58 protein-coding genes, 1 rRNA gene and 1 riboswitch (1 of these 60 running past the window's edge) are annotated in these 57671 nt (G+C 59.2%); of the genes, 46 read left to right on the forward strand and 13 right to left on the reverse strand.

Going from position 1 to position 57671, the window contains the following annotated elements:
• The first annotated feature begins 102 nt into the window (after positions 1-102).
• A 5S ribosomal RNA gene (gene rrf / locus PTZ19_RS21515) occupies positions 103-219 on the forward strand.
• Positions 220-340: 121 nt separating this feature from the next.
• Here rrf and PTZ19_RS21520 read toward each other — a convergent pair.
• Positions 341-868: a transposase gene (locus PTZ19_RS21520; RefSeq protein ID WP_276357696.1), complete on the reverse strand. Its 528-nt coding sequence runs from the start codon at positions 866-868 to the stop codon at positions 341-343.
• 165 nt (positions 869-1033) lie between these two features.
• On the opposite strand from PTZ19_RS21520, the gene PTZ19_RS21525 reads away from it, so the two are divergent.
• From PTZ19_RS21525 to rsmI, 12 genes are all read left to right on the forward strand, one after another.
• Entirely contained in the window at positions 1034-1219 is a 186-nt protein-coding gene (locus PTZ19_RS21525) for a sigma factor G inhibitor Gin (protein WP_276357697.1), read from the forward strand.
• A 169-nt stretch (positions 1220-1388) separates the two neighbouring features.
• Positions 1389-2525, forward strand: coding sequence for a glycosyltransferase family 61 protein (locus PTZ19_RS21530; protein ID WP_276357698.1), 1137 nt, complete (start codon positions 1389-1391; stop codon positions 2523-2525).
• Positions 2526-2660: 135 nt separating this feature from the next.
• Positions 2661-4148 carry an aminotransferase class I/II-fold pyridoxal phosphate-dependent enzyme gene (locus PTZ19_RS21535; RefSeq protein ID WP_276357699.1) on the forward strand — a complete coding sequence of 496 codons (1488 nt, stop codon included), beginning with the start codon at positions 2661-2663 and terminating at the stop codon, positions 4146-4148.
• A 24-nt stretch (positions 4149-4172) separates the two neighbouring features.
• On the forward strand, positions 4173-5675 hold the full coding sequence (wsfD, locus tag PTZ19_RS21540; protein ID WP_276357700.1) for a glycan biosynthesis hexose transferase WsfD: 1503 nt from the start codon (positions 4173-4175) through the stop codon (positions 5673-5675).
• Positions 5648-6289: a dTMP kinase gene (gene tmk, locus PTZ19_RS21545; RefSeq protein ID WP_276357701.1), complete on the forward strand. Its 642-nt coding sequence runs from the start codon at positions 5648-5650 to the stop codon at positions 6287-6289. The genes wsfD and tmk overlap by 28 nt, the downstream gene beginning before the upstream one ends.
• A gap of 133 nt (positions 6290-6422) precedes the next feature.
• Positions 6423-6752 carry a cyclic-di-AMP receptor gene (locus PTZ19_RS21550; RefSeq protein WP_276357702.1) on the forward strand — a complete coding sequence of 110 codons (330 nt, stop codon included), beginning with the start codon at positions 6423-6425 and terminating at the stop codon, positions 6750-6752.
• A gap of 26 nt (positions 6753-6778) precedes the next feature.
• Positions 6779-7222 (forward strand): YaaR family protein, encoded by a 444-nt coding sequence (locus PTZ19_RS21555; RefSeq protein WP_276357703.1) that lies wholly within the window; start codon positions 6779-6781, stop codon positions 7220-7222.
• 67 nt (positions 7223-7289) lie between these two features.
• Positions 7290-8267, forward strand: a complete 978-nt coding sequence (gene holB, locus PTZ19_RS21560) for a DNA polymerase III subunit delta' (RefSeq protein WP_276357704.1) — start codon at positions 7290-7292, stop codon at positions 8265-8267.
• A gap of 4 nt (positions 8268-8271) precedes the next feature.
• On the forward strand, positions 8272-9072 hold the full coding sequence (locus PTZ19_RS21565; protein WP_276357705.1) for a PSP1 domain-containing protein: 801 nt from the start codon (positions 8272-8274) through the stop codon (positions 9070-9072).
• 36 nt (positions 9073-9108) lie between these two features.
• The gene (yabA, locus tag PTZ19_RS21570; RefSeq protein WP_422615030.1) at positions 9109-9453 is read left to right on the forward strand and encodes a DNA replication initiation control protein YabA; all 345 of its coding nucleotides are present in this window, start codon (positions 9109-9111) and stop codon (positions 9451-9453) included.
• 165 nt (positions 9454-9618) lie between these two features.
• Positions 9619-10404 (forward strand): tRNA1(Val) (adenine(37)-N6)-methyltransferase, encoded by a 786-nt coding sequence (locus PTZ19_RS21575; RefSeq protein WP_276357706.1) that lies wholly within the window; start codon positions 9619-9621, stop codon positions 10402-10404.
• Positions 10397-11377, forward strand: coding sequence for a 16S rRNA (cytidine(1402)-2'-O)-methyltransferase (rsmI, locus tag PTZ19_RS21580; RefSeq protein WP_422615031.1), 981 nt, complete (start codon positions 10397-10399; stop codon positions 11375-11377). The genes PTZ19_RS21575 and rsmI overlap by 8 nt, the downstream gene beginning before the upstream one ends.
• A gap of 140 nt (positions 11378-11517) precedes the next feature.
• Here the strand turns inward: rsmI and PTZ19_RS21585 are convergent, their stop codons facing one another.
• Positions 11518-11775 (reverse strand): AbrB/MazE/SpoVT family DNA-binding domain-containing protein, encoded by a 258-nt coding sequence (locus PTZ19_RS21585; RefSeq protein ID WP_276357708.1) that lies wholly within the window; start codon positions 11773-11775, stop codon positions 11518-11520.
• Positions 11776-12086: 311 nt separating this feature from the next.
• On the opposite strand from PTZ19_RS21585, the gene PTZ19_RS21590 reads away from it, so the two are divergent.
• The 15 genes from PTZ19_RS21590 to PTZ19_RS21660 all read left to right on the forward strand — a co-directional run bounded on the left by PTZ19_RS21590 (position 12087) and on the right by PTZ19_RS21660 (position 25395).
• Complete coding sequence (locus PTZ19_RS21590) at positions 12087-13382, forward strand: HD domain-containing protein (protein ID WP_276357709.1); 1296 nt, start codon at positions 12087-12089, stop codon at positions 13380-13382.
• Between the two features lie 19 nt (positions 13383-13401).
• Entirely contained in the window at positions 13402-14169 is a 768-nt protein-coding gene (locus PTZ19_RS21595; protein WP_276357710.1) for a TatD family hydrolase, read from the forward strand.
• Positions 14170-14356: 187 nt separating this feature from the next.
• Positions 14357-14553: riboswitch (cyclic di-AMP (ydaO/yuaA leader) on the forward strand.
• Between the two features lie 245 nt (positions 14554-14798).
• On the forward strand, positions 14799-15950 hold the full coding sequence (locus tag PTZ19_RS21600; protein ID WP_276357711.1) for a 3D domain-containing protein: 1152 nt from the start codon (positions 14799-14801) through the stop codon (positions 15948-15950).
• Positions 15951-16150: 200 nt separating this feature from the next.
• Positions 16151-16729 carry a ribonuclease M5 gene (gene rnmV, locus PTZ19_RS21605; RefSeq protein ID WP_276357712.1) on the forward strand — a complete coding sequence of 193 codons (579 nt, stop codon included), beginning with the start codon at positions 16151-16153 and terminating at the stop codon, positions 16727-16729.
• Between the two features lie 6 nt (positions 16730-16735).
• On the forward strand, positions 16736-17662 hold the full coding sequence (rsmA, locus tag PTZ19_RS21610) for a 16S rRNA (adenine(1518)-N(6)/adenine(1519)-N(6))-dimethyltransferase RsmA (protein WP_276357713.1): 927 nt from the start codon (positions 16736-16738) through the stop codon (positions 17660-17662).
• Positions 17663-17719: 57 nt separating this feature from the next.
• On the forward strand, positions 17720-18595 hold the full coding sequence (gene yabG, locus PTZ19_RS21615) for a sporulation peptidase YabG (RefSeq protein ID WP_276357714.1): 876 nt from the start codon (positions 17720-17722) through the stop codon (positions 18593-18595).
• A 149-nt stretch (positions 18596-18744) separates the two neighbouring features.
• A complete protein-coding gene (veg, locus tag PTZ19_RS21620; protein ID WP_123042679.1) occupies positions 18745-19017 on the forward strand; it encodes a biofilm formation stimulator Veg in 273 nt (90 codons plus the stop codon).
• Positions 19018-19149: 132 nt separating this feature from the next.
• Positions 19150-19332, forward strand: a complete 183-nt coding sequence (locus PTZ19_RS21625) for a small, acid-soluble spore protein, alpha/beta type (protein ID WP_276357715.1) — start codon at positions 19150-19152, stop codon at positions 19330-19332.
• A gap of 186 nt (positions 19333-19518) precedes the next feature.
• Positions 19519-20376, forward strand: a complete 858-nt coding sequence (gene ispE, locus PTZ19_RS21630) for a 4-(cytidine 5'-diphospho)-2-C-methyl-D-erythritol kinase (protein ID WP_276357716.1) — start codon at positions 19519-19521, stop codon at positions 20374-20376.
• A gap of 93 nt (positions 20377-20469) precedes the next feature.
• Positions 20470-21300 carry a pur operon repressor gene (gene purR / locus PTZ19_RS21635; protein WP_276357717.1) on the forward strand — a complete coding sequence of 277 codons (831 nt, stop codon included), beginning with the start codon at positions 20470-20472 and terminating at the stop codon, positions 21298-21300.
• A gap of 21 nt (positions 21301-21321) precedes the next feature.
• On the forward strand, positions 21322-21717 hold the full coding sequence (locus PTZ19_RS21640; RefSeq protein ID WP_276357718.1) for a RidA family protein: 396 nt from the start codon (positions 21322-21324) through the stop codon (positions 21715-21717).
• Between the two features lie 110 nt (positions 21718-21827).
• Entirely contained in the window at positions 21828-22112 is a 285-nt protein-coding gene (gene spoVG, locus PTZ19_RS21645) for a septation regulator SpoVG (protein WP_276357719.1), read from the forward strand.
• Positions 22113-22232: 120 nt separating this feature from the next.
• Complete coding sequence (gene glmU / locus PTZ19_RS21650) at positions 22233-23639, forward strand: bifunctional UDP-N-acetylglucosamine diphosphorylase/glucosamine-1-phosphate N-acetyltransferase GlmU (RefSeq protein ID WP_276357720.1); 1407 nt, start codon at positions 22233-22235, stop codon at positions 23637-23639.
• A gap of 91 nt (positions 23640-23730) precedes the next feature.
• On the forward strand, positions 23731-24687 hold the full coding sequence (locus PTZ19_RS21655) for a ribose-phosphate diphosphokinase (RefSeq protein ID WP_276357721.1): 957 nt from the start codon (positions 23731-23733) through the stop codon (positions 24685-24687).
• A gap of 69 nt (positions 24688-24756) precedes the next feature.
• On the forward strand, positions 24757-25395 hold the full coding sequence (locus PTZ19_RS21660) for a 50S ribosomal protein L25 (protein WP_276357722.1): 639 nt from the start codon (positions 24757-24759) through the stop codon (positions 25393-25395).
• 116 nt (positions 25396-25511) lie between these two features.
• Here the strand turns inward: PTZ19_RS21660 and PTZ19_RS21665 are convergent, their stop codons facing one another.
• Positions 25512-25712 (reverse strand): hypothetical protein, encoded by a 201-nt coding sequence (locus tag PTZ19_RS21665; RefSeq protein ID WP_276357723.1) that lies wholly within the window; start codon positions 25710-25712, stop codon positions 25512-25514.
• Between the two features lie 110 nt (positions 25713-25822).
• Here PTZ19_RS21665 and pth point away from each other — a divergent pair, with 110 nt between their 5' ends.
• The 17 genes from pth (at position 25823) to PTZ19_RS21750 (ending at position 41918) form a co-directional block, all read left to right on the forward strand.
• Entirely contained in the window at positions 25823-26413 is a 591-nt protein-coding gene (gene pth / locus PTZ19_RS21670; RefSeq protein ID WP_276357724.1) for an aminoacyl-tRNA hydrolase, read from the forward strand.
• Between the two features lie 79 nt (positions 26414-26492).
• A complete protein-coding gene (locus PTZ19_RS21675) occupies positions 26493-26723 on the forward strand; it encodes an anti-sigma-F factor Fin (protein WP_276357725.1) in 231 nt (76 codons plus the stop codon).
• Positions 26724-26802: 79 nt separating this feature from the next.
• Entirely contained in the window at positions 26803-30330 is a 3528-nt protein-coding gene (mfd, locus tag PTZ19_RS21680; protein ID WP_276357726.1) for a transcription-repair coupling factor, read from the forward strand.
• The gene (locus tag PTZ19_RS21685; RefSeq protein WP_276357727.1) at positions 30317-31429 is read left to right on the forward strand and encodes a peptidylprolyl isomerase; all 1113 of its coding nucleotides are present in this window, start codon (positions 30317-30319) and stop codon (positions 31427-31429) included. The genes mfd and PTZ19_RS21685 overlap by 14 nt, the downstream gene beginning before the upstream one ends.
• A 253-nt stretch (positions 31430-31682) precedes the next feature.
• A complete protein-coding gene (gene spoVT, locus PTZ19_RS21690; protein ID WP_276357728.1) occupies positions 31683-32225 on the forward strand; it encodes a stage V sporulation protein T in 543 nt (180 codons plus the stop codon).
• Positions 32226-32404: 179 nt separating this feature from the next.
• Positions 32405-34099 carry an oligosaccharide flippase family protein gene (locus PTZ19_RS21695; protein ID WP_276357729.1) on the forward strand — a complete coding sequence of 565 codons (1695 nt, stop codon included), beginning with the start codon at positions 32405-32407 and terminating at the stop codon, positions 34097-34099.
• 7 nt (positions 34100-34106) lie between these two features.
• Positions 34107-35591: a bifunctional methyltransferase/pyrophosphohydrolase YabN gene (yabN, locus tag PTZ19_RS21700; protein ID WP_276357730.1), complete on the forward strand. Its 1485-nt coding sequence runs from the start codon at positions 34107-34109 to the stop codon at positions 35589-35591.
• Positions 35592-35799: 208 nt separating this feature from the next.
• Complete coding sequence (locus tag PTZ19_RS21705; protein WP_219643896.1) at positions 35800-36075, forward strand: HU family DNA-binding protein; 276 nt, start codon at positions 35800-35802, stop codon at positions 36073-36075.
• A gap of 3 nt (positions 36076-36078) precedes the next feature.
• Positions 36079-36357, forward strand: a complete 279-nt coding sequence (locus tag PTZ19_RS21710) for an RNA-binding S4 domain-containing protein (RefSeq protein WP_276357731.1) — start codon at positions 36079-36081, stop codon at positions 36355-36357.
• 91 nt (positions 36358-36448) lie between these two features.
• Positions 36449-37531 (forward strand): lactonase family protein, encoded by a 1083-nt coding sequence (locus PTZ19_RS21715; protein ID WP_276357732.1) that lies wholly within the window; start codon positions 36449-36451, stop codon positions 37529-37531.
• Between the two features lie 136 nt (positions 37532-37667).
• Positions 37668-38522, forward strand: a complete 855-nt coding sequence (locus PTZ19_RS21720; RefSeq protein WP_276357733.1) for an amino acid ABC transporter substrate-binding protein — start codon at positions 37668-37670, stop codon at positions 38520-38522.
• Positions 38523-38534: 12 nt separating this feature from the next.
• Positions 38535-39203 (forward strand): amino acid ABC transporter permease, encoded by a 669-nt coding sequence (locus tag PTZ19_RS21725; protein ID WP_276357734.1) that lies wholly within the window; start codon positions 38535-38537, stop codon positions 39201-39203.
• A 12-nt stretch (positions 39204-39215) separates the two neighbouring features.
• On the forward strand, positions 39216-39959 hold the full coding sequence (locus tag PTZ19_RS21730) for an amino acid ABC transporter ATP-binding protein (protein ID WP_276357735.1): 744 nt from the start codon (positions 39216-39218) through the stop codon (positions 39957-39959).
• A gap of 65 nt (positions 39960-40024) precedes the next feature.
• The gene (gene yabP / locus PTZ19_RS21735) at positions 40025-40306 is read left to right on the forward strand and encodes a sporulation protein YabP (RefSeq protein ID WP_276357736.1); all 282 of its coding nucleotides are present in this window, start codon (positions 40025-40027) and stop codon (positions 40304-40306) included.
• Positions 40303-40893, forward strand: a complete 591-nt coding sequence (gene yabQ / locus PTZ19_RS21740) for a spore cortex biosynthesis protein YabQ (RefSeq protein WP_276357737.1) — start codon at positions 40303-40305, stop codon at positions 40891-40893. The genes yabP and yabQ overlap by 4 nt, the downstream gene beginning before the upstream one ends.
• A 137-nt stretch (positions 40894-41030) precedes the next feature.
• Positions 41031-41354, forward strand: a complete 324-nt coding sequence (locus PTZ19_RS21745; RefSeq protein WP_276357738.1) for an FtsB family cell division protein — start codon at positions 41031-41033, stop codon at positions 41352-41354.
• A 126-nt stretch (positions 41355-41480) separates the two neighbouring features.
• Positions 41481-41918 (forward strand): S1 domain-containing RNA-binding protein, encoded by a 438-nt coding sequence (locus PTZ19_RS21750; RefSeq protein ID WP_276357739.1) that lies wholly within the window; start codon positions 41481-41483, stop codon positions 41916-41918.
• Between the two features lie 733 nt (positions 41919-42651).
• On the opposite strand, the gene PTZ19_RS21755 is transcribed toward PTZ19_RS21750, so the two are convergent.
• A complete protein-coding gene (locus PTZ19_RS21755; protein ID WP_276357740.1) occupies positions 42652-43359 on the reverse strand; it encodes a hypothetical protein in 708 nt (235 codons plus the stop codon).
• A 373-nt stretch (positions 43360-43732) separates the two neighbouring features.
• On the opposite strand from PTZ19_RS21755, the gene spoIIE reads away from it, so the two are divergent.
• Positions 43733-46267: a stage II sporulation protein E gene (spoIIE, locus tag PTZ19_RS21760; protein WP_276357741.1), complete on the forward strand. Its 2535-nt coding sequence runs from the start codon at positions 43733-43735 to the stop codon at positions 46265-46267.
• A 284-nt stretch (positions 46268-46551) separates the two neighbouring features.
• On the opposite strand, the gene PTZ19_RS21765 is transcribed toward spoIIE, so the two are convergent.
• The 9 genes from PTZ19_RS21765 to PTZ19_RS21805 all read right to left on the reverse strand — a co-directional run.
• Positions 46552-49278 (reverse strand): glycosyl hydrolase, encoded by a 2727-nt coding sequence (locus PTZ19_RS21765; protein WP_276357742.1) that lies wholly within the window; start codon positions 49276-49278, stop codon positions 46552-46554.
• Positions 49279-49406: 128 nt separating this feature from the next.
• Positions 49407-50636 carry an MFS transporter gene (locus tag PTZ19_RS21770; protein ID WP_276357743.1) on the reverse strand — a complete coding sequence of 410 codons (1230 nt, stop codon included), beginning with the start codon at positions 50634-50636 and terminating at the stop codon, positions 49407-49409.
• Positions 50637-50642: 6 nt separating this feature from the next.
• Positions 50643-51629 (reverse strand): N-acetylglucosamine kinase, encoded by a 987-nt coding sequence (locus PTZ19_RS21775; protein WP_276357744.1) that lies wholly within the window; start codon positions 51627-51629, stop codon positions 50643-50645.
• Between the two features lie 17 nt (positions 51630-51646).
• Positions 51647-53428: a DUF4838 domain-containing protein gene (locus tag PTZ19_RS21780; RefSeq protein WP_276357745.1), complete on the reverse strand. Its 1782-nt coding sequence runs from the start codon at positions 53426-53428 to the stop codon at positions 51647-51649.
• 13 nt (positions 53429-53441) lie between these two features.
• Positions 53442-54188, reverse strand: a complete 747-nt coding sequence (locus PTZ19_RS21785) for an SIS domain-containing protein (RefSeq protein WP_276357746.1) — start codon at positions 54186-54188, stop codon at positions 53442-53444.
• Positions 54189-54207: 19 nt separating this feature from the next.
• A complete protein-coding gene (locus PTZ19_RS21790; protein ID WP_276357747.1) occupies positions 54208-54945 on the reverse strand; it encodes a sugar isomerase domain-containing protein in 738 nt (245 codons plus the stop codon).
• A 6-nt stretch (positions 54946-54951) separates the two neighbouring features.
• Complete coding sequence (locus tag PTZ19_RS21795) at positions 54952-55740, reverse strand: response regulator (protein WP_276357748.1); 789 nt, start codon at positions 55738-55740, stop codon at positions 54952-54954.
• Positions 55733-57610, reverse strand: coding sequence for a cache domain-containing sensor histidine kinase (locus PTZ19_RS21800; protein WP_276357749.1), 1878 nt, complete (start codon positions 57608-57610; stop codon positions 55733-55735). The genes PTZ19_RS21795 and PTZ19_RS21800 overlap by 8 nt, the downstream gene beginning before the upstream one ends.
• Positions 57611-57649: 39 nt before the next feature.
• A protein-coding gene (locus PTZ19_RS21805; protein ID WP_276357750.1) for a carbohydrate ABC transporter permease crosses the window boundary here: on the reverse strand, positions 57650-57671 show its final stretch. 812 nt of this gene lie beyond the right edge of the window; 22 of the gene's 834 nt are visible here — the last part of the coding sequence; its start codon lies off the right edge, out of view; the stop codon is at positions 57650-57652.

A 57671-nucleotide genomic window follows, 5' to 3' on the forward strand; every position in this document is an offset into this window, starting at 1 on the left:
GGCTTATCCTAACATGCAGCAACATAGGCGCACCGATGATGCGCATCAGCAAGATGTTGAACGTTTCGCTATCCGGTTTTCAGGGTGCAAACCTTGATCCGATCTGGTGGTAATGGCGGAGGGGTTCCACGCGTACCCATCCCGAACACGACCGTTAAGCCCTCCAGCGCCGATGGTACTTGGACCGAAGGGTCCTGGGAGAGTAGGACGCCGCCAGGCAGGATGCATGCCCGAGCAGTCGACGAAGTCGACGACCAGGGCCGGATGCATGCCCGAGTTGTCGGGCGCGAGAAAAGGACACTGCAGAAATCTGCAGTGCCCTTTTTTTTTTGCAATCTCATCAACGGTGGTAATAGGAAACTTCCTGAGCGTTCAATCGGATGACGCCGTCCCGTTTTTCCTTGCGCATTTGCCAAAGCAGGCGAAGTCTGGGGGCGAGCAGCCAGAGATGCCAGAAGAAAAGCGCGACCACCCAGGAAGATCCGGTCCAGGGGAGAGAAAGCGCCGAAACGCAGCACCCCACCAGGAACAAATGATAGTGGAGCCGGCGGAACAGTCCCAAGTTCGTGTCCATGACGGGAAGGGGACCGATCCATGGCCAATCCTTGCGGAAGGCGAACCGCTTCTCCCATGGCTCGTCGATCCGCCGGACCGTGAGCCTCAGGACAATCGCGTGAACCGCCAGCATAATCCCCAAGGAGACAGGAACCGCAAGAAGACCGGGAAGCCGGTAAACGACGATCAGCGCGGCAGCGCCGACGAATGCCGCCGTCATGTAACTATATTTGCTCTCGGGCCGGAGCAAGATCTTGCGTATGAGCTTATAATGGTAATAAGTCGGATCGCTGGCCGATACGCCGGTATTCAATGTCCCAACACTCCTCTTTCCGATGCGGAACCTCTGAACAATACTATCGGCTTAAGAGGTTCGGATTGTTACGCATCGACCTATGAAACCGACGGACATGGAGTATATTTTCATAGAATTCGGGCAAACTGTATGGAAAGAGAATGGAAAAGGCGGGAGACAGGCATGGACACGGCGGAACCTAGAACCTGCATCGTATGCGGCCAACCGAAAGCTGAAGGCATTACCATCGTCACCGAATTCATATGTACGTCTTGTGAAGCCGAGATGGTTCAAACGGATACCGACGACGAGAAATACCCTTTTTTCGTTCGTAAACTTCGACAGCTGTGGATTCGTTCGGAAGCGTAAAAGAAACCGAAAACTACGGTCAAATGCCGTCAGAGACGAAGCGCTCTGGCGGCTTTTTGTTGTTGCCGGGCAGTCGATGGCGCCGTTTCGCGTCCCGGCGAATCAACATACCTTGATGCAAGGAGCAAAGGACGATCCCGATTCTACTGACAATGGAAGGATGGGGGATATGGACGAAGGAGAAGCCGGAGGAGCGCCTCTAGGAATTTGCGATACGAAGGAATACGTCATGTCCCGATATCACGAGGACCGTGCTTCTCATTTCTATCGGGAATGCCATTTGCAAGACGTAACCGTTCTAAAGGACAGCACCGGGATCGAAGATGAAGTCCATCATGTGTTCCGAAGCGGCGTAATGCACGGGCAGCCCGCCTTCGTCGCATCCGTCGGCCAAGCGCGTCTCTGGGGAAAGCATGGGGCTGTGATTACGCCGGATCATAGGCTGCTCGCGGACGTTTCATGGGATTACCGCGGCAATGACGGTTTGGTGAGAGGGTGGGGCCATAACGCGTTTCGTGAGTGGGTGCCGCATCCGCTGCGTTTTTTGCCCGGTACGACGGCGCTGCTGACCTTCGTCTGGAGCTGGAACTATTTCCACTGGATGTTCGACGTGCTGCCCCGGGTCGATCTGATTCGGCGTGCGGATCAAGATGTCGACCGATACGCGATCTCCCGTTACGGAATGCCCTATCAGCGGGAAACGCTGAATCTTATGGGAATTCCGTCCGACCGTATATACGAAGCCGGTGACGACTTCCATGCCGAAGCCGAGCGGCTGATCGTTCCTTCCTTCGTGCGTCCGGTCGAGGATTGGCCATCCCGGTATCCCCGCTGGACCGCAGAGTTCCTGCGGCGAGAATTTCTCTACGACCGGCATGTGGCCGTATCTCCGGAATATGAACGGATTTTCGTCAGCCGATCCAAAGCACAGCGCAGGAGAATGCTCAACGAAGACGAGATTCGCCTGGTCCTGGAAGAGCGGGGCTTCCGAACCGTCATCCTGGAGGAATTGCCCTTCGATGAACAGATCCGGATATTCGCGTCGGCCAAAGCCGTAGTCGCCCCTCATGGAGCCGGCCTGGCCAATCTGGTGTTTTGCCCCCCGGGAACGCAAGTCGTGGAGCTGTTTTCCCCCGGTTATTTGTGGAACTATTTTGCGCATATTTGCCATCAGGTCGGACTGGGTCATTATTATTTGATCGGGGAATACAGCGTAAGTCAGGGGCCGGGCGCTTGGGAAGGCTTATCTGACTTCGCCGCGGACCCGGCAAAGCTACGGCGCCTGCTCGACAAAGCGGGAATCTGATCTCCGGAAGCCTTCTATGGAGGGCTTTTTTTTCGCGCGAAAAAAGGAAAAGCGGAACGATTCCGACGAGGTTTGGCGTTAAAGCCCAGGAATTGCTAAAATGGAGAAATATCAAACGCGAGAGGAGCGTCGGAAATGGGGACATCCGGCGAACGAGCCCCGATCCGCGACATGCTGGCCGCTTATGCCGCCAAAAGCGTCAACGCCTTTCACGTGCCCGGCCACAAGCGGCGGGCCGTCTGGCAGGACGCCGAGGCCGACGCGCGCTACCGGCCGTTGCTGGAATGGGACGTGACGGAACTCGCCGATACCGACGATTTGCATCATCCGGCGGGACCGATCGCGGAAGCCCAGCGGCTGGCGGCGGAGTGCTTCGGCGCCGAAGAGACCCGGTTTCTGGTCGGCGGAAGCACCGCGGGCAATCTGGCGATGATCCTCGGCACGGCGGCGCCGGGCGATCTGCTTATCGTGCAGCGGAACGCCCATCGATCCGTTTTCCACGGGCTCATGCTGGCGGGCGTGCGGGCCGTGCTGCTTCCGCCGTCCATCGATCCGGAATCGGGGCTGGGCGTCATCCCGGAGAAAGCCGCCATCGCGGAAGCGATCGCCCGATACCCCGAAGCCAAAGGCGTCGTGCTCAGCTCGCCCAACTACTACGGGATGGCCGGCCAACTTGGGCCGATCGCGGACATTTGCCATTCGGCGGGCATGCCGCTGCTCGTCGACGAGGCGCACGGGCCGCATTTCGGCTTCCATCCGAGCTTTCCGCCTTCCGCCATGCAGCGGGGAGCGGATCTCGCGGTGCAATCCGCGCATAAAATGCTCAGTGCCATGACGATGGGCGCGATGCTGCATATACAGGGAAAGATCGTAAATCGGGAAGCCGTCCGGCAAGCATTGCGCATGGTGCAGAGCTCCAGCCCTTCCTTTCCGCTGCTCGCCTCTCTCGATTTGGCGCGCCGGCAGTTGCATACGGAGGGAGCGAGGGCCTTTGAGCCCGCTTTGGAAGCCGTGAGAAAGGTGCGAAGCCGGCTCGCGGAGACGCGTTACCGTACCCTGGGCCCGCTAAAGGAACATAGTGCTGGAAGCGGCGGTATCGGGTACGATCCGCTCAAACTGGTCCTTTACGAGGCGGAAGGTCGGATGGATGGTTTTCAAATCCGCGACGAGCTTTCCGCGCGCGGATGCGAGGCGGAGATGGCCGACTCCCGCTACGTCGTACTGGCTTTCGGCGTCGGATCCCGCCCGGAGGACGGGGACGCGTTGATCGGAGCGCTGCGGGAACTGTCGGCCGTATCCGAACGCCGCGGCGAACAGCCCGTTCCGCGCTTGCCCCGCGGGAACGATCCCGGCGGCTCGATCGGCATCCCCGAACCCGTACAGTTCGGCCGCAGCCTGGGAGACGACTCGGAACGAATCCCTCTGGAGCGCAGCGTCGGACGAGTAGCGGCGGAATGGGTGATTCCGTATCCCCCGGGTATCCCGGAATTGTATCCGGGCGAGAAGATCACCGAAGCGATCCTGAATCGTCTGGCGCAATGGCAGACGTTAGGCGCCAACATCCAAGGGGCAGAGGACCTTTCGCTGCGCAGCGTGCGGGTTTTCCGCTCGAACAGACCCTAGACGAAGTAAACGGAGGAATCTGCATTGTTTGGCAAACTCGACATCCGACGAATCATCGCATGGATCGCAACCTTGGCCGCAGCTGCGCTCGCCGTATGGCTGCTGATGGTCCCGCCGTTCATCGGCGTCGCGGACAACGGCGATTTCAGCCGTCTGATGAGAATCACCGGTTTCCGGTACCTCGATCCGAACGAAACTTACGCGGACCGCTATTTTGCCTTTGCCCATCAATATTTCGGCTATAAGAGCAACTGGGGCTCCGCTTACGTGACGACGCAAATCGTGCTGCTGTCGGTCATCGGGTGGATCGCTCGGCTGTTTAACGGCCAAGTGTTCGATATCCGTTGGTTCGGCGCCGCATATACGATTCTCTTCGCGTCCGCCGTCTATTTGATCGTCCGGCATACCCCGGTTTTCGCGGGCCGCAAGGCCCTAACCGCGGCCGTCTCGGCGATCGCCGGCGGTTTGCTCCTCTTCGTGTTCGGCGACGTCGGGTATTTGGCGTACTTCCAATCCTTCTTCGGAGAACCGTACGCGCTGCTGGGCATGCTCCTGCTCATCGCTTCGGCGATCGCCATGGCCGCATCGGAACGGCTGTCCGGACGGCTGCTCGCGTTGTTCGTGACGGCCGGCGTCGCGGTCGCGACGTCCAAAATCCAGAACGCTCCGCTCGGGTTCGCGTTCGCGCTGCTCGCTTGGCGATTGTTCTCCTTAAGCGAGGAGCGTAGGTGGCATAAACGGGTGTTGACCGGCATCGCCGTCCTGCTCGCCAGCGCGGTGATCATGATCGTAGCGGCGCCCAGCGGGCTCAAACATATCAATTTGTACCAATCGATCTTCTACGGGGTGCTGAAGGATTCTCCCCACGTCGAGCAAGACCTGAAGGAATTGGGCATTCCGGAGAAATACGCGGCGAACGCGGGCACGAACTATTTCGAGAGCGGAACGGCCATTCCGCAAGACGACCCGGCGCTGCGCCGGGAAGTTTTGGAGAAGCTGGGGCATAAGGACATCGTCTTCTATTATCTCCGCCACCCGGACCGGTTCATGCAGAAGCTGGAGAAGGCCGCGGAGAACGGGGTGTTCGTCCGCCCTTATTACCTGGGCAATTATACGATATCGGAAGGCAAAACGCGCGGCGCCGTCTCCGATTCCTTCGGCGTATGGAGCGATTGGAAAGCGCATCGGATGCCCCATACGCTCGGCTGGTTCGCGGGGTTCTATCTGCTCTATGCCGCCGGCCTTGTATTCTGGTGGCTGCGGACCTCCTCCAAACGGGTGCGGCTCGTGCTCGAGGCGATGGCCGCCGTGGCGCTTGCGGGGATCTTCTCCATGATCGTGCCCATTCTGGGCGACGGGGAAGCCGATCTCGGGAAGCACCTGTTTATGTTTAGCGCTTGCTTTGATATGATGGGAGTAAGCGCGGCGATCGCTCTCGTATACGGAGGCTTCGCGCTCGCGAGCCGGGCAGGGTTGCCCAGCCGAAAGGAGCAGCAAGGTTGGCAGTCGGAACGTTCATTACGATAGAAGGCGGAGAAGGCGCAGGCAAAACGACGCTGATCACGCGTTTGACGGATCGGATTTACCGGGAAACGAAGCAGAAAACGATGACGACCCGCGAACCGGGCGGAATCCCGATCGCGGAAGCGATCCGGGCCGTCGTCCTGGACCGCGGGAACACGAAGATGGACGCCCGCACGGAAGCTTTGCTATATGCGGCGGCCAGGCGTCAGCATTTGGCGGAAAAAGTCATTCCCGCGCTTGAACGGGGAGAGATCGTCATTTGCGATCGTTTCGTGGACAGCAGTCTGGCTTATCAAGGCTACGCCCGGGGACTCGGCATCGAGCGGGTCTGGGAAATCAACCGTTTCGCGACGGAAGACCGCATGCCCGATTTGACGTTGTACCTGGACGTGGATCCGGAGATCGGACTTTCCCGGATCGAAGCGAACGGGGCCAGGGAAGTGAACCGCCTGGATCTGGAGAACCTTGCGTTCCATCGGAGGGTGAGGGAAGGCTACCGGATCGTGGCCGGCATGTTTCCCGAGCGTTTCGTGACGCTGGACGCATCCGCTGATCCCGATGAACTGGAAGAGCAAGCTTGGCGTTACGTGGCATCCCAATTATTTCCCGATTCTTAGATCTTTTTCACCTTCCGGCTTGCAAAGAGGATTTTGCGCCCTGGATGTCCAATTAATGGAGTGATCGTTCTTTGCTTAGCATAGCTCTATTTCATTTCCGAATCCTAACTCTGTCTGAAGGAGGGCCTGACCGATGAAATTGCTGATTGCGGTGATTCAAGACAAGGACAGCAACCGGCTGTCCAACGCCCTGATCAAGGAAGGCTTCCGCGCGACCAAACTGGCGAGTACCGGCGGATTTCTGCGCGCGGGCAATACGACGTTCCTCATCGGGATCGAAGACGACCGGGTGCAGCAGGCGCTGGACGTGATCCGTTCCAACTGCAAAGTGCGCGATCAACTGGTAACGCCGGTCTCGCCCGTCAGCGGAGCGGCGGATTCGTATATTCCTTTCCCGGTCGAGGTGCAGGTGGGCGGTGCCGCCGTGTTCGTGCTGCCGGTGGAACGGTTTGAGCATTTCTAATCGGTGAACCGGGCGGTGTGCGAACGGTGAAAATCCAGCCGGGCTTATTTCCGATGAACCAGACGCTGCAGCGGACCGAAACGGCGAGCCGGCCCGCGGCCAGCCAAAATTTCGGCGATCTGCTGCAGCAGCAAGATGAACAGAGAACCCAGGAAGAACTCCAGCGCAAGCTGGAGGATATTCGCCTGCAGGGCGACCGGCTGACTCGCTCCATGACGGTGCGCGAGCTTGTCTTGTACCGGCAGATGGTCAAAGGCTTCCTGGAGGATACCGTCCGCCGCGGGGTCGGCCTGAAGGTGACGAAGGGCTGGGACCGCCGGGGCAGGGGCAAACGGTACAAACTGCTGGAGGAGGTCGACGCCATGCTGGTCGGCATGGGCGAAGAGCTTCTCCAATCGGAAGAGGGACGCATCGAACTGCTCCGCAAAGTCGGGGAAATTCGGGGGATGCTGATCAATTTCTTGTTTTAACCGCTGCCGGGCGAGCCGTGCCGTTTGGCGCGGCCGTGCCGGCAGTCAGGGAAGAGGTGCTGGAAGCATGGGGTTTCGCGAAATTCCCGGACAGGAGAGGGCCAAAGCGCTGCTGCAGCAGGCGCTCCGTTCGGGACGGATCGCCCACGCCTACTTGTTCGCGGGGCCCGAAGGATCCGGCCGGCAGGATACGGCGATCGCGTTTGCCCAGGCGGTGCTTTGCGAACGCGGCGGAGACGACGCCTGCGGCGAATGCCTGAGCTGCCGCAAAGTCAGCCACGGCAATCATCCGGACTTGCATGTGATCGAGCCGGACGGCGCCAGCGTGAAAATCGAGCAAATCCGGGAGCTTCAGAGAGAGCTCTCTTACCGAACCGCAGGCGCGGGTTATAAAGTCTATATCATCAAGTCGGCCGAGTCGATGACCGTACAGGCCGCCAACAGTCTGCTTAAATTCCTGGAGGAACCGCCTTCTCCGGTGGTGGCGATTTTGATCGCGCCGGGCGCCCAGGCGGTTCTTCCGACGATTCTATCAAGGTCGCAGCTGGTTCCTTTCGTTCCCGGAGACCGGGAACGGATGGAAGCTTTGTTAACCGCCGAAGGCAAACCCCGGATGCTGGCCCGGGCCGCGGTCCATCTGGCTTCCGGGCCGGCGGCGGCGAGGGCGCTGACGGAAGAGAATTGGTTTGCAGAAATCCGAAACGTAGTGATACAATTAGGCAAAGAGAATTCGTCCCGTTTTCCGGGCAGTCTGCTGACCGCTCAGCAGCAGGTGATCAAGACGAATCTCTCGGAGCATGTCGATACGTTGTTGAACTTATTTGCCTTATGGTATAGAGATATGATTTACGCCATGACCGGCCGGCACGATCGGATGGTGTTCGCGGACCAGGCGGAATTCATCGCGAAGCATGCTTGGAGCCGCACCATCGAGGCCTGGGCCGGGGCCATGGAATCTGCGCTTGCGGCCGCTAGGCGGATCAAGGCCCATGTGCCGCCGCAGCTTGCGCTGGAGCAATTTCTGGTGAACGTGCGGGAGGGGTAGCAATTTGTATGATGTTGTCGGTGTCCGCTTCAAAAAAGCGGGTAAAATCTATTATTTCGACCCCGCCGAGCACCCGGTCTCCCAAGATCAGCATGTCATCGTAGAAACGGCGCGCGGAGTGGAATACGGCAAGGTGGTCATCGGACCGAAGACGGTCGGGGAAGCCGACGTCGTGCTGCCGCTCAAGAAAGTGATCCGCGTAGCCGGGGATGCCGATGCCCGGGCGGTGGAGGAGAATCGCGGCGCGGCCAAGAACGCGTTCGCCGTCGGACTTCAGAAAATCAAGGACCACGGGCTGAGAATGAAGCTCGTGGACGTCGAATACACGTTTGACCGGAACAAAATCATCTTCTACTTCACCGCCGAAGGACGCGTCGATTTCCGGGAGCTGGTGAAAGATTTGGCCGGAGTGTTCCGCACCCGCATCGAGCTGCGCCAGATCGGCGTGCGCGACGAAGCCAAGATGCTCGGCGGAATCGGCCCTTGCGGCCGCGTGCTCTGCTGCTCTTCCTGGCTCGGGGACTTCGAACCGGTCTCCATCAAGATGGCGAAGGACCAGAACCTGTCCCTCAATCCGACCAAAATATCGGGTTTGTGCGGGCGCCTCATGTGCTGCTTGAAGTACGAGCACGACAACTACGAAAGCGCCAAGGAAGAGTTGCCTGCCGTCGGACGTCACGTGGTCACCTCGATGGGGGAAGGAAAAGTCGTCGGTCTGAACGCGGGTACCCGGACGGTGCATGTTCATCTGTTCGAAATGGGCAGGGTGAAGGAATTGCCGTTTGACGATGTCGTCCTCAAATGATCCCCACAACTTGAGGTTTGAGGTGGAAAGCTGTACATGAAGGATATCTTTATGCGGGTGGACGAGCTGGAATCGCAACTCGGCAGCATTCACGCCGATTTCGGGGCGCTGAAGTACAAGATCAAGGAACTGCTCGAGGAGAACCAGAGGCTGCGGATCGAGAATCAGCAGCTGCGCAAAGTGCTGAAGCGGGAGACGGATCCGGCGATCGCCGCGACCGAGGAACCCGCCGCCGAACGGAAAGACAAACCGACGGTGGGCGAAGGCTACGACAATCTGGCGCGCTTATATAATGAAGGTTTCCACATTTGCAACGTGTACTACGGCCATCTCCGCATGGAGGGCGACTGCCTGTTCTGTCTTTCTTTCTTAAGCAAATGAGCTCCGAACCACCTTCCGGGAGGATAGGTGGTTTTTTCTATATAATAGAAGAAACGCGGCGGCCCTCGGAATTGCATCGCAAGGAGAAGTCGAGTAAGCTAATGGGCATAACCTTTACGTGCGATCCCGATAACCGCCGATCCCGGAAGGAGTATGTACCCCGACATGAACCCGTCTCCCGGCCTCGTGCGTCCCGAAGAGCGGCTTGACCATCTGCTGACGCAGGATTTGCGCATCATTCAAAGTCCCGAAGTGTTCAGCTTCTCCCTCGACGCCGTGCTGCTGGCCCGATTCGCGGGCGTGCCGCCCAAGGGAAAGATATTGGATCTTTGCACCGGCAACGGCGTCATTCCGCTGCTGCTGACGACCCGCACCGAAGCGAACATCGACGGGGTGGAAATCCAACCGAGACTGGCGGACATGGCCCGGCGCAGCGTAGAGTTGAACGGACTCGGCGGACGGGTCCGGATCGTGGAAGCCGACCTGAAACGTTGGGCGCGGGCTGAGGAGAACGCCGGTCAATACGACGCCGTCACCGTCAACCCGCCTTATTTGCCGCGGGAGTCGGGACAGCACAAGAACAATCCGTATGTCGCCATGGCCCGCCATGAGATCGGCTGTACGCTCGAGGACGTCGTCGCGGCTTGCTCAACGGCCATCCGGCGCGGCGGGCGGGTCTCGATGGTGCACCGGCCGGCCCGGCTCGCCGACCTCTTGGAGGCGTTCCGCCGTTACCGCCTGGAGCCGAAGCGGATCCGGTTCGTGCATCCGAAGCGGACGTCGGAGGCGAACATGGTGCTTATCGAAGCTTTGAAAGAAGGCAAGCCGGAAGTTCGCCTGCTGCCTCCCGTCATCGTGCACGAGGATGGGTGCGGATACACCGAAGAGCTGCAAGATATTTTCTATGGAAGAAAAACGGAACTGGAAGACATGCCGATAGGTGATGGATAAGGAGGGGAGAAGGTTGAGCGATTCCGAAAGAGAACGGGAGCTGCCCAGCGTGCAGCGAAGCTTCGAGCCGCGCGAGAAGCCCGGTACGCTGTACCTGGTGGCGACGCCGATCGGCAACCTGGAGGATATGACGTTCCGGGCGATCCGCACGCTGAAGGAAGCGGATCTGATCGCGGCGGAAGATACGCGGCAGACCCGCAAGCTGCTGACCCATTTCGATATCCAGAACCGGTTGGTCAGCTACCACGAGCATAACCGCGAGGCGAGCGGGCCGGAGCTCCTCCATCTGCTGGAGGAGGGGAGCAGCATCGCTCTGGTCAGCGACGCCGGTCTGCCGGCGATTTCGGATCCCGGCGCGGAGTTGGCGGCGGAAGCAACGGCCCGGGGAATACCCGTCGTGCCGATCCCCGGCGCCAACGCGGCGTTGTCCGCGCTGATCATCTCGGGTCTGCCGACGGAACGGTTTCTGTTCGCCGGTTTTCCTCCCCGCGACCGCAAAGGGCTGCAGAAGTTTCTGGATCGGCTGGAGGGAGAGCCCGGCACCTTGATTTTGTACGAGTCCCCGCACCGGATCCGCAAAACGCTGGCGGCCCTCGCCGAACGATGGGGGGAACGGCGCATGGCGGTCGTACGGGAGTTGACCAAACGGCACGAAGAGGCCGTTCGGGGGACGGTCCGCGCCTGCAGCGCGTATGCCGAGGAGAACCCGCCGATCGGAGAATGCTGCCTGATCATCGAGGGAGCCGGGGGCGAAGGCGCGGCGCGTAGCGGCAGCGGTCAGCCTGCTTCCGCCGATTCTGCGGAGCCTTGGTGGGCCGCTCTTACGCTGGCCGAGCACGTCGAGCACTATGCCGGGGCAAACGGCAACCGTAAGGACGCGATGAAGCGGGCGGCGCTGGATCGGGGAATGTCCCGCAGAGACGTGTACCAGGCGCTTCTCCACCAATCCCCCAAAAGTGACGCAAAGCTCTGAGGCTTATTCCGATTACTTTTGGGGGAGCCCTCAGCAAAAATAAAAAAAAGATCCTCCCGCGTGAGCCGGGAGGATGCAAGGAGATATAAAAAGGTTAGAATTAACAATTTTTAAGAGTCGTTATCTATTATAACGCATAATTAAGAATTTGTCACAGGGGAAGGCAAATCCTTCAAACATTCCCGGCAAACGATTTTGCCCTTGAAGTACGTGACGTTCTCCGCATTGCCGCAGAAGATGCACGCCGGCTCGTATTTTTTCAGCATGATGCGTTCCCCGTCGACGTAAATCTCGAGCGCGTCTTTCTCTCCGATGCCGAGCGTACGCCGAAGTTCGATGGGAATGACCACCCGGCCCAACTCGTCAACCTTCCTTACGATACCCGTGGATTTCATCATTTGGTAATACCCCTTTTCTCAGGTTAAAATAGGAATCAATGAAAGAGCAAGAGAAGAGACGGAATCGCTCTCTCTTACGCTGTCGTCATTATTCGACAAAGTTCTCTTTTTTCTGATCTATATCGTACCAACCATTCCCAAATAAGTCAACCGCATTTCACGGCCATGTCCAGTCGAAACGGTTAAAATACTTTCATATACGGGGTTTTGACACTGAAATGTCAATTTCCGTCTAAATTCTACGTCAAGCCACATTATGACACAATTCGACATGCGGTGTCGAATTGTCGAACGAGAGAAGGGGAAAATCCATGCTTCGCAAATTGGAAGAGGAGAAAGTTTTCAAGGATCCGGTCCACCATTCCGTGTTCGTGCAGGAACCGACGATCTGGAAGTTGATCGACACGCCGGAATTCCAGCGGCTTCGCCGCATCCGGCAGTTGGGCACCTCCTACTTGACCTTCCATGGCGCGGAGCACAGCCGTTTCTCCCATTCGCTCGGCGTATACGAAATCACGCGGAAAATCGTGACCCAGTTCGAGCGCAACGGCTTCGAGGACTGGCCGCAGGAAGAGCGGCTCGTCAGCCTGTGCGCCGCGTTGCTCCACGACGTCGGTCACGGGCCGTTCTCCCATTCGCTGGAGCAGGTGTTCGGAACCGATCATGAGCGATGGACGTGCGACATCATTCTGGGCGACACCGAAATTCGCCGCGTCCTTCGCGAGGCGGACGAATCGCTTCCGGAACGTATCGCCTCCGTCATCCGCAAGAACTACGAAAAATCCATCGTCGTCTCGCTTGTTTCCAGTCAAATGGACGCGGACCGAATGGATTATTTGCTGCGGGATTCCTACTTCACGGGGGTTCATTACGGAACGTTCGACCTGGACCGGATCCTGCGCGTGCTGCGCCCGTTCCAAGGCCGAATCGTCGTCAAGGAAAGCGGCATGCACGCCGTCGAGGCTTACCTGATGTCCCGTTACCAGATGTATTGGCAGGTCTATTTCCACCCGGTGACCCGCAGCTCCGAAATCGTGCTCCGGTCGATTTTCAAAAGAGCGCGGACGCTGCACGAAGCCGGTTACCGGTTCGGGTTTCTGCTTCCGCCGCTGCGCAAGCTGTTCGACGGCAAGCTCGAAGTCCGCGACTATCTAGAGCTGGACGAAGCGATGGCGCAAGCGGCTTTCGGACAGTGGACCCATGAGAAGGATCCGATCTTGTCGGAATTGTGCCGCCGTTTCCTGAACCGGAAACTTTACAAATACATACCCATGGAACGCCTGGATGAAACATGGATCGGGGAAATGAAGGAGCAGTGGCGGAAAATCGGACTGGACCCGGATTACCACCTCGAAGTGGATACGCCCACCGATTTGCCGTACGATGTATATAAGCCCGGATCGCCGTCGGGCGGCTCCGAAAAATCCCCGATCCTGCTGCTCGACGATCATGGCGGGCTGACGGAGATTTCCGAGAAATCCGAAATCATCCGTTCGATCGCGGGCCTGCAGCGCGGGAAATTCCACGTTTACTATCCCGAAGAGCCCGTCCGCTCGCAAGCGGAACGCTTGTCCCTGACCATCCGGGAGCGTCTGCATTTACAATAGAAGGGAGCCATTTTCCGACATGCTCATCGACACCCACGCCCACTTGGACTCTCCCAAATTCGACGACGATCGGGAGGAAACGATTCGCCGCGCGCGGGAGGCGGGAATCGACATCATCGTCAATATCGGCTTCAATCGCGAGACGATTCCGACCACGATGGAATTGGCCGAACGATACCCGTTTATTTACGCGGCCGTAGGCTGGCACCCGACCGATGCCGAAGACATGAGGCTGGAAGAAGATCTGGCTTGGATCGAGAGGCTGTGCGCGCATCCGAAGGTCGTCGCGATCGGAGAAATCGGCCTGGACTACCATTGGGACACGCCTAGGGAGATCCAGCACACCGTGTTCCGGGAGCAGATCCGGCTCGCGCGCAGGCTCGGCAAGCCCATCGTCATCCATAACCGGGACGCCCACGAAGACGTGGTCCGCCTCCTGCGGGAACAGAAAGCCGAAGAAGTCGGCGGCATCATGCACTGCTTCTCCGGGAGCTGGGAAACGGCCAAGCTGTGCCTGGACATGAATTTCGACATCTCGTTCGGCGGCCCGGTGACTTTCAAGAACGCCCGCGTGCCCAAAGAGGTGCTGGCCCGCGTGCCGGACGACCGGCTGCTCATCGAAACCGACTGCCCGTATTTGGCCCCCCACCCCCATCGCGGCAAACGGAATGAACCTGCCTACGTGGCTTTGGTGGCGCAGGAAGCAGCGGAAATCAGAGGAATTTCCATCCAGGATTTGGCTGATCTGACGAGCGCGAACGCAAGGAAGCGGCTGGCAATACCCTGAAATCAAGACCATTCCGGCGGAAACGCAAGAAGTCAAGCCGAAAAAACTGGTTTTACTGCGGCGTAATTCGAAAGTACCGGTCAATATCCCCGAAAATGGGCAAATTCGTCCATTGACCCGTCTTTACACTTGTGTTGCGAAGCGAGTATGATCTAACTCAGAGTTTGAGAAAGCATCATTGGCATCCTTTGCCAGTACGCTGAATCTCCCGGTACGGGAGAGCGGGGGACCCGACGCAAGCGGCGTGATCCATACGCCTGCAAGCGGTCCAAACAACCTAGGGGTGAATTTCGCGGAAGCGGCCGATGAGCCGCCAAGCGGATAGGGCGGCTCTCTAAGCCCGAACCCGACAGCTAACCTCGCAAGCGCCCATAGAGAGAGGTCGACTCGTGTTGCTTGATTCCCTTACATCCAAGCGGAAGCCACGAACAGGTCCTCTGTCGGTGGCTTTTTGTTTGCTTGAAATCAGGGTACGGGTCATCCAAGACCTCGCACTGGTCTAAGGCGTTGCTGCGTTCGCCGATTCGCCGCTAACGCGGACGTCAGCATCGTTAACAAATCCTAGTTAGTCGCGTCGAACCTATTCATGCATTACATCGACGGCGGGGCTATGAAGGAGGGGCGAGAAAATGGGCCTTGTTCCGATTCAGGAACCCCATGTTCCACGACCGACCGGCAAGCTTATCGCAGCGAAATGGAAGCATGAGCATTTGCGTTTGATCTTGATCAGCGCAATTCTCTCTTTTGCTGTAGTAGTCATGTTCAACTCGCTGCTGCGGGGCGCGTCCGCCAAAAGCGTGACCGTCGTGGACGGCAGCCAAACCGTAACGTACCAGACCTGGAGCGCCGACGTGGCCGGGTTCCTGGAAGAGAAGGGGATTCACGTCGGACCTTTCGACCGCGTCTCGTTATCGCTGGCCGCGCCTTTGCAGAAAGACGGCTTGATCGTGATCGAGCGGGCGAAGCAATTTACCATCCAAGAAGGCGGCAAGCAACAGGTCAAATATACGACGGAGCGAACGGTCGGAGAAGCGCTGGCGGCATTGAACATTCCGCTGGACAACGATGACCGCGTCATTCCCGCGGTGAACGATCCCGTGGAGGAAGGCTCCAAAATCCGGGTCGTCCGGGTTCGGACCGAGACGATCGAGTCGCAGACGCCGATCGCGTACAGCGTCGTGCAGAAGAAAGACGCGAGCCTGGAAGCGGGCAAGCAGAAAGTCGTGACGACCGGGAAAACAGGCGTTTTGGTCAAAAAGCTGGAGCGCGTATTCGAAGACGGCAAGCTCGTTCGCGAGCAGGTCGTGGACGAAGAGGTCGCCAAGCCCGCGATCCAGCAAGTCGTTGCGGTGGGCACGAAGAAGGCACCCGTCACTTTGGTGGCGAAGAAGCAGTCGGTAACCACCGGCAACAGCATTCTCAAACTCAACGGCAAGACGGTCGCGGTCAAACGCGTGCTGAACAACGTCACCTTGACGGCTTATTCGGCCGGCCCCGCATCCACGGGCAAGAAAAAAGGGGATTCCGGCTACGGGATTACTTCCTCCGGAACCAAGGTGCAGGAAGGTCGCACCATAGCGGTCGATCCGGACATCATCCCGATGGGATGGTGGGTCTATATCGAAGGCATCGGTTTCCGCCGCGCGGAAGATACCGGCAGCGCGGTCAACGGCAAGAAGATCGATATCTATTACGACAGCGAGAGCCGTGCGGACAAATTCGGCCTTAAACGGGGCTACACGGTCTACGTGATCGGTCCGAATAAACCGACGGCCGATTGAGGGAGAAAGTTGCATTTTTGAATTCGTTTTGCGGCGATTGGAGTATGAATTTTTTTCGGAATACGGGTTGGCCTTCCGGGTCGGGGAGGCTGGCCCGTATTTTCGTGCGTTCGCGGAAGGCTTTCCGGTTCAGCTTGAAGCGGGAGCGAAAGTCGGATACGCTGTTAGGAAAGCCATTGCGGACAAAGGCGGAATGAGCGTTGAGGATCCGAGAAATCATTGTGGTGGAAGGAAAGGACGATACGGCGGCGATCCGCAGGGCGGTGGAAGCCGATACGATCGAGACGGGAGGCTCCGCGATCGGCGAGGAAGTCCTCCGGCGCATCGAACTGGCGCAAGAGCGCAGGGGCGTTATCGTCTTCACCGATCCCGATTCCCCGGGAGAACGCATCCGCAAAATCGTGGCCGAACGCGTGCCGGGGGCCAAACACGCTTTCCTGACGAAGAGCGAGGCCCGGGGGAAGGATGGGCTGGGCGTCGAACACGCAACGGACGAAGCGATCCGGCGGGCGCTCGAAGCGGTCCGTTCCCCGGAGCAGCGGTCGGACGGCGGGGAAGCCGGCAGTTCGAGCCCCGAGGCCGCCATCGAATGGAGCGATCTGCTGGACGCTGGGCTCATCATTCATCCCGAAGCCGCAAGGCGGCGCGAACGGATGGGCGAGCTGCTCGGCATCGGCTATGCGAACGGCAAGCAATTTTTGAAACGCTGCACGGCATTCCGGATTACGCCGAAGGAATTCGCCGAGGCGCTGGAACAGCTCGAGAAGGAAGAGGGATAGAGACCGATGTCCAACATGCCTCAGCATAACGGGAAGAACGGCGGGGCCCCAGCGGGAGGACCGGCGATCGCGGCGGCCGGGCGCACGAAAGAAATCATCCGCAAGCACGGGTTTACGTTCAAGAAAAGCCTGGGCCAGAATTTCCTGATCGACGGGAACATCCTGGACAAGATCATCGCGGCGGCGGGTCTCGACGGCACCAAGGGCGCGCTGGAGATCGGCCCGGGGATCGGCGCGTTGACGGAACGGCTGGCGCAAGCGGCCGGCACGGTCGTGGCGTTGGAGATCGACAATCGGCTCATTCCGATTCTCGAGGACGTGATGTCCCCCTACGGCAACGTCAACGTGGTTCATGCCGACGTGTTGAAAACGGATCTTCGCCGCGTCTGGGCCGATTATTTCGCGGACGTATCCGGGGTCAGCGTCGTCGCCAACCTGCCGTATTATGTCACGACTCCGATCGTCATGAAGCTGCTCGAGGAAAAGCTCCCCGTGGATCGCATCGTGGTCATGGTGCAGAAGGAAGTGGCGGAGCGGATGGCCGCGAAGCCGGGCGGCAAGGATTACGGCAGCCTCAGCATCGCCGTCCAGTATTACTGCGAGCCCGAGCTGGTGGCCAGCGTGCCGTCCGGCGCCTTCGTGCCGGCCCCGAACGTCGATTCGGCGGTGATCCGCTTGACGAAGCGGGCGGCTCCGGCGGTATCGGTGCCGGACGAGGACCGCTTTTTCCGGGTCGTGCATGCCGCCTTCGCGCAGCGCCGCAAAACGATCGCCAACAATTTGGCGGCGATTTCGGGCAAGGAGCGCAAGGCGGAATTGACCGCCCTGCTGGCGGAGATCGGCATCGCGCCCGAGCGGCGGGCCGAGACGTTGTCGCTGGAGGAGTTCGCCCGGCTGGACGCGGCGCTGGCGGCAGCCGAAATGAAAGCCTGACGGACGCGCACTCGGAGCATCCCCTCTCCATACGATAGACGAAGAGGTGATTTGCCCATGAAGCAGGGGGACGTGGTCATCCGCAAATCGTATGGCGGGGACATCGTGTTCCGCATTGCCGAATTTGTCGGGCAGGGGGCGCTTTTGCGGGGGACGGACTACCGTTTGCTGGCGGATGCCCCACTCTCCGATCTTCAACCGGTGCGGAATCCGGACGAGCTGATCGGCGCCCAGAAGGCACGGATTCAAGCGACCGAGTCGCTGCGCCGGATGCAGGAGGAACGGTACAAACAGACGGGGAGGGCCGGAGCGTACCCGGGTGCGGGAGCGCGGCAGCAGCCGTATTTCGAGATGCCGGGCAAAGTGCTGCATTTGGACGGCGACGTGAATTACTTGAAGAAAAGCATGCAGGTATATGGCCAACTGCGGGTGCCGGCCGAGGGGATCCACTGCCACGAATCGCAAATGCCGCAAATTTTATTCCGGGTGCTGCCTCAAGTCCGCCCCGACATCGTCGTGATCACCGGCCATGACGGGGTGCTGAAGCGCAGGGAGGACCTGCAGCATTTGGGGAACTACAAAAATTCCTTCAACTTCGTGCGGGCCGTTCAGGCGGCTAGGGAATACGAACGGAACCGCGATTCGCTCATTATCGTGGCGGGGGCCTGCCAGTCCCATTTCGAAGCGCTGCTTCAGGCGGGCGCCAATTTCGCGAGCTCGCCGGCACGCATTATGATCCATGCCCTGGATCCCGTTTACGTGGCGGTTCGCTCGGCTTTTACGCCGTTTCGGGACACCATCAACGTTAATGACGTCGTCGCCCACACGATCAGCGGCGTGCAAGGCGTAGGCGGTATCGAGACGCTGGGCAGCTTCCGCGTCGGCATGCCGAATCCGCAGGCGGAACAATTGCAAAATGTGAACATTGTGTGACGACTTCGCAGGCCGATCGGTCATGCCCCGAAAAAACCAAGGAAATTCACCGTTGACAAAAAAATGGCATGGCTGATATAATATTTCGCTCATTTGACAAGACCCCTCTTTTTAGATATAATTTACAGGGAAAGAGGTGGTTGTGGATCATGGCGAAGAACGCGCTTCTGGAAATCAAGCGAAGTCTGGAACCGCATGTCGGTTCCAAAATCATGCTCCGCGCCAACGGTGGACGACGTAAAACCATCGAACGCACGGGCGTCCTTGAAGAAATCTACCCCTCGGTTTTCATCGTGAAGCTGGACCAGGAACAGCACGCGTTCAAGCGTGTCTCGTACAGCTACGCCGACATCCTGACGGAATCCGTGGAAGTCATGCTGTGCAATGAGGAAGGCCAGGTCCGGATCAGCTATTCGCATTAACCGGTTTCGTAAACGGGCAGCCAGCGGCGCGACAAGCGCCATGGCTGCCCGTTTTGCATATCGCGGGGAACGTACGGGCATCTTAAGACGGGAACGCCGGCCGGCGTCACCGCTCGAAGGGAGGCAAAGCGAATGAGCCGAAGAAGAAGCGTCATGTCTGAAGCTTTCAAGGCGGAGCTTGCCAAAGACCTCGGGTTTTACGAGACGGTTCAGCGGGAAGGCTGGGGCGGCATCCGCACCAAGGATGCCGGGAATATGGTCAAGCGGGCTATCGAGATCGCGGAACAGGCGCTCGCCCGGAACGCGCAATCTTGACGGCCAGCAGGGACGACGGGAAAGGCTTCTCCGAAAGGGGCGGCCTTTTCCTATGTCAGCCGAGGCTTGTGCCTTGGCCTCGACAAACGGCATTCTCTGTGTTAGTCTGCCGAGCAGCCGTTTTTACTTGCCACCCGCGGTTTGTTATAATTTGGGGAAGCTTCTGGACGAAACGGTGAGGACTGGATGACGAAAATCTACGAGAAAGCGCCAGCGAAAATCAACCTCCTGCTGGACGTTCTCCGCAAGCGGGAGGACGGTTACCATGACGTGCAGATGGTCATGACCATGGTGGATTTGGCGGACCGGCTGGAGATGGAGGAAATTCCGGGCGACCGGATCGTGCTTTCCAGCCAGGCGGGATTCATCCCGCTAGACGAGAAGAACCTGGCGTTCCAAGCGGCCAGGTTGATCAAGGAACGGTACAACGTCTCCAAGGGCGTCTATATCCATCTGGACAAGCAGATACCGGTCGCGGCCGGCCTTGCGGGCGGCAGCAGCGACGCGGCGGCGGCTTTGCGGGGTTTAAACCGGCTATGGGGGCTCGGTCTGTCCGGGAGCGAGCTCGAATCGCTGGGCGCCGAGCTGGGCTCCGACGTCCCCTTCTGCGTCCGCGGCGGCACCGCGGTGGCCCGGGGCCGGGGGGAAGTGCTGGAGAGCATTCCTTCGCCGCCCCAGTGCTGGGTCGTTCTGGCGAAACCTCCGATCAACGTTTCTACGGCCGATGTGTACGGCAAGCTGAAGGCGAGCGAGCTCAAGTTCCATCCCTCCCTGGACGGCATGCTGTCCGCGATCCGGCGCGATTCGTTCGCCGATGTTTGCGCTTCGCTAGGCAACGTGCTGGAAACGGTGACGTTGCAACGGCATCCGGAAGTTCGGCAAATCAAAGAATGCATGGAGAAGCTGGGCGCGGACGGCGTGTTGATGTCGGGCAGCGGCCCGACGGTATTCGGCCTGGCTGCCAAAGAAACGAAAGTCGCGCGGCTGTATAACGGCCTTCGAGGGTTTTGCAAAGAAGTATTTGTGGCAAGAATGCTTACATAGATGCCGGGCTCCGTGAAGTTTACGTTGCCGAAAACCGTATAAAAATGTTATTATTCTGATAAATCATTCGGTTTTCGGACGGGAGAGAATATCGTGAAAAAGCTCAAGCGCAGCGCGCGCCTCGTAGAGATGACCCAATATTTGTTGAACCGTCCTCACACGTTAATTTCCCTAACGGCCTTCGCGGAACGTTACCAATCGGCCAAGTCGTCCATCAGCGAGGATTTGGCGATTATCAAGGAAGTGTTCGAGGAGGAAGGCATCGGCGAATTGTATACGCTTGCCGGCGCGGCCGGCGGCGTTCGTTACGTGCCGAAGTGCCGGAAGGACCAGGCGCTGGAGCAAATCGCTTCCGTCTGCCGCGAGCTTGAGCAACCCGAACGGCTGCTGCCGGGCGGGTATTTATACATGACGGATTTGCTGGGCCAGCCGGGACTCATGCAGGAAGTGGGGCGGATGTTCGCCACCGCGTTCGCCGACCGGATGATCGACGTCATCATGACGGTCGAGACGAAGGGAATCCCGCTCGCGTTCGCGACGGCCCAATACTTGAACCTGCCGGTCGTCATCGTGCGCCGAGACCACAAGGTCACCGAAGGCTCCGCCGTGAGCATCAACTACGTATCCGGTTCCACGAAGCGCATCCAGACGATGTCGCTGGCGCGCAGGGCGCTGAAGGAGCAGTCCCGCGTGCTGATCATCGACGATTTCATGAAAGCGGGAGGAACCGTGCAGGGCATGGTCGACTTGCTTCACGAGTTCCGGGCCGCCGTAGCCGGCGTCGGGGTATTCGTCGAATCCGGGGAAGTGGGCAGCGAGGAGCGCCTGCTTCACGATTACGTTTCCCTGGCCCGCTTGACCGAAGTCGACCTGAAAACCCGCCAAATCTCCGTTCAACCCGGTAATTTTTTCGCCGGTCATTAAAGCATTGGAGGTCATGTACGGATGTTGAAAATCGTATCCGCTTCTTCCGCCCCGGCGGCGATCGGACCCTATGCCCAAGCGGTTCGTTACGGACAGTTGCTGTTCACGTCCGGACAAATTCCCCTTACCCCCGAAGGCGAGCTGGCAGCCGGCGGCATTGCGGAGCAGACGCGGCAGGTGCTGGCGAATCTGAAAGCCGTGCTGGCGGCGGAAGGCGCCGATCTGCGGGACATCGTGAAGACGACGGTATTTCTCAAGGACATGAACCAGTTCGCGGAGTTCAATTCGGTCTACGGTTCCTACTTCCAGGAGCATACGCCGGCCCGCTCCACGGTAGAAGTCGCGCGGCTCCCGAAGGACGTTCTTGTCGAAATCGAAGCGATCGCGGCGATCCCTGTCGAAACTGGAAAGAATTAAAAATTTTTTTCTAAATTCCGATTGTTTTTACCAGTTTAAAGAAGGGAATTGTCCCATTTGTGTGGAATATTACACCAAGTCTTCAAGAGGACCAAAGGTGGTGAACACAAGTGCAAATTACAGATGTGAGACTCCGCCGCGTGAATTCGGAAGGGCGCATGAAAGCCATTGCTTCGATCACCATTGACAATGAATTCGTTGTTCACGATATTCGCGTCATTGACGGGAACAATGGAATGTTCGTGGCCATGCCGAGCAAACGTACGCCGGACGGGGAGTTCCGGGACATCGCTCACCCCATCTCATCCGGAACGCGCGAGAAGATCCAGTCGGCCGTGCTCGCCGAGTACGAACGCGCCGCGCAGGAAGAAGAAGCGATCGTAGAAGGAGCCTGAGACTCAGCTCCATGAACTAGAGAGCCCCGCAGGCTCTCTTTTCATTTGCCCTGGAATGAGATATGATTTTTTATTGTAAATCGATTCCCGGGGACAGGGACGGAAGGCAGGGGCGGCCCCATGAACAGGCTCGCGATTGTCCTGGCGGCAGGGCAAGGCAAACGGATGAAATCCAAATTATATAAAGTGCTGCATCCCGTGTGCGGCAAACCGATGGCGCAGCACGTGCTGGACGCGGTGCGGAAAGCGTCCTGCGGGCGGATCGTCGTGGTCGTCGGGCACGGAGCGGAGACGGTCCGGGAAACGCTGGAAGGCTCGGCGGAATACGCGCTGCAAGCCGAGCAGCTGGGCACCGGCCACGCCGTATTGCAGGCGAAACCGCTAATCGGCGGCGAAGAGGGGACGACGCTGGTCATCTGCGGCGATACCCCGCTGATCTCCACGGCCACGATCGAGGCGATGATGGACCGGCACGAGCGGGAAGGGGCGGCGGCCACCGTGCTGACCGCGATCGTTCCGGATGCCGCGGGATACGGCCGTATCGTCCGCGGGGCGGACGGCAGCGTGCAGCGCATCGTGGAGCATAAAGATTGCACGCCGGAAGAAGCGCGGATCCGGGAGATCAACACCGGCACTTACTGCTTTGACAACCGCCAGCTTTTCGAGGCGCTGGCCGAAGTGAAGAACGACAACGCGCAGGGAGAATATTACTTGCCCGACGTCATCGGCATCCTTCAGCGGAAAGGGAAGCGCATTTCGGCAAGTCTGCTGGAGGATCCGGACGAAGCGATCGGCGTCAACGACCGTGCCGCGCTTGGAGAGGCCGAACGGCTGATGAGGCAGCGCATTAACCGGACGCACCAGTTGAACGGAGTGACGGTGGTGGATCCCGCCGGCACCTATATCGACGCGGACGTCGAGATCGGGCCGGATACCGTGATCTATCCGGGCACGGTGCTGCGCGGCCGGACGGTCATCGGCCCGGACTGCGCGATCGGTCCGTCCGCCGACCTGAAGGACACGAAAGTCGGTCCCGGCAGCACGGTCCGGCAGACGGTGGCCGACGGAGCGGAGATCGGGGAAGGCAACCAAGTCGGTCCTTTCGCGTATCTGCGTCCGGGCACCAAACTGGGCCGCCAAGTCAAAGTCGGGGACTTCGTGGAAATCAAGAACGCCGCCGTCGGCGACGGCAGCAAGGTTCCCCACCTGAGCTACGTCGGGGACGCCGTGGTCGGATCGGGCGTCAACATCGGCTGCGGCGCGATTACCGCCAATTACGACGGGTATAATAAATCCGTGACGGAAATCGGCGACAACGCCTTTATCGGAAGCAACGTCAATTTGATCGCACCCGTGAAAATCGGCGAAGGCGCTTATGTCGTGGCGGGTTCCACCATCACGCACAACGTGGACGACCACGATCTGGCCATCGCCAGGACGCGCCAGGAGAACAAACCCGGCTACGCCCATAAAATCCGGGCCCGCGCGAAATCCATTCACGACAAGAGAAACGGCGAGCAGCATTGATAAATTAAGTCGCCGTCCCGGAATGGAAATTCGCCTCTTCGGGACGGAGGGCGCCTGACGCTCCGGCGACGGAAAGCGGGATGTTAGCACAGTGGCTTATCATGACGGAAATTTGAAACTCATTTCGGGCAGTTCGAACCCGGAGCTGGCGGAAGCGATCGCCCGCCATATCGGCGTGCCGCTGGGCGCGTGCTTGACCAAGCGATTCAGCGACGGGGAAATCCAGATCCGGCTTGACGAAAGCGTGAGGGGAACGAACGTCTTCGTCGTTCAATCCACGTCGGCTCCGGTAAACGAGAATTTGATGGAGCTGCTCGTTCTGGTCGACGCCCTGAAGCGCGCGTCCGCCAAGACGATCAACGTCGTCATCCCTTATTACGGATATGCCCGCCAGGATCGCAAAGCCAGGGCGCGCGATCCGATCACGGCTAAGCTGGTGGCCAATCTGATCGAGACGGCGGGAGCCGACCGGGTGATCGCCATGGACCTGCACGCGATGCAGATCCAGGGCTTCTTCGACATTCCGGTCGATCACCTGCTCGGCGTGCCCATCTTAGGGGATTATTTTTATGAGAAAGAGTTGGACGATCCCGTCGTCGTATCGCCGGACCACGGCGGCGTCGTACGCGCCCGCCGCTTGGCGGACACGCTGGAGGCGCCGCTGGCCATCATCGACAAGCGGCGTCCGGAGCCGAACGTCGTGGAAGTCATGAACATCATCGGGGACGTCTCCGGACGGACGGCGATCCTGATCGACGATATCATCGATACCGCCGGAACGATCGCGCTTGCGGCCCAAGCCTTGAAAGACGCGGGGGCTGTGGAAATTTACGCCTGCTGCACGCATCCGGTGCTGTCCGGCCCTGCCATGGAACGGCTGGAGAACTCCCCGATCAAGGAGATCGTCGTAACCGACACGATTCCGCTGCGGGAAGATCACGGGTGCTCCAAAATCCGCGTATTGTCCGTCGCGCCTCTCATCGGCGAAGCCATCAAGCGGATCCACGAGCAGAAATCGATCAGCAAGCTGTTCGAGCCTCATGTATAACTCCTTGCACGTTTAAGCGCCGCGGCCGAAGGGCAACAATAGGGTATACCTGCAAGGAGGGTGTTTCCTATGAACCTGACGCTGAAAGCCGAGAAGCGGGAAACCGGAAGCGGCAGCGCATTGCGCCGCCTGCGGCGCGGCGGGCTCGTGCCGGGTGTCGTTTACGGCAAGGGGCTTCCGGAACCGACGCCGGTTTCCATCCCGCTGAAGGACTTGCAAGCGGTGCTGAGAGCGAACCCGCATGCCGTGATCGAGCTCGAAATTCCCGGGCTCGGGCGGGAGCATGTCCTCATCTCCGAGATGCAGACCGAGCCGCTCAGCCGGGACGTTATGCACGTGGATTTTCACCAGATCAACATGAACGAGAAAATCCGGGCGCCGATCCGGCTGGAGCTGTCGGGCAAGTCGGTCGGCGAGAAAGAAGGCGGCCTGCTGCAGCTCGTCCACCATGAATTGGAGGTCGAGTGCTTGGCGAAGGATTTGCCGGATTTCGTCTCGCTTGACGTAAGCAATCTGCAGATGGGCGACAGCTTGACCGTCGCCGATTTGACGTTGCCGGCGGGCGTCCGGCCGATCCTCGACGAAGACGAGGTGCTCGTCACCGTGCTGGCGCCGCAGAAGGATCTCACGGAAGCGGAGGCGGAGGCGGCCGACGACAAGGCGGAGGAACGCGAGAATCAGGCGAAAGCCGCTCCGATGGTCGATTAACGGAACCCGAACCGACCGCGCGAAGGGAAGCGATGAAGGGCCGCGCCGTTGCTGGCGCGGCCCTTTGCGGTCTGCCAAGTCCCAGTCCCAGTCCCAGGCACTGGATTCAGACCTTCCTAATACCCCGGACGCGAAATGAAAGTAAACTGCTTGCGGTTGTAGAAGATATTGTTGACCTTCACGAATTCTTTGCCATAATATTCGATAAAACCGATGTCGCTGTGCTGACGTCCGAAATAGATTTGAATGGGTACTTCCGAAACCATATGATCGCGAAAATGCCGGTCTTCGAATATCATCTGGCCATTCAGATACATCCATTCACCCCTTTCCTTTCTGTGGTATCGACAATATTAGGACACGCAGGGTGCCGGAATCGTTGCATGGCGCGAATCATTTTTTTCGATGTATAGCGGAGGTAGAGGAGATGCGTTGGATCGTCGGGCTCGGGAATCCCGGGAAGGAATACGAAACGACCCGGCATAACGCGGGCTTTTTCGTCGTCGACGAATTGGCCCGCCGCTGGGGAGCGGGACCGTACCAGAACAAATGCAAAGCCTTGGCGGCGGAAGCGCGGGTAGGCGGGGAGAAAGTGGCGCTGCTCAAACCGATGACCTACATGAACTTGTCGGGGGAATCGGTCCGGGCTTTCATGGACTATTACAAAGCCAGCCTGGAGGACGCCATCATCGTATACGACGACCTCGACACCGAAGTCGGGCGGATCCGGCTGCGTTATCAGGGCAGCGCGGGCGGACATAACGGGATCAAGTCCATCATCCAGCATACGGGGACGCAGACGTTCAACCGCGTGCGGATGGGCATATCCCGTCCGAAGCCCGGCGCGGCCGTCGTCGACTACGTGCTGGCGCCCTTCGCCAAAGCGGAATGGCCCGAAGTGAAGCGGATGGTCGACGAGGCGGCGGACGCCATCGAATTCGCGCTCTCGCATACGTTCGAGCAAACGATGGCCAAGTTCAACGGACGGTCGGGGGAGTCGGGGTCTCACGGAACGTGACCGCTTAAAACGGTCCGGCGGCGGGCATACTAGGTGGAGTGCGGCAGCGCCGCATATCCCCTGATCAGGAGGCATACATATGGCTGTGAATTATGAGTGCCGACATTGCCGCATGCCGCTCGGACGCTTCGAGAACGGCCAGGTTTCCGAGTATAAGCTGGGCTTGCAATTCTTGACCCCCGATGAGCGGAAGCGTATAATAGCGTATAATTCTAACGGGGACGTAACGGTGAAAGTCATTTGCGACTATTGCAGCCAGACGCTCGAAGACCACCCCGAGCTCGCGCTGTTGTCCAATCCGCTCCAGTGAAGGTGCGGCGCCCTCGTTCCGTGATACGACCTTGGGCCTTGGCTTGTGCCGGGGTCTTTTTAGATTGGAGGAAACGTTAATGAACCCGCTGCTTCAAACGATTGCCGCGGATTCCGATCTGATCAGCGTCATGGACGGGATCCGGGGCGGCATGCGGGAGCAATTGGTCGCCGGCCTTTCCGGATCCGCGAGGCAGGTCGCCGTCGCCAGCCTGTTCCGGGAGCTGCAGAGGCCCATTCTGATCGTGACCCATAATATGTTCTCCGCGCAGAAGATGGCCGACGATTTGCAAGAATGCCTAAGCGAAACCGAAGTGCTCCTGTATCCGGCCAACGAATTGATCGCCGCGGAAACCGCGGTGTCCAGTCCGGAAATGTCCGCCCGGCGCCTGGAAACGCTGCTGAAATTGGCGGGAGGGTTCCGGGGCGTCTTGATCGTTCCGTACGCGGGGATCCGGAGGTTCCAGCCCGCGAAGCAGACGATGGCCGAATCCCGCATCGGGCTTGCGGCCGGCGCCGAACTGAGCTTGGAACGATTTTTGCGCGAAATGGTGGCTCTGGGCTACGAACGCGTGGACCGCGTCGAGCAGAAGGGCCATTTCAGCGTGCGCGGAGGCATCGTCGATTTCTTTCCGCTCGCGTCGCCCATGGCGTATCGGGTGGAATGGTTCGACGACGAGATCGACTCCATCCGCACGTTCGACCCCGCCGACCAGCGTTCGGTCGATAAGCTGGAAGCGTATTCGGTCGGTCCGTGCCGCGAATTGATCGCGGATCAGGCCCGGTTCTCGAACGCCGCGCAGCACGCGCGGGATTTGCTCGAGAAGCAGCTGGAGAAGATGACCGACCGCCAGGCCAAAGAGCGGCTGGAGTCCGAAATTTCCCGGGAAATCGACCTTTTGCGGCAAAATGTGTATTTTCCGGAAATCTACAAATATATTTCCTTGCTCTATCCGGAGCGCCAGACGCTGCTGGACTACGTGCCGAAGGATACCCTGGTGTTCCTGGACGAGCCGAACCGGCTGGCCGAAACGGCGAAGCAGCTGGAGCGGGACGAAGCGGAATGGAACACCCACTTGCTGCAGCAAGGAAAGTCGCTGCCCGGGTTCGCGCTCGCCGTGCCGACCGAGCAGGCGCTTTATCCGCGGCAGTTCCAGACCGTATATCTCTCGTTGTTCGTCCGGCAAATCCCGCATACGGCGCCGCAGAACATCGTGAATTTCGTCTGCCGCTCCATGCAGAATTTCCATGGCCAAATGAACGTGCTCAAGGCGGAAATGGAGCGTTGGCGGAAGAGCGGAGCCCGCGTCCTGATGCTGGCCGGCAACCCGGAACGGGCGGAGCGTCTCCGCCGGGTGCTGGACGATTTCCATATCGAGACGCCGGAAATTCTGATGGGCAACCTGCAAAGCGGCTTCGAGATGCCGTCCGTCCGCCTCGTGGTCATCACCGAAGGCGAGATGTTCACCCAGAAGCAGAGGAAAGCCCGGCGCGTCGACCGGCATCTGGACAATGCGGAGCGGATCAAGAGCTATACCGAGCTCAAGGTGGGCGATTACGTCGTTCACCAGAACCACGGGATCGGCAAATACCTCGGCATCGGCACGATGGAAGTGGCCGGGATTCACAAGGATTACTTGCACATCCTTTATGCCGGGGGCGACAAGCTGTCGGTCCCCGTGGAACAATTCGACCTGATCCAGAAATACATCGGCTCGGAAGAGAAGGAGCCGAAGATCAACAAGCTCGGCGGACAGGAATGGAACCGGGTCAAATCGAAGGTCCGCTCCTCCGTCAAGGACATCGCCGACGACTTGATCAAGCTGTACGCGGCCCGTCAGCAGGCTCAAGGGTACAGTTTCGGCCCCGATACGAACTACCAGCAGGAATTCGAAGCGATGTTCCCTTACGAAGAGACGGTCGACCAGCTCCGATCGATCCAAGAGATCAAGGCGGACATGCAGAAGCCGAGGCCCATGGATCGGCTGCTCTGCGGCGACGTCGGATACGGGAAAACGGAAGTGGCGATCCGGGCGGCGTTCAAGGCGGCGATCGAAGGCAAGCAGGTGGCCGTGCTGGTGCCGACCACGATCCTGGCCCAGCAGCACTACGAGACGTTCCGCGAGCGGTTTTCCGGCTATCCGTTCAACATCAAGGTGCTCAGCCGTTTCCGCTCCAGGAAGGAACAGAACGAGACGATCAAAGCACTCAAGGCCGGCACGGTGGACGTCGTGATCGGCACCCACCGGCTGCTGTCCCAGGACATCATTTTCAAAGATCTGGGCCTGCTCATCGTGGACGAAGAACAGCGGTTCGGCGTCACCCACAAGGAGAAGCTCAAGAAGCTCAAAACGAACGTGGACGTGCTGACCCTTACGGCGACGCCGATTCCCCGCACCCTGCACATGTCGATGCTCGGGGTTCGGGACTTGTCCGTCATCGAGACCCCGCCGGAGAACCGCTTTCCGGTGCAGACCTACGTCGTCGAGCACAGCCCGACGCTGATCCGCGAAGCGATCGAACGGGAATTGGCGCGGGACGGCCAAGTCTATTACTTGTACAACCGCGTGCAAGGAATCTATCAGATGGCCGAGCAAATCAGCGCCCTCGTGCCGGACGCCCGGGTGGCGGTCGGCCATGGGCAGATGTCGGAGCAGGAGCTGGAGCGGACGATTCTCGACTTCCTCGACGGGGAGTACGACGTGCTCGTCAGCACCAGCATCATCGAGACGGGCGTCGACATCCCGAACGTCAATACGTTGATCGTGCACGACGCGGATAAAATGGGGCTTTCCCAGCTTTACCAGCTGCGGGGGCGGGTCGGCCGTTCCAATCGGATCGCCTACGCTTATTTCACCTACCAGCGGGACAAAGTGCTCACCGAAGTGGCGGAGAAACGCCTCCAGTCGATCAAGGAGTTTACCGAACTGGGCTCGGGCTTCAAAATCGCCATGCGGGATTTGGCGATCCGCGGAGCCGGCAATCTGCTCGGCGCGGAGCAGCACGGCTTCATCGCCTCGGTCGGTTTCGACCTGTATTCCCAGATGCTGGCGGAGGAGATCAACCAGCGCAAGAGCGAGTGGGAAGGCGGCGAGGCGGTTCCCGCCCAGCCCGTCAACACCCAGCTCGACCTCGGCGTGGATGCTTATCTGCCGCCGGACTACATCTACGACAGCATCCAGAAGATCGAAATCTATAAAAAGGTGGCCGCGGCCGCTTCCCTGGACGACGTCTCGGACCTGTTCGACGAGCTGACGGACCGGTTCGGCGATCCGCCGAAAGCCGTGCTCAACTTGCTGGCCGTCGCCAGAATCAAGGTTTACAGCCGCCAATACGGCATCGAATCGATCATCCGCCGCGGCGACGAGACCGTCCTGAAATTCGAAGAACGCCGGGCCGGGGACGCCGATCCGGCCAAGCTCAAAGCGCTCGAGAAGAAATTCATGGGCAGGCTGCGGCAAACGGATGCCGCTGCGGCGGCCCCCGTCGTCAAGCTGCTCACGAAAGGGCTGGGCGAAGACGGCGTGTTGGCGCTCGTGGAGGATTTTCTGCTACAATACAAGGAAGTCCTAAAATCGAAGGGAGAACTTCAAGATGTTGCACCCTAAACGCGCCTTGCTCCGCCGGGCGTGGTTTGCCGCTTTGGCAGCGGTGCTGCTGTCCGCGCTGCTGGCCGGCTGCGGCAAGAAGAACGAGCAGGAATCCGGGCTTCCCGGCGCAGGACAAGGGGATGTCATCGCCACCTACGACGGCGGCCAAGTCACGCAGGGGGAATTCGATAAATACGCGTCCTTTATGGAATTGTCGGATCCGACGTACTCGATGTACCTGCAGATCCCGCAATTCAAAGAACAGCTTGTCCGCCAGTTCGCCCTTTACAAGGCACTCGCGGGACGAGCCACCGCCGACCAGCTGAAGGCGGCGGACGAGGACGTCAAAAACTTCGAAACGTCGTTCAATGACGCCGTGAAGCAAGACGCAACGTTAAGCGACCAAGTGAAACAGAAGAACCTGACGCTGGATGAAATGAAGCAGATCGTCAAGGCGATGTCTTCCGGCAGCCAGATCGCCAACGCGAAAAGCGGCGAATTCGGCAAAGCCGTGACGGATGCCGATATCAAGGCGGAATACGACAAGAACAAAGCCGATTATAACATCGTGACCGTCCGCCATATCCTGGTGGCCACGATGGACCAATCGACGGGCAAGGAGCTTCGCTCGGACGAGGATGCGCTGAAGCGGGCCAAAGAAGTGAAAGCCAAGCTGGAGAGCGGCGGGGATTGGAACGCCCTGGCCAAAGAATACTCCGACGATACCGGCTCGAAAGACAAGGGCGGCCTGTACGAGAAAGAGGAAGCAAAAAACTGGGTGGCCGAATTCAAGGACGCCGCCAACACGCAGCCGGTCGGCAAGATCGGCGACCCGGTGCAGACGCAGTACGGATATCATGTCATCAAGGTAGAAAACCGCGAGGAAACGCCTTACGACAAGCTGCAGCAGGCCGACAAGGACGCGCTCAAGCAGACGATCGTGGACGCGAAGGTGCAGGATTACCTGCAGAACGAAGAGAAAAAGCTGAACATTAAAGTCACGCTGCCCGCCGAGCCGTCGGCATCGCCTTCCGGTTCCCCGTCGGCTTCGCCGTCTGCATCTCCGTCGCCGTCCGCTTCTCCGGGCGCTTCGGCTTCGGCTCCGGCAAGCAAATAAATCAGCCGCATAAGATCGCAGCAATGCCTGCCGCTCCCCGATCCGGGGAGCGGTTTTTTCGTTTTGCGGCCGTCGGATTGGCACGTTCCCCCAGCGGTGGGCAAACGCATAAGAAAATGGGAGGGGTTGAATACTACACCTACGATTCCATGACACCTTTATTGAGCATCCGCGTTCGTTATACAGTCGGTACAACCACCCAACCGGCACCGCAGCAGGATCAAATCATCAACGAAAGTGGGGCATCGCAGCTATGAAAGCAACCGGGATTGTACGCCGCATCGACGACCTCGGCCGGGTCGTCATTCCGAAGGAAATCAGGCGGACGCTTCGCATCCGCGAAGGAGACCCGCTGGAGATTTTCGTGGATCGGGACGGCGAAGTCATCCTCAAGAAGTATTCCCCCATCGGCGAGTTGGGCGACTTCGCCAAAGAATACGCGGAGTCTTTATATGAGAGCACGGGGCATATTGCCATGATTTCCGACCGCGATTCGGTCATTGCGGTCGCCGGCGCTTCGAAAAAAGAGTATTTGGAAAAGCCGATCGGCGCGATGCTCGAGACGTGCATGGAGAATCGCAAAATCATGCTGGAAGCGGGAAGCGGCAGCTACGAGATCATGAGGGACGGAGGAGAAACTTACAGTTCTTTCGTCGCCGCCCCGATCGTCGCCGGCGGAGACCCGATCGGCACGGTCGTGCTGCTCAGCAAGGAAGAAGGCGTCTCCATGGGCGAAATGGAGAGCAAAATGGTGGAGACCGCCGCGGGATTCTTGGCGAAACAAATGGAGCAGTAACGGCATCCGAAGGCGATGCAGGCATCGGCTTCCCGGCGGATCTTCCGCGAGCGGGAAGCTTTTGCCGTTTCCTCCGGCCGTATCCGGATTCGTTTTTGCGGATGGACTTCGTATATAATGCGTATATGAAGACTATCGATCGCGACGGATGAAGGAACGGATGGGGAGAACTCGGCAAAATGGCGACGGAACGGGACGGCAAGGCGCCGGCAGGCGGAATCGTGCTGAAAGGAGCCGCCCTTCTGGGCGGGGCGGCGCTCTTGTCCAAGCTGATCGGGACCTTGCAGAAAATTCCGCTGCAGAACTTCGCGGGGGATGAAGTGTTCGGATTATACAGCGCCGTGTACGCGCTGGCCGTCATGTGGATGACGCTGGCGGCGGCCGGCGTCCCTACCGCGGTGAGCGTGCTGGTGGCGGAGCGGGAAGCGGAAGGGGACGAAACGGGCGCGCAGCGCGTGGTGCGGTGGTCGCTGGGCCTGATGACCGTCTCTGGGTTGGCCGCGTTCGCCGTCCTGCAAGCGGGAGCCGGTCTGTTCGCGAGAGGGATGGGCGCTCCGGAAGCCGCCGCGGCGATCCGCGCGTCCTCGATCGCGCTGCTGTTCTCGCCGGCCGTCGCGGTGCTCCGGGGATACCGGCAAGGGCAGATGCGCATGGGCCTTCCGGCCGTGTCGCAAATCGCGGAGCAGACCGCCCGCGTGGCTTTCATGCTGATCATGCTCGCATGGGCGATCGGAGCGGGATGGCGCGCGCCGGCTGCGGCCGCAGCGGTCCACGGAGGGCTCGCGGCGGGAGCGGCGGCGGGGCTTGCCGTCTTGCTCTGGCCGGAACGAAAAGGCGGCCGGATCGTCCGAACCCGGGGAACGGACGATCCCAAGCCCGCGCGGACGTGGCAATGGACGGAGCCGCGGACGGCCTTGGTCAAGCGGATCGCCGGCGTCGCGCTGCCGGTCGCGGCCGCATCGGTGGCGGCGCCGCTGTTCGGCCTGATCGACGCGTTCTCGATTCCGCGCTTGCTGCAGCAAGCCGGCGGCGCTGCCGGCACGGCTGCGGCCATGGCGGAGTATGGCATTTACAACCGCGGCATCGCCCTGCTGCAGCTCGTTCTGATGGCCGCGTCCGGGGCGGCCGCCGCTCTCGTGCCGGCCATGACTGCGGCCCGCGCAAGCGGTGTATCCGCCGGTCTGGGGGGATCGGTTGAACGCGCCGCGTTTCCCCTCCGCCTGGCATGGTGGTTCGGCGGCGCCGCCGCGGTCGGACTGGCCATTCTGGCGGGGCCGATCGACATCGCGCTGTTCTCGGACGATGCGGGCAGCGGAGCGATCGCGCTGCTCGCGCCGGCGGCCGTATTCGGATCGCTGCAGGCCGTCAGCGGGGGACTCCTTCAAGGGCGGGGGGATTTGCGGTCGCCCGCCGTGAACCTGGCGGTGGCGGCCGTATTCAAGCTCGCGCTGAATATGCTGCTTGTTCCCGCTTACGGCATCCAGGGCGCCGCGGCCGGGATGACCGCCGCTTACGCGGCAGCGGCGCTGCTGAACGCGCTGTCGCTGCGGGGGCGGATGAAGCTGCCGGGCTTCCGGCCCGATTCGGCCTGGCGGCCGGCCGCGGCGCTAGCCGCGATGGCGGCGGCGGTCGGGCTGGCCGAGCTGGCGCTCGGCGCCCTCACGCGCGGCTTGCCCGTCCGGGCCGCGGCGCTGCTGACGGCGCTGCCCGGCGTGGCCGTCGGTGCGGCGGTATTCGCCGCAGGGCTGGTCGCGGCGCGTGCCGTCGGCCCGCAAGAGTGGCGGGAGGTGCCCGGCTGCGCCGCGGGCTCCCGCATCGACCAATGGCTGGGGAGGCTGCGGAACGCCGCCTCGAAAGCGACAAGGGAAGGATGATCTTGGCATGACCGCAACGTTGACCGTCGTCGGACTCGGCTCCGGGGGCGAAGATCAATTGACGCTGGGCGTTCTGAAGGAATTGGAACGTTCCCGCGTCCGCTATGCGCGCACGGCGGACCATCCGGCCGTCCGCGATCTTCGGCGGAGGGGCATCGCGTTCGAAACTTTCGATTCCCTCTACGAAGCGAGCGACGATTTCCAAGAAGTGTACGAGTCCATCGCCGAACGGCTTCTTCGCGCGGCCCAAGAAGCGGACGGCGGCACGATCGTCTACGCCGTGCCCGGCCATCCGATGGTGGCCGAACGGAGCGTCCAACTGCTGCGCGAACGCGCCCCGAACCTCGGACTCGAGCTTCGCCTGATCGGCGGGGAAAGCTTCCTGGACGAAGCTTTCGTCCGGCTGGGCTTCGATCCGATCGAAGGCTTCCAGCTGCTCGACGCCTCCGATCTGACCCGCGAGCAGCTGCGTCCGCGCCTGCACACGGTCATCGGACAAGTCTATGACGCGTTCACCGCTTCCGACGTCAAGCTGTCGCTCATGAACGTGTACCCGGACGATTACCCGGTCGTCGTGGCGCAGTCGCTCGGCATCCCGGACCAAGAGCGGATCCTTACCGTCCCGCTGCATGAGTTGGATCGGCTCGAACGCTACGGCAATCTCACGATGGTATACATACGCGCGGATCGGGACGACCGCCTGCGCCGGAAATCGTTCGAACGGCTGCACGAGATCGTGGGCATCCTGCGGAGCCCCGAAGGCTGCCCGTGGGACCGCGAACAGACGCACCGGTCCATCCGCAAAAATTTCATCGAAGAAACGTACGAAGCCGTCGAAGCGCTCGACAACGACGATCCCGACAACATGAAGGAGGAATTCGGCGACGTCATCCTCCAGGTGCTGCTGCACAGCCAGATGGAGGAAGAGACGGGCACCTTCGACGTTTTCGACGTGCTGGCGGAGCTGAACGACAAGCTGATTTTCCGCCATCCCCACGTGTTCGGCGGGGAGAACGCCCAAGATGCCGAGGAGGCGCTCAAAAACTGGGAGCAGATGAAGGCGGAGGAAAAGCGGCGCAAAGGCGCGTCCGAGCGGACCTCGGTGCTGGACGGCATCCCGAAAGACCTTCCGGCGCTGCCCCGCGCGTACAAGCTCCAGAAGAAGGCGGCGGGCGGCGGCTTCGACTGGCCCGATCTGTCCGGCGTTTTCGACAAGATCGAGGAGGAGCTGAAAGAACTTCGGGAGGCGGCAGCGAACGAATCGGAGGAACGCCGCGCGGAAGAGCTGGGCGATCTCTTGTTCGCCGTCGTGAATGCCGCGAGATTCCTGAAGGCGGATCCGGAAGAAGCGCTGGCCCGCACGAACCGCAAATTCTCCTCCCGGTTCCGCTATATCGAAGAGAGACTGCGTATAAGCGGAAGAACTTTTGACGAGACTGATTTAGTAGAGATGGAAGAATGGTGGCAGGAAGCCAAAGTACGCCCGGAGTAACGCTCAGCGGCGCCCAGGGGTGGTTCTGAAGTCCCGTATTCGGCACATTTCTCGCAATTTCCGCCTGTTTCGAGAAAAATTTTGTTCAGCCGGCAGGATTTTTTTAGCAAAGAGCAGAATAGTAAACTTCGTGCTTCATCAATCAAACGCCGCGGCCCATAGGCGCCGGGCGAGGAATCCAAACGATGACTTAGGAGGAATTCAAGCAATGGCGAACAAAACCGATCTGATCAACAACATCGCAAGCAAGACCGGCCTGACCAAGAAAGACGTCGAATCCGTTCTGAACGGCTTCCTGGGTGAAGTCGAAAGCGCGCTCGCGAAAGGCGACAAAGTGCAGCTGATCGGCTTCGGCACTTTCGAAACCCGTTCCCGTTCCGGCCGCGTAGGCCGCAACCCGCAAACCGGCAAATCCATCACGATCCCGGCTTCCAAAGTTCCGGCTTTCAAAGCAGGCAACAAGCTGAAAGACGCCGTAAAGTAATTCATGCGTCTCGATAAGTTTTTGAAGGTGTCGCGCCTCATTAAGCGCCGCACCGTCGCGAAGGACGTGTCCGATCAAGGGCGCGTCCTTCTCAACGGTAGAGAGGCTAAACCGGCCGCAGACGTCAAGCCGGGGGACGAGCTCGAAATCCAGTTCGGCCAGCGGATCGTGACGGTGCGGGTTGAGAGGCTGTCGGAGTCGGCGAAGAAGGAAGACGCGGAGGGCATGTACACGGTGCTCAAGGAAGAGTACCGCAAGCCGGACGGTCCGGCCTTTCCCTGACTGCGGGAAAACGTGTATAATCGAATCGCGAGAGGACGCCGCTGAGGAAGCGGCGTTTTGCATCTTATCAGGACCGAGGAGGAAAGATCGGGTGGAGAACCGCGATTGGGAACTGTGGGTCGGAGCGTACGCGTCCGCCGATCAGGCCGGAATCACCCGGCTTACGCTGAATGGCGCGACGGGCGAAATCACGAAAACGAACGAGTACGGCGGGATCGAAAATCCGTCTTTTCTGGCGTTGAATCGTGCGGGAAACGTCCTGTATGCGGTCAGCGAGACGATGGAGGTCGAAGGTCAGCCCGGCGGGCGGATGATCGCCTACCCGGTAGATCCGCAGACGCGGAAGCTCTCGGATGGATGGGAACGGCTGACCCATGGAGCGGCGCCCTGCCATGTCTCGCTGGACCCGGACGAGCGCTGGCTGGCGGTGGCCAACTATTTCGGCGCGGCGGTCACGCTGTATCCGCTGGAGCCCGGCGGCAAGCCGGGGGACGCGATGGTGCGGCTCCGCCATGCGGGCTCCGGACCGCACAAGGCGCGCCAAGAGATGCCTCATCCCCACTCGGCGGTTTTCCATCCGAAGGACGGAAAGTTCCTGTACGTTCCCGATCTGGGATTGGACCGGGTCATGATCTACGGGAAAGGAGAGGACGGCGTCGACTGGTCGTCGGCCGGGGCCGCCGCGCTGGCTCCGGAGGACGGTCCCCGGCACCTGGCTTTCCATCCCGACGGGCAGACGATGTTCGTCGTGAACGAGCTCAGCGGCAGCGTCACCCGGTTCGTCTTGGGCGGCGAGCCGGGCAAGCCGGAACGCCGGGAGACCGTGACGACCTTGCCGCCGTCGTTCCGAGGCGAGAACACGTGCGCGGAAATCGCGGTTTCTCCGGACGGGAGATTCGTCTACGCCTCCAACCGGGGTCATGACAGCATCGCCGTGTTCCGGTTGGACGAAGAGGGAGCGCTCTCGCCCGCCGGCCACGTGTCTACGCGGGGGCGGACGCCCCGGCATTTCGCCGTCACGCCGGACGGGTCATGGCTGATCGCGGCGAACCAGGATTCGGATTCGCTCGTCCTGTTCCGCATCGAGCCGGAGTCGGGGCTCCCGATCTTTCACGGCGTCCAAGCGAACATCGGCAAGCCGGTCTGCGTTAGGATCAACCCGGGCCCGCGCTGAAGCGCGGGCCTTTGCAGTTCTGACGACAGCCGCCGCCGTCGTGCTGAAAAAAAGGTTTGACGGGAATACTACTTGATGTTAGTATGGTAGACATTCCTATTAATCCTATCGGATTTATCTGAAAGGGGTCTGCAACATGAAAAAGCTTAACGTTACGATTTTGCTCCTTCTGGCGTTCGCCGTGGTGCTGGGGGCATGCGGCAAAAGAAATGACGAAAGTCAAGGGGCGGCGTCTCCGTCGGTTTCTCCGTCGGCGCCGGCATCCGCGAGCGCACCCGCGGCAAACGCTTCGCTGCTGGACACGATCAAGGCGAACGGCACGATCCGCATCGGCACGGAAGGCACTTACGCGCCGTTCACTTTCCACGACAAGGACGGCAAGCTGACCGGCTTCGACGTGGAGATCGCCGAAGAAGTCGCCAAACGTCTCGGCGTGAAAGCCGAGTTCATCGAGACCAAATGGGACGGCATGTTCGCCGGCTTGGACGCCAAACGTTTCGACGCCGTGGCGAACGAAGTGTCGATTCGCGACGACCGCAAGGAGAAGTACGACTTTTCGAATCCGTACATCGTGTCCAAAGCCGTGCTTATCGTGCACCAAGACAACAACGATATCAAGAAGTTGGCCGATCTGAAAGGCAAAAAAGCCGGCCAGTCGCTGACCAGCAACTTGACCGACATCGCCAAAGCGAACGGCGCGGAAATCGTGCAGACGGAAGGCTTCAACCAAGCGATCGAACTGCTGCTGTCCAAGCGCATCGACGCCACGGTAAACGACGGCCTGTCCTTCCTCGATTTCAAGAAGCAGCAGCCGAACGCTCCGATCAAGATCGTCGACGAGACGTCCGACGCTTCCGAAAGCGGCTTTCTGTTCAACAAGGGCAACCCCGAGCTGGTCGACGCCGTCAACAAGGCGTTGGACGCCATCAAGGAAGACGGAACGTACCTGCGCATTTCCGAGAAATATTTCGGCGCCGACGTATCCAAGTAAAGGACGATCCCCATGACCGAACGCCAGTGGCAAATTGCCCAGGATTCGCTGCTACCCCTGCTTAAAGCGGGGGTAGCTTTTACCATTCCGCTCGCCTTGATCTCTTTCGCGCTGGGTCTTCTCGTAGCCGTGCTGACGGCGATCTTCCGGCTGTACGGACCGAAACCCTTGCAGTGGCTCATGCAGTTTTACGTATGGATCATCCGCGGAACGCCGCTGCTCGTCCAATTGTTCATCATTTTCTTCGGACTCCCGCGGGCGGGCATTATTTTAGACCCTTATCCGGCGGCGGTGATCGGCTTCACGCTCAGCGTAGGAGCGTACGGTTCCGAGACGGTTCGCGCGGCGATCCTGTCCGTTCACAAAGGACAATGGGAGGCGAGCTATGCGCTGGGCATGACCCGGTGGCAGGCGCTTCGGCGCACCGTACTGCCCCAAGCGGCGCGCGTGGCGACGCCGACGCTCGCCAGCGCGTTCATCAGTCTCGTGAAGGACACTTCGCTCGCTTTTACGGTGACCGTGCCGGAAATGTTCCAGAGATCCCAGCAGATCGTCTCCACCACTTACGAACCGCTGGTGCTTTACGTGGAAGTCGCGTTGATCTATCTGCTGTTCAGCTCCGTTCTCTCTTTCGGCCAATCCCGTTTGGAGAAACATTTCGACCGTTATCATACCCGCTAGGAGGCTGCCGGCATGCTAACCGTAACCCAACTTCGCAAATCGTTCGGCAGCGCCGCCATACTGGACGGCATCGATCTCCGCCTAGAGAAAGGCAAAGTTCTCGTCATCATCGGACCGTCCGGCTCGGGCAAGACGACGCTGCTGAGGTGCATCAATCTGCTTGAAACCCCGACGGAAGGGGCGATCGCGGTCGGGGACCTCGAGCTTTCGTTCGCGCCGGGCAAGAGGCAGAGAAAAGCGGATGTTCTCGCCATGCGGCAGCGCACGGGCATGGTGTTCCAAAGCTACAACCTGTTCCCGCACCGGACCGCGGCGGAGAATATCATGGAAGGCCTCATCACGGTGCGCAAAGCGGACAAGCAGCAAGCCCGCGTCCGGGCGACAAAGCTGCTCCGGAAGGTCGGGCTGGAGGATAAGGCCGATCTCTATCCGCACCAGCTCTCCGGCGGCCAGCAGCAGCGGATCGGGATCGCCCGCGCGATCGCCATGGATCCGGACTTGCTGCTGTTCGACGAACCGACTTCGGCGCTGGATCCCGAGCTTGTCGGGGAAGTGCTCAAGGTCATGCGGGCGCTGGCCGCGGAAGGCCGCACGATGGTCGTCGTCACGCACGAAATGAAGTTCGCCGAGGAAGCGGCCGATCAGGTCGTTCTCATGGACAAAGGCCGCATCGTGGAACAAGGAACGCCGGCCGAAGTGCTGCGCGAATCCGGCAACGAACGGACGAGAGCGTTCCTGTCGCGATTGCGCCAATAAGTCCAAGCCCGGTTCTAAACCCGTATCTCCCCCCATATGTTAGTTCCATAAGGAGGGGGACGGGCATGGAACACGGCAAGGGCGCGAAGCATCAGGAAATCCGCATGTTGAACCGCAAGACGCTGGAGATTACCGGCGTCAGCAACGTCGAGAGCTTCGATAACGAAGAGTTTCTGCTGGTCACGGAGTGCGGGTTTCTCGCGGTGCGCGGCCAGAATTTGCATATGAAAAACTTGAGCCTGGAGCAGGGGCTCGTCGCCATCGAGGGCACGGTCCATTCCCTGGTGTACCTCGACGGATCCGGCGCGGGCAAATCCAAGGGTCTGTTCGGGAAGCTGTTCAAGTGAACGCGGCGGCCCAATGGTCGACGATCGGCTGGATGGTCGCCTGCGGCCTTGCGATGGGGCTCGTCTTCGACCTCTACCGCGTCGTCTCCCACAAGTTCCGGATTCCGCGCTGGCTGCTGCCCGCTTTGGATTTGATCTACTGGGCCGCGGCTACGGTCGTCGTGTTCCGCGTGCTGCTCGGCCACAACCACGGGGAAGTCCGATTGTACGTCTTCCTGGGCCTCGGAATCGGCGTTACCGGATATTTCGGCCTTTTCAGCCCGCGGGTCCTGAAAATTTTCGCGCGCCTGCTGGACGCCGGAGCCCGTTTGGCGGCATGGATTTGGAAAACGTTCCGGATCGTGATCGTGGCGCCGGTCATGATGCTCGTCCGCCTGCTTGCCAAATTGCTGGACATCCTGTTCCTCGTTACGGCGGCGATCCTGCTCTGGACCGGACGTTTGCTGCTGATTCCCCTCCGCCCGGTCGGCCGTTACATGTGGGAAAAGCTGCTGCCGGCGAGGAAGAAAGCGCGGTCCTGGCTCGATGCCGCGAAGCGCTGGAGGGACAAGCTGAAGGCCGCCTGGGACCTGTTCCGCAAAAAGTGATCCGCCGCACGGAATCTCGACACGTTTCGAAGCGGTCCTGCCGCGGAATATGGATCGGAAGAATTATATTTTTCCCGTCCCAAAGTATGCTATAATGTTCCCGTCCCACAGACTTCGCGGGAAAGGAGCACTCGGACATGTCATCCCGCCAGGCCGCGGCAGCATCGCCGACGTCGATCGGCGCGCGCAGAAGACTGCGCCTGCTCATGATCGTCATGGTCGTCTTCATGAGTTGGGCCGCCTATACGTTGGTCAATCAACTCGGACAAATCAATGATCGCCGGGCGGAGTACCGGGAATCCGCGAAGAAGCTGTCCGAGGCGCAAGCGAAGAACGAAGCGCTCAAGCAGGAGGTTTCCCGCTTGAACGATCTCGAATATATCGGGCAAATCGCCCGTAAAGAGCAAGGAATGGGGCTGCCGGGCGAAAGGCCGATCCAAATCGAGAAATCCGCGCCTTAACGCCCGACCTGCCCCGTCTGACGGGATATTCGCCGGTTGACCTTGCTTTCCGCAGTCGGTTATAATCGGCATAACCGAACCCGAATGGTTCGGCCACACTCAGTTCAGGGAGGAACATCGGTTTTTATGGCCATCGAAGTGGGCGCTAAAATGGAGGGCAAGGTGACCGGGATCACGCATTTCGGAGCATTCGTGGATCTGTCGGGCGGCGTTACGGGGCTCGTCCACATCTCCGAAGTCGCGGATAGCTATGTCAAAGACATTCACGAGCATCTGAAGGTCAATGACATTGTCACGGTCAAAGTCATCAACGTGGATCAGAATGGAAAGATTGGATTGTCCATCCGGCAGGCCGTAGACAAACCGCCTGAACAACAGCAGCAGCCTTATTCGCGCGGACCTCGCGGCGACCGGGGCGGCCGGCCTTTCAAAGGAGGCGGCGGTGGTCGCGCTTCTTTCGAGGATAAGGTGAGCCGGTTCCTCAAGGACAGCGAGGAACGTATCTCCTCCCTGAAGAAAAGCACCGAATCCAAGCGTGGCGGCCGAGGCGGGCGCCGCTCGTAATATACATCCTTAACGCAAAACCGGACCTGAGGGTCCGGTTTTTTTTGACTTATCAGAACTGATAACGATTCGGGGTGAAGTCATGCTCCATCCCTTTCTTAGAGCGACCAGACGCCGGCTGCCCCATTCGTTGAGGCGGTAAGGCTAACGGACACAGCGGACGTTATGCGGGTCGCTCCTCGGCAAAGCGCATTGTAACGGACACAGTTGCGCTTATTGGGGAAAAACCCCAAATATATCCGTAACAGGTTACGGATAAGGGCCGCTGTGTCCGTTACGATTTGAAAATGAGGGAATTTGATCCAATAGCGGCTGCGGTGTCCGTTAGAATCGGAACCCGTAACGGGAAGGATGGGGATTCGGTGAAAAACGTTACCGCATGGGCAGGAAGGCGGGATCAACCATGACCAAGAGCAAGCGGTAGTGGGATTGACCTCGCATGGAAGGTCTCCCATCCAACGAATCGCCCATACCCGATGTCCGCCTGGCAAACCTGAACGCACGGCCTTCCGACAAGGAAGGTNTGGGATTGACCTCGCATGGAAGGTCTCCCATCCAACGAATCGCCCATACCCGATGTCCGCCTGGCAAACCTGAACGCACGGCCTTCCGACAAGGAAGGTCCGGGCGTTTTTTCTTATGCTAGAAGGAGGTTCTGCACGTCTTGCAAGAAAGCGCGGCTCCGAACTCGGAGCCGCGCCTAATTGCGTTTATTCGGGTTTGCCGGCGGTGATTAAGCCGGAAGGTTGCTCAAGGTTGCCAGCATCGCGAACAGGTGGGGCCCGAAGCCTTCCGACGGCTCGCCGGACGGCATGTTGACCTCGATCCGGTATCCGGTTCCGCCGACCTCTTTCACGATGACTTCCTGCGTCAGCTTGTCGTTGCTGCCGAACAGCAGCAACGCGGCTCCGCCCAACGAAGGATTGATCTCGGCGTCTTTCAGTTCCCGGACATCCCCGACTTTGGAAAGCTTGTCTTCGGCCGCTTTTTTGATTTCGTCCAGCTTGTAGCCGTCCGGCAGCTTCTCGATCTTGGCGTAGTAGTTCTTGTCGACGTTCATCGTAAGCAAGCCGAGCTTGGAATCGAAGCTGAAAATATCAAATACGTAGAGCGCGTAGCCTGGACCTTCGGCCAGATTGGCGGTCTTCTTCTCCGCGTTGCCTTCCAGGGTCAGCGAAAGCTCCTTCGCGGCGGGCAAGTCCGCTTCCGCGGCATTTCCTTGTGCGGGCGCCGGACTGCTGTCCGCCGCAGTTTCCTCGGCAGCCGACGGGCTGAGGGACGGATTGGCCGAGGCGGATGGACTGGCCGAAGCGGATGGATTGGGCGAGGCCGAAGGCACGGCTCCTTGAGAGTCCTCCGACGATTTGCCGCAAGCGGTCAATCCGGCAGCGAGCACGGTTGCCGCTAACAGAATGGTCCATTTTCTCGTTGCGTGTTTCATTTCGAACACCTCCGTCCCTATAAACGGGAGGCAGAAGCAAATGTTGCAGATGAAAAATTTTTTCGGCGGCGGCCGCCATTCGGGCTGATCCGGCAGGGACGCGCGGATGTCGTCTGTTTTCGGAGGCGGCGGCGCCGTCGGATGGGCGCGGTTTTGCTCGGGATGGGGCTTGCTCGCCGCGGGAACGTATTTTCCCGTCCGAATGGAAATTCGGCGGCGGGCCGCGGGTTTCGCCGTTCACGAATCGCGTCGCCAAGGCGGTACGGACCCTGTCGGAAAAAACTTTCGCCCGGGTGGCGCCTTCTGACAAACTTCCTTGGAGCCCGCCCCTATAATAAAAGGCACATTCATTATGGAGATTGGGGTGTGCAGCATGGACAAGTCGTCCGTCGTACCTTTCATTCCTCGTCCGGGCCGTGAAGATCGGGAAGCTGCAGAGGAGAAGAAGGGATGGCTGGCCAGACGGAAAAAGCGGAAAGCGGCGGGGGCCTCGCCGGGGCGGCTTCAGCGCCTTGGACAAGCCTTCGCGGAGCAACGTTGGATTTGGCTGACGGTTCTGATGGGTTTTTTGCTGGGGCGGGCGGAACTGGTGGAAGGCATCGCGCCGTTCGCGGCCGCGTTTTTCGGGGTCGTGCTCTACGTGCGGAGAGAAGCGGCGTTCTGGGCGGCGGCTTCGCTCATCGCGGGGAGTTTCTGGGCTCCGGATCCGTCCCCGGCGGTCGTCGTCGCGGAGATCGGCGTCCTGTATTTGCTCTTCCGGGGATTGGAGATCTACGAAAAAGCGGACTTGTCCCACGCGCCGGTCGTCGTCTTCGCTTCGGACTTGCTTGTTCGGCTGTTTGACGTCGTGCTGGAAGACAAACCGACCTGGATGCCCTATGTCTGGACGGCCGTGGAAGCGGGTCTGGCTTTCGTGCTGACGATGCTGTTCGTCCATGCGCTGCCGCTTCTGAACCGGACGAAGAAGTCGGTCCAACTCAAGCAGGAGGAGTGGATCGGCGTGCTCATTCTCGCGGCCTGCCTGCTGATCGGCATGACCGGGTGGTCCGTGTACGGGGTCGGCGCGACGGACGTTCTGGTCCGGTTCGTCGTCGTACTGGCGGCATTCGTGGGCGGCGCTTCCCTCGGCACCTCCGCGGGGGTGGTCGCCGGCATGATGGTGACCTTGTCCGATTTGGGCGCCGCCGGCGAGATCGGCATGCTCGCCCTCGGAGGACTCATGGCCGGCATCCTGCGCGAAGGAGGCAAGGCCGCGTCCGTATTCGGCCTCGTGCTCGGGTCGTCGGTACTCTCCCTTTTCGCCTCGTCACCCGCCGATACGATGTCCGCCGCTTGGGCCGCCGTTGCCGGTTCGGTGTTGTTTCTTTTGCTGCCCCGGCGTTTCATCGACTCTATATCAAAATATGTGCCGGGTACCCCCCATTATGCGCAAAACCAGAGAGAGTACGCGCAAAAAGTTCGCGACCTGACGGCCGAGCGGGTGGCGCGGTTCTCCGAGGTGTTCCGGCAGCTGTCGGGCAGCTTCCGCCAAATCACCGAAGCATCGGGCGAACAGGCGGAGCAGAACCGGGACTTCGACCACTTCTCGAACGCCGTCCGCGAGAAGGCTTGCGCCACCTGCCATCGGAGGAGCATGTGCTGGGACACGCAGTTTTTCCAGACCTATAAGCTGATGACGGACATGATGGGCGCGGTGGCGGACAAGCCCGGCATCCAAGCCGCGGACATTCCGAAAAGCTGGACGCGGATGTGCGTCAAGACGCCGCAGGTGCTCGATATTTTGAAACGGGAATATGAGCTCTACCGGCACGACCTGCATTGGCGCCGCCAGCTTCAGGATAGCCGCTTCCTCGTGGCGGACCAGCTGTCCGGCGTGTCCCAGGTCATGGACGACCTCGTTAAGGAAATCCGGCGCGAAGCCCAGCAGATGGAGCACCAGGAGACCCAAATCCGGGAAGCGATCGACCGTCTGGGGCTGGCCGTTCAAACCATAGATATCATCAGTCTGGAGGAGGGACGAATCGAGATCGAATTGGTCCACGCGTTTCGGACCGGCTATGACGAGTGCCGCAAAATGATCGCGCCGCTGCTGTCCGAAATCTTGGGCGAGACCGTCAGCGTGCAGCAGGAGAGGAGCGGGGATCCCGCGCCGCACCTGACGACCGTCGTGTTCGCTTCGGCGAAGGCGTACGAGGTGGAGACCGGCGTGGCCGGGGCGGCGAAGGACGGGGACTTGCTGTCGGGAGACAGCTTCACGATCACGGAGCTGGCGACCGGCAAATTCGCGGTGGCGCTCAGCGACGGGATGGGCAACGGCGCCCGGGCGAGAATGGAGAGCAGCTCGGCTTTGTCGATGCTGGAACGGCTGCTGCAGTCCGGCATCGACGAGAAGCTGGCGGTCAAGTCGGTCAATTCGGTGCTGCTGCTGCGCTCCCCCGAAGAGACGTTCGCCACGATCGACCTGGCGGTGATCGACTTGTATTCCGCCCACGCGACGCTGCTCAAAATCGGCTCCACGCCGAGCTTCATCAAACGGAACGGAGAGGTGATCCCGGTCGCGGCGGGCAACCTGCCGATCGGCATCCTGCAGGACATCGAGATCGACCTGCTGCAGGTGCAGCTGCTGCCCGGCGACACGCTGATCATGATGACCGACGGGGTGCTGGATGCTCCCGGCCACGCCATCAACAAAGAGCTGTGGATGAAGCGGGTCCTGCAGGAGATCGAGACCGACGATCCGCAGGAGCTGGCCGACGAGCTGCTGGATACCGCGCTGAAGCAGAATCCGGGAGGGATTCGCGACGACATGACGATCGTGGTGTCGAAAATCACGCGCCGCCAGCCGGAATGGGCCGCCTTCCGGTTCCCCGGCCTCGGCCGGGTGGAGCGCCCGAGGACGGTGAGCTAAGGATGGGCGGGGAAGATTCGGAAACCGGTCCCGCCTTAGATCGCAATCGATCGGTTTACCGTCAAGCGGTCGTCTCGCAGCAGCGTGGCCTACTTTCCGACGCTATGACATGACAACGCGATCCTTCAGAATCGGCTGTATGGCTCTGCGCGGCCGTCTCCTGAAGGATCGCGTATCAGGATGGCTGAAGCACGATTAATTCGGTAAAGCCACCGAATGCCTTAGCCATTCGTTTGGTACATCACTTTTCCGGGAGAAAGGGGCTGGACAGTTAGGACGATGCTTTAAGGGCTGACCCAAATGCGGTCCACGTCCATCCAGCCGTAAAATTTGCCGATTTTGATTTGGTTGTTGCCGGCCGTTAAGGGTATCTCTCCGAAATCCAACGTTTCGAACCCGTCCGTCTCGGGAAAAACCTGGTACACGTCCGTTCCGCTGTTGATGTTGACGATTTGGGTCTTCTCCTCCACGGCCGCGTACCTTATTTTCAAGCGGTAAGTCCCGGTTATCGGAACCGTTACGTCAAAGGAAATACAATCGCCGTTCTCATCGAATGAACCCGCTTCTACGTACCCGGTGCCTGAAGCCTCCGGCTTCGAGTTCGCGACGGATACGCCCGTCAAGTCCGCATTCTCGGCTTCGTACAACGCGCCAAGGCTGGGAGGAAGCGTCGTCGCGATCAGGGTATTGCTGGACGCGGTCTCTTCGTTTGCTTGATCGAATGCTCGAACCGTAAAAGAATAAGGTACGGATGGATCCAGTCCGGATACCATGTAAGAGGTCAAAGCCCCGCTTGTCGAGCCGATGAGCTTGGTTCCCCTGTAGATCCGGTAGCCGGCAACGCTGGAGGTGTCGGAAGGCGCCGTCCACGCCAATTCAACGGCTGATTCCGTCACCGACGGCGAATTCAGACCGGAGGGCGCGCGGGTATCCGGTTCGAGCTGAATGCGGTCCACGTCCATCCAACCGTAAAATTTGCCGATGGTGATCGTGTTGTTGCCGGCGTTCAGCGAAACATCGCCCACGTTCAAGCTTTCGAAGTAGTTATCCGTTCCCGGAAATACCACGAACGATTCCGTTCCGCCGTTAACGGATACAATCTGGGTTTTGTTTTCTCCGGCGGCATATCGGACTTTGAGGATGTAAGGACCCGAAGAAGGAACCTGTACCGTAAATTCGATTCGATCGCCCGAACCGTCAAAGCTGCCTGCATCCACGTAGCCGGTTCCCGAAAACTCCGGCTTCGAGTCGTTCGTGCTCACGCCGGTTAACGCCGCGTTCTCCGCTTCGGAGATCCACCCTGCCGATGGTTCGTTCGTGGTCACGGACAACACGTTGCTGGCGGCGGAGAGATGTCCCCTGGCATCGATTGCCCTGACCTTGAAATCGTAGGTGATGGAGGGATCCAGCGCAGTTGCCGTATATGACGTGGAGCCGTTCGTTTCGCCTATGAACTTCGCCCCTCTATAAATTCGATATCCGGTCACGCCCCGGTTGTCGGTCGAGGAGTTCCAGGACAAATTCACGGACGTATCCGTCGTAGACGACGATAGGAGGTTCGAGGGGGCAGTCGGCGCTTCATTGTCGGACGCGACAACGATACGGTCCGCCGTAACCGAATACCCGCCGGACGAGGAATGTTTCGTTCCTTTCACCCGGATTCTGAGCGTGTGCAGTCCGTCGTTCATTTGGGCACTCGACCAAATCAACGTATTGTCGGCTGGAACACCGGCGTAATAATCGACATCCGTCTCCGGTCCGCCGTCGATGGAAACCGCGGCGATTCCGCGATTCGGTGCCTTAGAGCCGTATAAGGAAACCTGGGTCCCCCTAAATTCAATCTCGGTCGCCGCATCCGTTTCCGCGCTTTCATGCTCCGAACCCTTGTATTTCCCCGTTCCTGCAAGGTTGTTCCAATTTCCCGAGTATTTGAAGTAGTGCAGTCCGGTTCCGGTCCAAGCATCATCGACCGTTGTGGAATCTCCGGTTTTGAAAGTGCCGATCTGGGTCTCGTTCTGGTTGAGAATGCGGGGATTGCCATAGAAATCCCGTACGTCTTCGGCTGAATTGTTTCCGGTTAGAAACTGAGCCCACACGACCGCGTAAGTCCACATGGGTTGGGCCGCCAGTACGGCAGGTGAAGGTAATTCCCCCACTTCGGCCAAAGCAATCGGCTTGCCGTCCGCAAGATCGAGCAGATCATCATATTGGCTCGTGCTATAGGAATTGAAGTACACGTCGGCCGTTAGAACGTCGACATAACCGCTGCCCGGAAAGAAGTCGGCGTACGCAGGGCTGCCGGCATATTGGTAGTTCACGTTCCATACCCAGATCAAATTGTCTAGATTCATCGTATTCACGTACCGGTCATACATGATTTGATACAGCTTTTTGGAATAGACGGGATTTCCGCCCCACCAGAACCAGCTCCCGTCCATTTCATGGAAAGGGCGCCACAGAACCGGAACATGGGCGTTTTTCAGTTCCGTCAAATACGGCACCGCTTCGTCGATCCTTGAAATGAAACTGTCGTACAGGCTGGTGCCCGGCGTCGTGATATCCTGCCACTGTTGGTCGGTCAACGAAGCCCCTTGCACGCCGGGGTCCCAATCGCACGGCGAGCTGACAGTGGGGGCGCACATGTGCCAGGTCAATGCGACCAAGCTGCCTTGATTCCACTTCGAGATCGCTTCCTCGACCATCGCGTCTCGATTATACATGGTGTCGTTGTGTCCGACGACGCCGAATCCCAGGTCCGTGGACCAGACCGCGGGAGATTGATCGGTGAGATCGTTTACGGCATTGAAGTAGCGGGTTTGATTTCCGGAATAGTCGTGCTGGCCGGACAACATGTTCGTGCCGGAGATCTCATCGAGATAGTTGAGCAGCGTCCTTGCCTCCAGCGATGCGTCCGGATTCACGGGGGCCGCAGCCGAAACCGCAGGGGAGCGCCAAAATGGCAAAGCGCAAATCGCCGTTGCCATCACCAGCAAAGGCCAAAATTTTCTCATTCTTTCATCCTCCCATTATTCATTCGAAACTCCGTCCTAACGGGGGGCCCCTAAATTCAGTATAGGAAAGATGGACATCGCTTGCCATTGGAATATATATCGCTTCCCTGTGCGCGATATCGCACGGATCAACGTTTGCGGAATGCGGCAGGCGCGGTCGATAGCGTAATCAGCAGCATGACCGCTCCGCAAACCGGCACGATTCCTCCCGGCATCCATGCAGGGCCGTTCCCCGATCCTTGCATGAGTTGTCCGCCAAGCACGGGTCCCAAGAAACCGGCAAGCCCGGTCACGGAATAAAACACGGCGATGTAAATCGGCCGTTCCCGCTGCGGCGTCCCATTGATCAAGTACCGGAAAATCATCAGATTATAACCGCCGAAGCCTATTCCTAGTAATCCATGGGAGATGATGAGAACGGGCAAGTCGGACGGTCGGCCGACCCCTGCCCAAATCAGGGCGGACAAAGCCATGATCACGAAACTTCCGTATAGCAGCGAGTACTCCGAGCGTCTGTTGCTGAGTACTCCCCACAGATAGGAGCTGACCATGATAGCCGCGTTGTATAGGATGGTGATGTTGGCGACGGCGCCGTAACTTAACGAATAACGGTCCAGCATGAGATAATTGAAAAAAGGGACCGAGGCTTGATACACGAAGAAATACGAGAACAGAAACATAAGCGCGGATCGGAAGCGGGTGTCCCGAAACGGCTGCAGGAAAAGTCTCCACGACATGCCCGTTTCAGACGGCAAGAACGGCGGGTTCGGATGACGAATCAGTTCCCAGGTGCTCCAAACCACGCAGATCGCGCATATCGAGAAGAGAAGCGCAAAGCCCTCCAACCCGGGAACCCCTCTCAGCACGAGTCCGCTGATCCACAACGAGAAGCAGACGGCAGACCATACGAAAGCATTGCGTTTGCCGAAAAACCGGCCTTGGATGTCATGGGGCACGATATCGGCGATCATACTCGTCCATACGATCGCTCCGGCTTGGCCTAGAAGAAAGGTGGTCAGGGTGATTACCGCGTAAGCGATAAACCAGAACTTCTCCGGAAAGAGCAGGGGAATCAAACCGACCGTCACCCATATCGCCCGCGCCACCGAGAGAAACAGAAGCGTCCAAGCCCGCCGGTTCCGCCAACGCTGCATGCCGAATGCGACGGCGATCTGAATAAGGAAAGCGAGTTGCGGAATGGCGGCAATGATGCCGATTTGAGCGGAGTTAAAGCCTAAATAAAGCAGATAGGCCGTCTGAACGGCGCCGCCCAGAATCGTAAAGTGAATGCCGGAGCCAACGCCTTCGCGGATGGAGGCGCGAAGCGCTTTGGTCACGGAATCGCCGGAGTCTCTCACGGAACTTCAACTCCATGACGTCCGATAACGGTATTGTTCGAACGCCTTCCCGATCGGATTTCCGATTCCTTGGTTAAGTCGGGCGGCCGTCGGTACGCTGCCATGTAACCGAAGCGATTCTTCCACAACGCCGCCCATCACCGGTTCGTACAGCGGCAATTCGATCGGAATACCGTCGAACCGTTCCCAGAGGGCGGCCGCGAAACGGTCATACATCAATCGGGTGCCTTTCCAGACGCTGCCGCCCAAGGAGACGGTCAGCGTCCTCAGTTCCGGATGCTTTCGGATCAAGGAAGCCGCAAGCTTCCCCAAGTCCTCTCCGGCTTTCTCCATGATCGAGACCGCCGCGGCATCCCCCCCGTTCGCCGTCTCCGCCACGACCGGCGCGAGGGAGGCGACCGCTCCTCGCAAGGAAGGTGAGCGGTATAATTTTGCCGGTAGTTCCTCAAGACGGTCGATGCCGAAATGGCGAATGACAGCGGAGGTTAACCCCGTCGTCGGACCTCGCTCCTCCAAGTGGCGGATAGACGCTTGTATCGCTTGTCGGCCGATGTCGCAGCCGCTGCCTTCATCCCCGATCCAACTTCCCCAACCGCCCATCGTCACCTCGCGGCTTCCGTCGATCCCGAAGACGACCGATCCGGTTCCCGCAAGCACCGCAATCCCGGTTCTACCGAGTAGACCCGCGCGAACGGCCGCTCCGCCCTCGCTGAGATGCACGATTTCCCCGATCTCGGAGACTTGACTTAACGTCCGCAGAAAGCAGTCCGCCGCTCCCAGGGCCGTTAAGTAAAGACGGTCCACGGTTTTTCCGCCGCAGACTCGCAGGCAAGGCTCCAGACACTCCCTGACATTCGATTCGATCGCCGCGGCGGAATCGAAATTCGCGTTCGCGCCGCCGCCCGTACCGGTGGCCGCCAACTGAAAGCTTTCGTCGAATAACAACGCGCGCATTTTGGTTCCGCCGCTCTCAATGCTGAGCCTGAATCCCATACCGGCAAACTCCTTTTTCAGATTTCCTCGAACGGGCTCCAGCCGCCTTCGTAACGCGCATTGTGCGTGAACAGCACGCCTTCGCGCAGCCGCTTTAACGTTCGAGCCGCCGGCACATGTTCCGTTAGCTGCGTGAGTCCGAACGCGCGAATATCGCGGTCAAGCCGGTCGATTTCTTCCTCTCGGCCCGGCAGTCCCGGGGGTTGCTGCGCCAGCTTGGCAACGCGGATGGGGAGCCTGGCTATGCGCAGCCTCCGCACGAACTGGTCGTCCTCCGCCGCACGTTCGGCAAGGTCGAAGCACTCTTCCGCCAAAGCCAAAATATCGGCGGTCAGGTACTCGGCATCCGGTCGATCGTAAATGCTGGCGTGCAATCCATCGCGATGGACCCGTTCGGCAAGAGCGTCGATATACTTCCGGAGATAGAGACCCCCTTGGCCGTAATAACCTGCAAGGAATTCGTCGATCAAGAACCGTTCGTCCGCTTGGGGATTCCACAATAATTTCGATAATACGTACATTCGCAGTTCAGCGAATTCGCCGCCGCCGCCTTCCGCGTAGCTTCCTTGCTCGAAAACCCCTTTCACGTTGTTGCGGGCGAACAATCGAAGATTAGGTCCTAGTACGCCGAGATTGGGAAACGGGGATACGTAATAGGCGAAATTCGCCACGTAATCCCATACGTAAAGTCGGTTGCAAATACGACCCCAAGCCTGCAAATCTTCCACGAAAGCCGAATCAGCCGAAGTTTTTAACATTTTGACCTGGCACGCGTCCAAGGGGTGGGCGAAGCAGCATTCGATACTGCATAGGCGTACGATCACGTTCGGCCTCGGCCGAAGATTTCTCGGGGGTTTGCGCGTATACTGGTAGGCCAGCGTGTCGATCGCCACATGGGGATAGTCGGACTCCAGCGCTTCGGCGATCCGATTGACGAAACGGATCAGACTCCCGCTGGGGCTTCCTTCCGTCTCATCGATCCTGCGGCATTCCGGGCACTCGCACGGATTCTCCCAATCGTTCTGGGATACCGACACGATGGAGGCATCGGGCTGAGTCTTCAACCATTCCCGAATGCGTTCCAGAGACAAGGTAAGAACGTCCGGGTTTGAGAGGCATAGTTGCGTGTGATCCTTGCGGCGGACTCCGTCGATTTCCGAGAAATACTCCGGATGTTCTTGGAAATATCTCTCGACCGGCACCAAGGCGTCGAATGTATGCACGAAGGGCTGAACGTAATTGACGCAACCCCCATGGCGTTCCGTCAATCCATGGCGGTGACCGTTGCAACGGTTTCGGGCAGCCCATTCGGCATTCCAGGATTCGAAGAAGAACGGCTCTCGGTATTCCATCGCCGGAACCTGACGCTCGGCAATAGGTCCGATTTCGACGGTGCGTCTGCGGGGAATGCGTTCGGCGTCGGGACTGAACCATCGGCAGCCCAAGTACGTCTCCAGGAAGGCATACACCCCGTAGAGCGTACCGCGTTTTCTTCCGCCGGCGATCAGCAGGCTCGCGGGATAGGTGCGGATCATAAAGCCTTCGTCGCCCAGGCCTTCCGCATCGGAATCATCCGCTGGGGCGCGATTATTCCAACCGACCCAAATCTCGTAATCCCGGCGGGGCGCAGAATCCTCTATGATCTCGTAATGCGCGTCGCTGATTCGGGTCAGGAATCTTTTCAATTCTTCGGCGGCGAACCGTTCCGACTCCGATGCCTGTTCGCCGAGCACGATCCTCCAGTCGGTAACCCCATTGTTCGCAAGCATGAGCTTGCCTGTTCCCTGTTCCTTGTTCATGTCATTGGCTCCCCTATTTCGAATTCGCCAAGTAGTGAATTTGCGTTCCGTACCGCGAGAGTCTCTTGCGATTGGTTTCGTCCCCGCCGTCGAGATTGGAAGAAACGAAGACGGGAGCATCGAATCCGGCTTGACGGAGAAGCTCGGTCGTCCTTGCGATGACGGCATGCATCATCATGATTCCGATGACCGTGGATGAGGGTCCCATACGTTCGGACATTCCGCTGATTTCGAGCACGGCGTCCCCCGGCGGGCACCCGACGTCCAAGGTGTAATCACAGAGTTCATGAAGTTTACGGCCATCCGGATGACGACTGGCAACGCTCTCCGCATAAGGAATGGAGGTTAGCGCAACCGTACAAACGCCGCGATTTCGCGCCCAAAGCGCCATTTCGACGGGCACGACGTTCCGGCCGGATATCGACGCGATGACGAGTACGTCCCCTTTCCGTACGGGAGACTCGTCCAGTACCGCATCGGCGAGGCCGGAGATTCGTTCGAACCGGGTCGTCCGAGTCACCGGCGGCGTTTCCAACGTCATGCCCGGCAGGAACAGCGGGTTCATGAGCATGAAACCGCCGGCCCGGTAAAACACTTCCTGCGCGAAAATGCTGGAATGGCTGCAGCCGGTAATGAATAGGGACTTTCCCTCGGCCGCTTTATCCGCGAACAAACCCGCCACGGCTTCCATGACCGGAAGTTGCCCGGCCAGCACTTGATCGCCTAAGTTTCGGACAGCCGCAAAGTACTGTTCAATCATGGTCCCGTCACCTTTCCGATCAGAGCGATGTCTCGGCGTATCGGCTCATCATCTCCTGATTGAATGCTTCGCTGCCGGGAAAATTAATCGATTTCAGAACGGATGGCTTTAGCCCGTCCGCTAACAGATATTCCGTCACTTGCGCCGTCACCGACCACATGATGACGGCCGCGCCGATGCCGGAAGCGGGGCATATCGCCGCATCCAACCCGCCCACTTCCAGCATCGCGTCAAGGGGGGGCGCTCCGTTATCGATGACCAGGTCGGCCGCTTCGAATAACCGAAGTCCGCTGGAATGATCGCTCTTCAACATGCGGGAGTACTCGACGCTGGTCAGCGCGATTACGGTTATGCCCATTTTGCGGGCAGACAAAGATAGATCGACGGGCAGCTTGGTTTTGCCGGATACGCTTCCGATCACAAGAACGTCTCCGGGCAGCGCGTTGCTGGACTTTAATGCATAAGCCGCCAATCCTTCCGTAGAGCGGTCCTTGGAAGCCAACTCCGGTCGTTGACGAACCGTATTCTCGATCTCGAAACGGATGCGGAGGGCCTGGAAAGCGACTAAGCCGCCGGCACGGCTGACCAGTTCGCTATCCAACATGTGGCCGGTATCGAATAGATGAACGCAACCGCCTTTTTTCATCGCGTCCGCAATGACGGCCGCCGCCTGTTCGATCTGCCGGACCGCGTCCCCTTCTTCGATTTTCTGAATGAGTTCTCGCAATTTTCGGAAATATTCAATGCGAAGCGACATGTTCATTCATCCCTCTCTCATCTGGTTCGGTTGGCCGAAGGTTGATCCGTTGTCCTTATAGGCTTTGGGGGTAAGTCCGGTGTGTTTCTTGAATAGCTTGTGAAAATAAATCACATCCGAGAAGCCGACGATATTCGCGATTTCGTAGATTTTCAGATCTGGGTGATCCGACATGAACTGCTTGGCTTTCTCGATCCGCAGGCGGTTCAGGTAATCGGTGATGGTCTCGCCCGATTTCAGACTGTACTGATGGCTGATGTAGCTGGGGCTGAGGCCGATTTTTGCAGACAACTGCTTCAAGTCATAGGGGCTTCCGAATTCCTTCTCCAGAATCTTATTGATTTTGTCGACCAATCCGATGCCACGGTCCGTCTCGCACTCGTACGTTTCCTCTGCCGCTGCGGAGGCAGATTTATCCTTGGCCTCCGCACAAGCGGCGACCAGCCGGAGCAGCTCGGTTTTGTCGACGGGTTTCAGCAGGTAATCCGATATGCCGAAGCGAATGGCCTTGCGGGCATATTCAAATTCGCTGTAGCCGCTCAAAATCACGATGTGCAGGCTCGGGTTATATTTTCGAAGCTCTTCGATGAATTGCAGACCGTTCATGACCGGCATTTCGATGTCCGTGATGACCATGTCCAGGTCGCATGGATCCATCCGTAGCGCGGCGGTCAATGCGTCCATTCCGTTCGCGTAAGATCCGGCTATGTTCAACGGAACCGGCAACTTGGACAACACTCTTTCGAGCCCGGTTCGGATACGCTGTTCGTCATCCACGATCATCAGGTTAAGCATATTGCGGATTCCTCCCCTTATCCGAACGTTCTGAACCGGCATCGACCGCCGGAAGCCGTATCGTTACGACAGTGCCTTCACCCTTGCGGCTGCTGACGCTAAGCCCGTATTGAGGACCATAATGCAACTTAATCCGCTCATTGACATTGATGAGTCCGATGCCGCTGCCCGCCTCCGCTTCGCGGCCGATGAGCCTGCGATTCAACGTATTCAGCGAGTGAGGGTCCATCCCTTCGCCGTCATCGGCAACGCAGCATACCACGCCATCCGGCGTTTGCTCCATCCGAATCCGGATCGTGCAAGGGGCCGGCCGATTTTTGAACGCATGGTATATGGCGTTTTCGACGATCGGCTGGAAAACCAGTTTGATGCATCGATAACGAAGCAGCTTGTTCTCGATATCCGTCTCCAGCCGGAAACGATCCGCGAATCGCAGGTTCTGCAAGGATAAGTAATTCCGAACATGCGCTAACTCGTCCTCTACCGTGACCATCGCGTTTACCTGGTAGATCCCGTATCGGAGCAGCTTGCTCAGCACGAACGTCATATCGCCGATTTCCTCATCGTCTTTCGCCTCCGCCGTCATGCGGATCATTTCCAGCGTATTGTAGATAAAATGCGGATTAATCTGGTGTTGCAACGCCTGCAGTTCGGCTTCCTTCTTGCGGTCCTGGGTCCACCTCACTTCATCGACCAATTGCTCCACTCGATCGACCATGATATTGAAGTGCATGCCGAGAGAGCCGATTTCATCGTTGTATTTCACGGGAAACCGGACGTCCAGCCGCCCTTTCTGGACTTCCTTCATGAGCAGCTTGATCCGTCGCAGCGGCCGGGTAAGGGCGAATGTAATGGCGCAGGAAATGAAAAGGGCGAAGGAAACGATGAGTACGGTGCTGACATACGTGAAATTCCGAATTTTAACCGCTTGGCTGGTAATCTCGGAGACCGGAACGAATACGAACATTCTCCAGCCGGACAGCGCGGAAGGGGCGAACACCACCGAATATTCCAAACCGTCCCGAGTCACGTTTCCGATTAACCCGGCATGCCCCCTGACGCTTTGCCCGGGAACGGAATTTTCGATGACCTTGCCGATTTTCTTCCGGTCGCTATCGAATACGATCCTTCCTTCCTCATCCGCGAGGGTGGATTTTCCTTTCGTCAATCGATCCATATCCGCCATCCATCGCTCGATCGTGCTGATTTTGGTGTCGAAGGCGATAAAGCCGAGCGATTTCTGGCTATCGGGATCCTTGAGCAGGCGGACAACCGTAAACGCGTAGTAAGAGCGGGAAGACTTGCTGCCGGAAGGGCCGGTCGGAACCTCCTGCGTACTGATCAATACGGGGGAACCGTCTCCTCGGATCGCCGCCGCCTCCCAAAGGCTTCGGACCTTTTCCAGGTCGCTCCGGCGACCGTGCGACTTGGAATTATAGAAGGTGTTGCCGTAATTGTCGAAGACGTAGACGGACGTGGTATCCGGTTTGATTTTGTTCAGGTACAGCAAGTAACGGTCCATGTTGTTCAGCTTCCTGATGCCCACGGAAGGGTCGGCCAAGTCCTGAATGAAGTTCTCGCCGGGCATGCCTGACGTGTAGAGAGGCATAGCGGACATGTTGTACAAATCCGTAATGTAGTCATCCAACCGATTCAGGTTTTTTTGGGCAATCTCGGACACATAGTCCGTAGTCTGCTCCGTGCTGGATCGGGAATAATTGCGGTACGATACATAGGCGACCGTCAAAATCGGCAAAGAAATCAAGAAGACGAACACGACGATCAGTTTGCTCTGCATGCTCATGCTGGCGATCGCGTTCCCGAATCGGGCCAGCGCCCCTAGATCCCCCGTCTTTCCCAGTCCCGACATCCCCGTACCTCCCGTTCAACTGTCAATCCAGCTTTTCCGTCATTTTACAGCCCCGGCGACG

Source organism: Cohnella caldifontis, from assembly GCF_029360585.1.
In the GTDB taxonomy this organism is placed as follows: Bacteria; Bacillota; Bacilli; order Paenibacillales; family Paenibacillaceae; genus Cohnella; species Cohnella caldifontis.

Bases quoted from the DNA above. Each gene is read 5' to 3' on its own strand.
- PTZ19_RS21525 (WP_276357697.1), top strand. From the start codon at position 1,034: ATGGACACGGCGGAACCTAGAACCTGCATCGTATGCGGCCAACCGAAA.
- PTZ19_RS21530 (WP_276357698.1), top strand. From the start codon at position 1,389: ATGGACGAAGGAGAAGCCGGAGGAGCGCCTCTAGGAATTTGCGATACG.
- PTZ19_RS21535 (WP_276357699.1), top strand. From the start codon at position 2,661: ATGGGGACATCCGGCGAACGAGCCCCGATCCGCGACATGCTGGCCGCT.
- PTZ19_RS21550 (WP_276357702.1), top strand. From the start codon at position 6,423: ATGAAATTGCTGATTGCGGTGATTCAAGACAAGGACAGCAACCGGCTG.
- holB (WP_276357704.1), top strand. From the start codon at position 7,290: ATGGGGTTTCGCGAAATTCCCGGACAGGAGAGGGCCAAAGCGCTGCTG.
- yabA (WP_422615030.1), top strand. From the start codon at position 9,109: ATGAAGGATATCTTTATGCGGGTGGACGAGCTGGAATCGCAACTCGGC.
- PTZ19_RS21575 (WP_276357706.1), top strand. From the start codon at position 9,619: ATGAACCCGTCTCCCGGCCTCGTGCGTCCCGAAGAGCGGCTTGACCAT.
- rsmI (WP_422615031.1), top strand. From the start codon at position 10,397: ATGGATAAGGAGGGGAGAAGGTTGAGCGATTCCGAAAGAGAACGGGAG.
- PTZ19_RS21585 (WP_276357708.1), bottom strand. From the start codon at position 11,775: ATGATGAAATCCACGGGTATCGTAAGGAAGGTTGACGAGTTGGGCCGG.
- PTZ19_RS21590 (WP_276357709.1), top strand. From the start codon at position 12,087: ATGCTTCGCAAATTGGAAGAGGAGAAAGTTTTCAAGGATCCGGTCCAC.
- PTZ19_RS21595 (WP_276357710.1), top strand. From the start codon at position 13,402: ATGCTCATCGACACCCACGCCCACTTGGACTCTCCCAAATTCGACGAC.
- PTZ19_RS21600 (WP_276357711.1), top strand. From the start codon at position 14,799: ATGGGCCTTGTTCCGATTCAGGAACCCCATGTTCCACGACCGACCGGC.
- rsmA (WP_276357713.1), top strand. From the start codon at position 16,736: ATGTCCAACATGCCTCAGCATAACGGGAAGAACGGCGGGGCCCCAGCG.
- yabG (WP_276357714.1), top strand. From the start codon at position 17,720: ATGAAGCAGGGGGACGTGGTCATCCGCAAATCGTATGGCGGGGACATC.
- veg (WP_123042679.1), top strand. From the start codon at position 18,745: ATGGCGAAGAACGCGCTTCTGGAAATCAAGCGAAGTCTGGAACCGCAT.
- PTZ19_RS21625 (WP_276357715.1), top strand. From the start codon at position 19,150: ATGAGCCGAAGAAGAAGCGTCATGTCTGAAGCTTTCAAGGCGGAGCTT.
- ispE (WP_276357716.1), top strand. From the start codon at position 19,519: ATGACGAAAATCTACGAGAAAGCGCCAGCGAAAATCAACCTCCTGCTG.
- PTZ19_RS21640 (WP_276357718.1), top strand. From the start codon at position 21,322: ATGTTGAAAATCGTATCCGCTTCTTCCGCCCCGGCGGCGATCGGACCC.
- glmU (WP_276357720.1), top strand. From the start codon at position 22,233: ATGAACAGGCTCGCGATTGTCCTGGCGGCAGGGCAAGGCAAACGGATG.
- PTZ19_RS21660 (WP_276357722.1), top strand. From the start codon at position 24,757: ATGAACCTGACGCTGAAAGCCGAGAAGCGGGAAACCGGAAGCGGCAGC.
- PTZ19_RS21665 (WP_276357723.1), bottom strand. From the start codon at position 25,712: ATGTATCTGAATGGCCAGATGATATTCGAAGACCGGCATTTTCGCGAT.
- pth (WP_276357724.1), top strand. From the start codon at position 25,823: ATGCGTTGGATCGTCGGGCTCGGGAATCCCGGGAAGGAATACGAAACG.
- PTZ19_RS21675 (WP_276357725.1), top strand. From the start codon at position 26,493: ATGGCTGTGAATTATGAGTGCCGACATTGCCGCATGCCGCTCGGACGC.
- mfd (WP_276357726.1), top strand. From the start codon at position 26,803: ATGAACCCGCTGCTTCAAACGATTGCCGCGGATTCCGATCTGATCAGC.
- PTZ19_RS21685 (WP_276357727.1), top strand. From the start codon at position 30,317: ATGTTGCACCCTAAACGCGCCTTGCTCCGCCGGGCGTGGTTTGCCGCT.
- spoVT (WP_276357728.1), top strand. From the start codon at position 31,683: ATGAAAGCAACCGGGATTGTACGCCGCATCGACGACCTCGGCCGGGTC.
- PTZ19_RS21695 (WP_276357729.1), top strand. From the start codon at position 32,405: ATGGCGACGGAACGGGACGGCAAGGCGCCGGCAGGCGGAATCGTGCTG.
- yabN (WP_276357730.1), top strand. From the start codon at position 34,107: ATGACCGCAACGTTGACCGTCGTCGGACTCGGCTCCGGGGGCGAAGAT.
- PTZ19_RS21705 (WP_219643896.1), top strand. From the start codon at position 35,800: ATGGCGAACAAAACCGATCTGATCAACAACATCGCAAGCAAGACCGGC.
- PTZ19_RS21710 (WP_276357731.1), top strand. From the start codon at position 36,079: ATGCGTCTCGATAAGTTTTTGAAGGTGTCGCGCCTCATTAAGCGCCGC.
- PTZ19_RS21720 (WP_276357733.1), top strand. From the start codon at position 37,668: ATGAAAAAGCTTAACGTTACGATTTTGCTCCTTCTGGCGTTCGCCGTG.
- PTZ19_RS21725 (WP_276357734.1), top strand. From the start codon at position 38,535: ATGACCGAACGCCAGTGGCAAATTGCCCAGGATTCGCTGCTACCCCTG.
- PTZ19_RS21730 (WP_276357735.1), top strand. From the start codon at position 39,216: ATGCTAACCGTAACCCAACTTCGCAAATCGTTCGGCAGCGCCGCCATA.
- yabP (WP_276357736.1), top strand. From the start codon at position 40,025: ATGGAACACGGCAAGGGCGCGAAGCATCAGGAAATCCGCATGTTGAAC.
- PTZ19_RS21745 (WP_276357738.1), top strand. From the start codon at position 41,031: ATGTCATCCCGCCAGGCCGCGGCAGCATCGCCGACGTCGATCGGCGCG.
- PTZ19_RS21750 (WP_276357739.1), top strand. From the start codon at position 41,481: ATGGCCATCGAAGTGGGCGCTAAAATGGAGGGCAAGGTGACCGGGATC.
- PTZ19_RS21755 (WP_276357740.1), bottom strand. From the start codon at position 43,359: ATGAAACACGCAACGAGAAAATGGACCATTCTGTTAGCGGCAACCGTG.
- spoIIE (WP_276357741.1), top strand. From the start codon at position 43,733: ATGGACAAGTCGTCCGTCGTACCTTTCATTCCTCGTCCGGGCCGTGAA.
- PTZ19_RS21765 (WP_276357742.1), bottom strand. From the start codon at position 49,278: ATGAGAAAATTTTGGCCTTTGCTGGTGATGGCAACGGCGATTTGCGCT.
- PTZ19_RS21775 (WP_276357744.1), bottom strand. From the start codon at position 51,629: ATGGGATTCAGGCTCAGCATTGAGAGCGGCGGAACCAAAATGCGCGCG.
- PTZ19_RS21780 (WP_276357745.1), bottom strand. From the start codon at position 53,428: ATGAACAAGGAACAGGGAACAGGCAAGCTCATGCTTGCGAACAATGGG.
- PTZ19_RS21785 (WP_276357746.1), bottom strand. From the start codon at position 54,188: ATGATTGAACAGTACTTTGCGGCTGTCCGAAACTTAGGCGATCAAGTG.
- PTZ19_RS21790 (WP_276357747.1), bottom strand. From the start codon at position 54,945: ATGTCGCTTCGCATTGAATATTTCCGAAAATTGCGAGAACTCATTCAG.
- PTZ19_RS21795 (WP_276357748.1), bottom strand. From the start codon at position 55,740: ATGCTTAACCTGATGATCGTGGATGACGAACAGCGTATCCGAACCGGG.
- PTZ19_RS21800 (WP_276357749.1), bottom strand. From the start codon at position 57,610: ATGTCGGGACTGGGAAAGACGGGGGATCTAGGGGCGCTGGCCCGATTC.